The 57,671-nt window shown below is 65.2% G+C and carries 49 protein-coding genes (2 of these 49 running past the window's edge); 24 read left to right on the top strand and 25 right to left on the bottom strand.

Annotated features, from left to right (window positions below; translation table 11 throughout):
- Positions 1 to 347: the 5' portion of an SDR family oxidoreductase gene (locus G154_RS09340; protein WP_023985104.1), read on the bottom strand. Its footprint begins 322 nt before the window's first position; 347 of the gene's 669 nt are visible here — the first part of the coding sequence; its start codon is at positions 345 to 347; its stop codon lies off the left edge, out of view.
- 56 nt (positions 348 to 403) lie between these two features.
- Here G154_RS09340 and G154_RS09345 point away from each other — a divergent pair, with 56 nt between their 5' ends.
- Positions 404 to 1,744, top strand: a complete 1,341-nt coding sequence (locus tag G154_RS09345) for a glycogen debranching protein (RefSeq protein WP_019512165.1) — start codon at positions 404 to 406, stop codon at positions 1,742 to 1,744.
- 1 nt (position 1,745) lies between these two features.
- Here the strand turns inward: G154_RS09345 and G154_RS09350 are convergent, their stop codons facing one another.
- The 10 genes from G154_RS09350 to G154_RS09395 form a co-directional block, all read right to left on the bottom strand.
- Positions 1,746 to 2,210: a MarR family winged helix-turn-helix transcriptional regulator gene (locus G154_RS09350; RefSeq protein ID WP_019512166.1), complete on the bottom strand. Its 465-nt coding sequence runs from the start codon at positions 2,208 to 2,210 to the stop codon at positions 1,746 to 1,748.
- A 62-nt stretch (positions 2,211 to 2,272) separates the two neighbouring features.
- Complete coding sequence (locus tag G154_RS09355; protein ID WP_019512167.1) at positions 2,273 to 3,016, bottom strand: amino acid ABC transporter ATP-binding protein; 744 nt, start codon at positions 3,014 to 3,016, stop codon at positions 2,273 to 2,275.
- Positions 3,016 to 4,776 (bottom strand): ABC transporter substrate-binding protein/permease, encoded by a 1,761-nt coding sequence (locus G154_RS09360; protein ID WP_019512168.1) that lies wholly within the window; start codon positions 4,774 to 4,776, stop codon positions 3,016 to 3,018. Before G154_RS09360 ends, G154_RS09355 begins: the two co-directional genes overlap by 1 nt.
- An 80-nt stretch (positions 4,777 to 4,856) precedes the next feature.
- On the bottom strand, positions 4,857 to 5,675 hold the full coding sequence (locus G154_RS09365) for an LLM class F420-dependent oxidoreductase (RefSeq protein WP_019512169.1): 819 nt from the start codon (positions 5,673 to 5,675) through the stop codon (positions 4,857 to 4,859).
- Positions 5,676 to 5,702: 27 nt separating this feature from the next.
- Positions 5,703 to 7,766, bottom strand: a complete 2,064-nt coding sequence (locus tag G154_RS09370; RefSeq protein WP_023985106.1) for a PhoX family phosphatase — start codon at positions 7,764 to 7,766, stop codon at positions 5,703 to 5,705.
- Positions 7,767 to 7,888: 122 nt separating this feature from the next.
- Positions 7,889 to 8,812, bottom strand: a complete 924-nt coding sequence (locus G154_RS09375; protein WP_019512171.1) for an alpha/beta fold hydrolase — start codon at positions 8,810 to 8,812, stop codon at positions 7,889 to 7,891.
- Positions 8,813 to 8,904: 92 nt separating this feature from the next.
- Positions 8,905 to 10,002, bottom strand: coding sequence for an inositol-3-phosphate synthase (locus tag G154_RS09380; RefSeq protein ID WP_019512172.1), 1,098 nt, complete (start codon positions 10,000 to 10,002; stop codon positions 8,905 to 8,907).
- Between the two features lie 37 nt (positions 10,003 to 10,039).
- A complete protein-coding gene (locus G154_RS09385) occupies positions 10,040 to 10,588 on the bottom strand; it encodes a PadR family transcriptional regulator (protein WP_019512173.1) in 549 nt (182 codons plus the stop codon).
- A 156-nt stretch (positions 10,589 to 10,744) separates the two neighbouring features.
- Complete coding sequence (locus G154_RS09390) at positions 10,745 to 11,614, bottom strand: DUF1707 domain-containing protein (protein WP_023985107.1); 870 nt, start codon at positions 11,612 to 11,614, stop codon at positions 10,745 to 10,747.
- Positions 11,615 to 11,630: 16 nt separating this feature from the next.
- The gene (locus G154_RS09395) at positions 11,631 to 12,518 is read right to left on the bottom strand and encodes a DUF1707 domain-containing protein (RefSeq protein ID WP_019512175.1); all 888 of its coding nucleotides are present in this window, start codon (positions 12,516 to 12,518) and stop codon (positions 11,631 to 11,633) included.
- A gap of 81 nt (positions 12,519 to 12,599) precedes the next feature.
- Between G154_RS09395 and G154_RS09400 the strand changes: the two genes are divergently transcribed.
- From G154_RS09400 to G154_RS09410, 3 genes are all read left to right on the top strand, one after another.
- Complete coding sequence (locus G154_RS09400) at positions 12,600 to 13,034, top strand: DUF5318 family protein (RefSeq protein ID WP_023985108.1); 435 nt, start codon at positions 12,600 to 12,602, stop codon at positions 13,032 to 13,034.
- A 142-nt stretch (positions 13,035 to 13,176) separates the two neighbouring features.
- Positions 13,177 to 15,513, top strand: a complete 2,337-nt coding sequence (locus G154_RS09405; RefSeq protein ID WP_045546631.1) for a transglycosylase domain-containing protein — start codon at positions 13,177 to 13,179, stop codon at positions 15,511 to 15,513.
- Positions 15,514 to 15,524: 11 nt separating this feature from the next.
- On the top strand, positions 15,525 to 17,153 hold the full coding sequence (locus G154_RS09410; RefSeq protein ID WP_019512178.1) for a glycosyltransferase family 87 protein: 1,629 nt from the start codon (positions 15,525 to 15,527) through the stop codon (positions 17,151 to 17,153).
- Between the two features lie 36 nt (positions 17,154 to 17,189).
- Here the strand turns inward: G154_RS09410 and G154_RS26375 are convergent, their stop codons facing one another.
- Positions 17,190 to 19,343 (bottom strand): hypothetical protein, encoded by a 2,154-nt coding sequence (locus G154_RS26375; protein ID WP_131701340.1) that lies wholly within the window; start codon positions 19,341 to 19,343, stop codon positions 17,190 to 17,192.
- A gap of 208 nt (positions 19,344 to 19,551) precedes the next feature.
- On the opposite strand from G154_RS26375, the gene G154_RS27375 reads away from it, so the two are divergent.
- The 7 genes from G154_RS27375 to G154_RS25480 all read left to right on the top strand — a co-directional run bounded on the left by G154_RS27375 (position 19,552) and on the right by G154_RS25480 (position 25,056).
- Positions 19,552 to 19,848 carry a DUF732 domain-containing protein gene (locus G154_RS27375; protein ID WP_353647188.1) on the top strand — a complete coding sequence of 99 codons (297 nt, stop codon included), beginning with the start codon at positions 19,552 to 19,554 and terminating at the stop codon, positions 19,846 to 19,848.
- 163 nt (positions 19,849 to 20,011) lie between these two features.
- Positions 20,012 to 20,302 (top strand): 30S ribosomal protein S6, encoded by a 291-nt coding sequence (rpsF, locus tag G154_RS09415; protein ID WP_018603055.1) that lies wholly within the window; start codon positions 20,012 to 20,014, stop codon positions 20,300 to 20,302.
- A gap of 100 nt (positions 20,303 to 20,402) precedes the next feature.
- Positions 20,403 to 20,921 (top strand): single-stranded DNA-binding protein, encoded by a 519-nt coding sequence (locus G154_RS09420; protein ID WP_019512179.1) that lies wholly within the window; start codon positions 20,403 to 20,405, stop codon positions 20,919 to 20,921.
- Positions 20,922 to 20,956: 35 nt separating this feature from the next.
- A complete protein-coding gene (gene rpsR / locus G154_RS09425) occupies positions 20,957 to 21,220 on the top strand; it encodes a 30S ribosomal protein S18 (protein WP_019512180.1) in 264 nt (87 codons plus the stop codon).
- 14 nt (positions 21,221 to 21,234) lie between these two features.
- Entirely contained in the window at positions 21,235 to 21,690 is a 456-nt protein-coding gene (gene rplI / locus G154_RS09430) for a 50S ribosomal protein L9 (RefSeq protein WP_019512181.1), read from the top strand.
- 462 nt (positions 21,691 to 22,152) lie between these two features.
- Positions 22,153 to 24,549, top strand: coding sequence for a replicative DNA helicase (dnaB, locus tag G154_RS09435; protein ID WP_031601258.1), 2,397 nt, complete (start codon positions 22,153 to 22,155; stop codon positions 24,547 to 24,549).
- 66 nt (positions 24,550 to 24,615) lie between these two features.
- Positions 24,616 to 25,056: a pyridoxamine 5'-phosphate oxidase family protein gene (locus tag G154_RS25480; RefSeq protein WP_019512183.1), complete on the top strand. Its 441-nt coding sequence runs from the start codon at positions 24,616 to 24,618 to the stop codon at positions 25,054 to 25,056.
- A 220-nt stretch (positions 25,057 to 25,276) separates the two neighbouring features.
- Here G154_RS25480 and G154_RS09445 read toward each other — a convergent pair whose 3' ends face one another.
- Complete coding sequence (locus G154_RS09445; protein ID WP_019512184.1) at positions 25,277 to 25,906, bottom strand: DUF1345 domain-containing protein; 630 nt, start codon at positions 25,904 to 25,906, stop codon at positions 25,277 to 25,279.
- Between the two features lie 297 nt (positions 25,907 to 26,203).
- Positions 26,204 to 26,692: a nuclear transport factor 2 family protein gene (locus G154_RS09450; protein ID WP_235215540.1), complete on the bottom strand. Its 489-nt coding sequence runs from the start codon at positions 26,690 to 26,692 to the stop codon at positions 26,204 to 26,206.
- Between the two features lie 99 nt (positions 26,693 to 26,791).
- On the opposite strand from G154_RS09450, the gene G154_RS09455 reads away from it, so the two are divergent.
- Positions 26,792 to 27,385: a TetR/AcrR family transcriptional regulator gene (locus G154_RS09455; RefSeq protein ID WP_019512186.1), complete on the top strand. Its 594-nt coding sequence runs from the start codon at positions 26,792 to 26,794 to the stop codon at positions 27,383 to 27,385.
- A 31-nt stretch (positions 27,386 to 27,416) separates the two neighbouring features.
- On the opposite strand, the gene G154_RS09460 is transcribed toward G154_RS09455, so the two are convergent.
- The gene (locus G154_RS09460; protein WP_023985112.1) at positions 27,417 to 27,776 is read right to left on the bottom strand and encodes a hypothetical protein; all 360 of its coding nucleotides are present in this window, start codon (positions 27,774 to 27,776) and stop codon (positions 27,417 to 27,419) included.
- 260 nt (positions 27,777 to 28,036) lie between these two features.
- A complete protein-coding gene (locus G154_RS09465) occupies positions 28,037 to 29,188 on the bottom strand; it encodes a benzoate/H(+) symporter BenE family transporter (RefSeq protein ID WP_081649969.1) in 1,152 nt (383 codons plus the stop codon).
- An 87-nt stretch (positions 29,189 to 29,275) separates the two neighbouring features.
- On the opposite strand from G154_RS09465, the gene G154_RS09470 reads away from it, so the two are divergent.
- On the top strand, positions 29,276 to 29,809 hold the full coding sequence (locus G154_RS09470) for a helix-turn-helix domain-containing protein (protein WP_023985114.1): 534 nt from the start codon (positions 29,276 to 29,278) through the stop codon (positions 29,807 to 29,809).
- Between the two features lie 101 nt (positions 29,810 to 29,910).
- Here G154_RS09470 and G154_RS09475 read toward each other — a convergent pair whose 3' ends face one another.
- Positions 29,911 to 30,636, bottom strand: coding sequence for a TetR/AcrR family transcriptional regulator (locus G154_RS09475; RefSeq protein ID WP_019512190.1), 726 nt, complete (start codon positions 30,634 to 30,636; stop codon positions 29,911 to 29,913).
- A 111-nt stretch (positions 30,637 to 30,747) separates the two neighbouring features.
- Here G154_RS09475 and G154_RS09480 point away from each other — a divergent pair, with 111 nt between their 5' ends.
- The 5 genes from G154_RS09480 to G154_RS09500 all read left to right on the top strand — a co-directional run bounded on the left by G154_RS09480 (position 30,748) and on the right by G154_RS09500 (position 37,521).
- Complete coding sequence (locus G154_RS09480; protein ID WP_019512191.1) at positions 30,748 to 31,890, top strand: VOC family protein; 1,143 nt, start codon at positions 30,748 to 30,750, stop codon at positions 31,888 to 31,890.
- Complete coding sequence (locus tag G154_RS09485; RefSeq protein ID WP_019512192.1) at positions 31,887 to 32,825, top strand: fumarylacetoacetate hydrolase family protein; 939 nt, start codon at positions 31,887 to 31,889, stop codon at positions 32,823 to 32,825. Before G154_RS09480 ends, G154_RS09485 begins: the two co-directional genes overlap by 4 nt.
- The gene (locus G154_RS09490) at positions 32,822 to 34,708 is read left to right on the top strand and encodes an acyl-CoA synthetase (RefSeq protein ID WP_019512193.1); all 1,887 of its coding nucleotides are present in this window, start codon (positions 32,822 to 32,824) and stop codon (positions 34,706 to 34,708) included. Before G154_RS09485 ends, G154_RS09490 begins: the two co-directional genes overlap by 4 nt.
- A complete protein-coding gene (locus G154_RS09495; RefSeq protein ID WP_019512194.1) occupies positions 34,705 to 36,258 on the top strand; it encodes a bifunctional 3-(3-hydroxy-phenyl)propionate/3-hydroxycinnamic acid hydroxylase in 1,554 nt (517 codons plus the stop codon). The genes G154_RS09490 and G154_RS09495 overlap by 4 nt, the downstream gene beginning before the upstream one ends.
- A 72-nt stretch (positions 36,259 to 36,330) precedes the next feature.
- Positions 36,331 to 37,521: a cytochrome P450 gene (locus G154_RS09500; protein ID WP_023985115.1), complete on the top strand. Its 1,191-nt coding sequence runs from the start codon at positions 36,331 to 36,333 to the stop codon at positions 37,519 to 37,521.
- Positions 37,522 to 37,532: 11 nt separating this feature from the next.
- On the opposite strand, the gene G154_RS09505 is transcribed toward G154_RS09500, so the two are convergent.
- Positions 37,533 to 38,909 (bottom strand): NAD(P)/FAD-dependent oxidoreductase, encoded by a 1,377-nt coding sequence (locus G154_RS09505; RefSeq protein WP_031601260.1) that lies wholly within the window; start codon positions 38,907 to 38,909, stop codon positions 37,533 to 37,535.
- 114 nt (positions 38,910 to 39,023) lie between these two features.
- Here G154_RS09505 and G154_RS09510 point away from each other — a divergent pair, with 114 nt between their 5' ends.
- The 3 genes from G154_RS09510 to G154_RS25485 all read left to right on the top strand — a co-directional run bounded on the left by G154_RS09510 (position 39,024) and on the right by G154_RS25485 (position 42,280).
- Positions 39,024 to 39,791, top strand: a complete 768-nt coding sequence (locus G154_RS09510; RefSeq protein WP_045546628.1) for an SDR family oxidoreductase — start codon at positions 39,024 to 39,026, stop codon at positions 39,789 to 39,791.
- A gap of 792 nt (positions 39,792 to 40,583) precedes the next feature.
- A complete protein-coding gene (locus G154_RS09515) occupies positions 40,584 to 41,312 on the top strand; it encodes a peptidase E (RefSeq protein WP_019512198.1) in 729 nt (242 codons plus the stop codon).
- Positions 41,313 to 41,392: 80 nt separating this feature from the next.
- Complete coding sequence (locus G154_RS25485; protein WP_165589072.1) at positions 41,393 to 42,280, top strand: GNAT family N-acetyltransferase; 888 nt, start codon at positions 41,393 to 41,395, stop codon at positions 42,278 to 42,280.
- 76 nt (positions 42,281 to 42,356) lie between these two features.
- On the opposite strand, the gene G154_RS09525 is transcribed toward G154_RS25485, so the two are convergent.
- Positions 42,357 to 42,698 (bottom strand): hypothetical protein, encoded by a 342-nt coding sequence (locus tag G154_RS09525; RefSeq protein ID WP_019512200.1) that lies wholly within the window; start codon positions 42,696 to 42,698, stop codon positions 42,357 to 42,359.
- A 518-nt stretch (positions 42,699 to 43,216) separates the two neighbouring features.
- Here G154_RS09525 and G154_RS26380 point away from each other — a divergent pair.
- The gene (locus G154_RS26380) at positions 43,217 to 46,837 is read left to right on the top strand and encodes a hypothetical protein (protein WP_155944844.1); all 3,621 of its coding nucleotides are present in this window, start codon (positions 43,217 to 43,219) and stop codon (positions 46,835 to 46,837) included.
- Between the two features lie 271 nt (positions 46,838 to 47,108).
- Here G154_RS26380 and G154_RS09535 read toward each other — a convergent pair whose 3' ends face one another.
- The 6 genes from G154_RS09535 to G154_RS09560 all read right to left on the bottom strand — a co-directional run bounded on the left by G154_RS09535 (position 47,109) and on the right by G154_RS09560 (position 56,133).
- Positions 47,109 to 48,773 carry a serine hydrolase gene (locus G154_RS09535; protein ID WP_019512202.1) on the bottom strand — a complete coding sequence of 555 codons (1,665 nt, stop codon included), beginning with the start codon at positions 48,771 to 48,773 and terminating at the stop codon, positions 47,109 to 47,111.
- Positions 48,770 to 50,065 carry a diaminopimelate decarboxylase gene (lysA, locus tag G154_RS09540; protein WP_023985116.1) on the bottom strand — a complete coding sequence of 432 codons (1,296 nt, stop codon included), beginning with the start codon at positions 50,063 to 50,065 and terminating at the stop codon, positions 48,770 to 48,772. The genes G154_RS09535 and lysA overlap by 4 nt, the downstream gene beginning before the upstream one ends.
- Before the next feature lie 28 nt (positions 50,066 to 50,093).
- Positions 50,094 to 51,563 carry an FGGY-family carbohydrate kinase gene (locus G154_RS09545; protein WP_019512204.1) on the bottom strand — a complete coding sequence of 490 codons (1,470 nt, stop codon included), beginning with the start codon at positions 51,561 to 51,563 and terminating at the stop codon, positions 50,094 to 50,096.
- 41 nt (positions 51,564 to 51,604) lie between these two features.
- Positions 51,605 to 52,954, bottom strand: a complete 1,350-nt coding sequence (locus G154_RS09550) for an aspartate aminotransferase family protein (protein ID WP_019512205.1) — start codon at positions 52,952 to 52,954, stop codon at positions 51,605 to 51,607.
- 63 nt (positions 52,955 to 53,017) lie between these two features.
- Positions 53,018 to 54,496 (bottom strand): M17 family metallopeptidase, encoded by a 1,479-nt coding sequence (locus G154_RS09555; RefSeq protein WP_019512206.1) that lies wholly within the window; start codon positions 54,494 to 54,496, stop codon positions 53,018 to 53,020.
- Positions 54,493 to 56,133 (bottom strand): ABC transporter substrate-binding protein, encoded by a 1,641-nt coding sequence (locus tag G154_RS09560; RefSeq protein WP_019512207.1) that lies wholly within the window; start codon positions 56,131 to 56,133, stop codon positions 54,493 to 54,495. The genes G154_RS09555 and G154_RS09560 overlap by 4 nt, the downstream gene beginning before the upstream one ends.
- Before the next feature lie 156 nt (positions 56,134 to 56,289).
- On the opposite strand from G154_RS09560, the gene G154_RS09565 reads away from it, so the two are divergent.
- The gene (locus G154_RS09565) at positions 56,290 to 57,246 is read left to right on the top strand and encodes an ABC transporter permease (RefSeq protein WP_019512208.1); all 957 of its coding nucleotides are present in this window, start codon (positions 56,290 to 56,292) and stop codon (positions 57,244 to 57,246) included.
- On the top strand, positions 57,243 to 57,671 hold the 5' end (the start) of the coding sequence (locus tag G154_RS09570; protein ID WP_019512209.1) for an ABC transporter permease. 537 nt of this gene lie beyond the right edge of the window; only the first 429 of its 966 coding nucleotides appear in the window; the start codon lies at positions 57,243 to 57,245; the stop codon falls past the right edge of the window. The genes G154_RS09565 and G154_RS09570 overlap by 4 nt, the downstream gene beginning before the upstream one ends.

Here is a 57,671-nt window from a genome sequence, read left to right on the forward strand (position 1 = left end):
GCGCGCAACGCCGGAAGCAGGGCCAGCGTCAACGCCACCGCACCGGTGACATTGACCTCGAAGCTCGCCCGCCACTGGTCGGCGGTGGACTCGGCGACGGGCCCCGGGTAGAGCACGCCGGCGTTGTGCACCAGCACGTCGAGTTCGGCGAGCACCTCGGCGGCGGATTCTATGGACTCGGGATCGGTCAGATCCAACGGCCAGGTGGGGGCCCCGAGCCGTTCGGCGACGGCGTCGAGCCGCGCCGACGGTCGCCCCGCGAGCAGCAGAGTGTGCGTCGGGGCGAGGGCATCGGCGATGGCCGATCCGATCCCGCCGCCGGCGCCGGTGATCAGAGCTGTGGGCACAGGAGAAAACAGTACCGACACTGCACGCTCGCCCGCGGCGTCGCATTATTGATGCGATGCCACCGGACCCAAGCTTCGCCCCCACCCAGCTCGCGGCGCGAGCGGCCTATCTGCTGCGCGGAAACGACCTGGGTGTGATGACCACTGCCGCCCCGCTGCTCTACCCGCACATGTGGAGCTGGGATGCGGCATTCGTAGCCATCGGACTGGCCCCGCTGAGCGTCGAGCGCGCCGTCGTCGAGCTCGACACCCTGCTCTCGGCTCAATGGGGTAACGGGATGATCCCGCACATCGTGTTCGCCAACGGTGTCGACGGATACTTTCCCGGTCCGGCGCGCTGGGCGACCTCGGCGCTGGCCGTCCATGCCCCGCGCACCCGGCACACCTCAGGGATCACCCAGCCGCCGGTGCACGCCATCGCGGTGCAGCGCATCCTGGACCGCGCCAAGGCGCGCGGCCGCTCGACCCGGGCGGTGGCCGAGTCGTTCCTGGACCGGCGATGGAGTGATCTGGTGCGGTGGCACCGGTGGCTGGCCGAGGCGCGCGACCCGGACCAGCGCGGCCGGATCACGCTGTATCACGGGTGGGAGTCCGGAATGGACAACTCACCGCGTTGGGACAGTTCGTATGCCAACGTGATTCCCGGGGACGTGCCGGAGTATCAGCGCGAGGACAACAAGATCAACACCGATGCCACCCAGCGTCCGTCCGACAGCGAGTACGACCGCTACCTGTGGCTGCTGGAGGAGATGAAGTCCGTCCGCTACGACGACGAGCTGTTGGCCAAGAAAATGAGCTTCGCCGTCGAGGACGTGTTCGTCTCGGCGATCTTCTCGGTGGCCTGCCGGGTGCTTGCCGAGATCGGCGAGGACCATCGGAGGTCCCCGGCAGACATCCGTGACCTCTATTTCTGGGCCGACCGCTTCCGCGCCGGTGTCGTCGAAACCACCGACGTACGGACCGGTGCGGCAAGGGATTTCGATGTGCGCGCCGGATCATGGGTGGCGACCGAGACCATCGCCCAGTTCGCTCCGCTGCTGTGCGGTGGACTTCCACACGACAAGGAGCGTGCGCTGCTGCGTCTGTTGGACGGCCCGCGCTTCAGCAGCCACCCGGATCTGCGGTACTCGCTGATCCCCTCCACGTCACCGGTTTCCCGAGACTTCCGGGCCCGCGAATACTGGCGCGGCCCGGTCTGGCCGGTGACGACGTGGTTGTTCTCCTGGTGCTTCGCCCGCCGCGGCTGGGCCGAGCGTGCGCTGACCCTGCGCCAGGAGGGACTGCGCCAGGCCAGCGACGGCACCTTCGCCGAGTATTACGAGCCGTTCACCGGTGAGCCGCTGGGCAGCATGCAGCAGTCCTGGACCGCGGCCGCGGTGCTGGACTGGCTGGGCTGAGTCAGCTCGAGGACTGGTCGGCCAGGCGGTCGAGTGAGCCCAACGCCGCTGTCAGCGTTGCCTTGTCTTCGGCACTGAGCCCTTCGAGCAGGCCGCCGAGAAACGCGCGCCGCGCCTCGAGCGCCTCGCGGTGCTGCACCAGCCCGCGCGGGGTCACCTCGACGAGCACGGCCCGCAGATCCGACGGGTCACGCGAACGCTTGACCAGACCGAGCTTCTCCAGCCGCCGGATGGCCACGGTGGTGGTGGGCGTACGAACCCGTTCGTGGGCGGCCAGTTCCGTCATCCGGATCGGACCACAATCCAGCAGCGTCAACAGGATCGAGAGCTGGGCGAGGGTCAGGTCGGCGCCGGGGGAGTTCCCCGCACCGCGATTGTCGCCACGGCGCAGCACGGAGAACAGCTTGGAAAGCACACGCTGGAGCTCCCCGGCCAGTTCCTCGGTCTGCGGTTCGGTCTCGACCATAATTTCGCAAGTCTAACCTGTCCGTCTCGGACGGGCGGTAATGCGCGAGATTCGGTCGCGGGTCACAACACCTGGTCCAGGAACCGGCGCAACCGCTCGGTTTCGGCGCTTTCGAAGATCTGCTCGGGCGGGCCGGACTCGACGACCTTGCCTTCGTCCATGAACACCACGGCGTCGGCCGCCGATCGGGCAAAACCCATCTCGTGGGTGACCACGACCATGGTCATGCCGGTGGAACCCAGATCGGCGATCAGCTCCAGGATTCCCTTCACCAGCTCGGGATCCAGCGCCGAGGTCGCCTCGTCGAAGAACATCACCTGGGGTGACATCGCCAGTGCGCGGGCGATGGCGACCCGCTGTTGCTGGCCACCGGACAGCGTCGACGGACGGGCATCGGCCTTGTGCCGCAACCCGACCCGATCCAGCTGGGTCAGTGCGAGCTCGCGGGCCTCCTCGGCGGAGATCCCCTTGAGCCGACGAGGTGCCATCGCGACGTTCTCGACCACGGTGCGGTGGGGGAACAGATTGAACTGTTGGAAGACCATGCCGATGCGCTGGCGGAGCTTGTCGGGATTGTCGGCGAGCACCGATCTGCCGTCGAGCAGGATGTCGCCGCGGTCCGGCTCGTAGAGCCGGTTCAGGGTGCGCAGCAACGTCGACTTTCCCGATCCGGAGGGGCCGATGACCGCGGTGGTGGTCCCCGCCGGCACCGCAAGGTCGATCCCGCGCAGCACCTGGTTTGGTCCGAAGGACAGGTGAATATCGTTGGCGGCCAGCGATACTGCCTGCAGCTGCGGGCTTGCCATCAGATCATCTCCTGCTGGACGGGGGCGGGCTGCTTACCGGTGCGTAACCGGGCGTCGATCACGTTGACCAGGTGGGTCAACGGGATCGTCAGAGCGAGATAGAACAGCCCGGCGGCCACCAGCGGTGAGAGATTTCCGGTCTGCGCGTTGAGGTCTCGGCCCACCTGGAACAGTTCGCGCTGGTTGGCGACCAGACCCAGGAAGTACACCAGCGAGGAGGCCTTCAGCAGGGAGATGAACTGGTTGACCAGCGCAGGCAGGACCCGTCGGATCCCCTGCGGGATGATGACCAGTTTCATGGACTCCGAATAGCTGAAACCCAGTGCGCGCGAGGCCTCCATCTGTCCGGTCTCGACGCTCTGGATTCCCGACCGGAAGATCTCTCCGACGTAGGCCGCCGACATCAGCCCCAGCGCGGCGATACCGAGTGGATAGGGGTTGTTGCCCGTCAGTTCGCCGACGATGGGCCCGATCCCGAGACCGATGATGAGGATGATCACCACCTCGGGAAGACCGCGGAAGATGTCGGTGTACACCCGGGCGGGCCAGCGCAACAAGCGGGACCGGGAGATGCCGGCGACGGCAAGCAACAGCCCGAGCACGACGCCGATCACGGCCGCACCGGCGGTTAGCAGCAGGGTGTTGGGCAGGCCGGTCTTGAACAGGTCGGGGATGGCCTGGCGGTACAGATCCCAGTCGAGGAAGGTGTCGGCCAGCTGCCCCAGCACGGATTTTCGGGCCGCCGGCGCGGCCGGTTCGGCCGGTGCCCGCTCGGCGGCGATCTGTGCGAAGTCGGGAAGTTGGGGCTCCGGGGCGGCCTTTGATCCCGGTTTCCACCCCGGCGGCAGGGCGCGGGGCACCCAGTCGGTGTACAACCGTGCCCACGTGCCGTCGGCGATGACGGCGTCGAGTCCGGCGTTGAGCGCGTCGATCAGCGGCCGGTTCTCCTTGGCGACCGCGTAGGCGACGAAATTGTCCAGACTGAAGGTGTTTTCGATGATCGTCGCGGGATCGCCGGGCTGTACGGTGCCGACCGCCTGCTGCGACGGCGCCACCCAAGCGTCGATCTGGCGGGTCTTGAGGCTGCCGTAGACGGTGTTGTAGTCGGGGAACTTCACCGGGTCCAGGCCGAGGGTGTCGACGACGTAGGCCTCCTGCACGGTGCCCTGGACCACGCCGATGCGTTGTCCGGCTCCGAGCTGGGAGAAGCTGGTGATCGACGAGCCGGCCGGCACGACGAGGGAGAAGTAACCGAAGTCGTAGCCGTTGGTGAATCCGACGGTCTTGCGCCGGGCGTCGGTGGTGGTGATCGACGACGAGCCCACGTCGAAGCGGCCGGAGGCCACCTGCGCCAGCAGCCCGGAGAAGTCGGTGCCGACGAAGTTGACCCGCAGACCCAGCTTCTCGGCGACCGCGCGCAGCACCTCGTTGTCGAAGCCGGTGAACTGCCCGCCCGCGTTGATGCAGATGCTGGGCGGGGCATCCGAGAGCGTGCCGACCGTCAGTACTCCCGGTGTGCCGAGCCCCAGCGCATTGACATCGACGCGATCGAGCGGTTCGACACCGGCGGTGGTGTACTTGTCGGCGCCCGGGCCCTGCGCGGCGGCGGCCAGGTTGGTCGGCAGCGCGCTGGCACTGTCGATACCCGGTGGGGCGCATTGGTCGGCACCGGCCGGGGCGGCCATGCCGACCGCGCACACCAGAAACGCGAGCACCAGCGCGAGCACCAGGTGCCCGGTCCGGCGGAGCATCGAGGTCATGGGTGCCCAAGGTAGCCGCTGCGCCCGCCCGGGCGAAGTCTTCAACTCATTCCGACAGCAACCGAAGCGACCCAGCCCGCTCAGCCCTGCGCGCGCTGATCTCGCCACTGCACCAGCGCTTCGGCGAGGCTCAGGTCGTAATCGGGTCCGTTGACGCCGATGGTCAGCAGGGTGACGCCGAGCCCGACGAGGGCTTCGGCGCCGGCCAGCGCCGCCTCGACGCTCTTCTCCGGGACCCCGGAGGACCGCTCGATGGCACCGGGATCGCGGCCCACGTCGGCGCAGTGGGAGTCGAGGACCTCGGCCAGCCCGGGGTAGGTGCCGGCATCGGTGAAGCCGTGCCAGATGTGGGCGTGCTCGGCGACCAGACGCAGCGTCTTACGCTTGCCCTGACCGCCGATCAGGATCGGGATCTCGCGCAGCGGTGCGGGGTTCAGCTTGGCCAGCCGAGAACGGATCCGGGGCAGGTCGGCGGCCAGGTCGTCAAGCCGGCTGCCCGCGGTGCCGAACTCGTAGCCGTACTCGTCGTAATCCTTCTGCTTCCAACCGGATCCGATGCCCAGGATCAACCTGCCGTCGGAGATGTTGTCGACGGTGCGCGCCATATCGGCGAGCAGCTCGGGGTTGCGATAGGAATTGCAGGTGACCAGCGCGCCGATCTCGATGCGGGAGGTCTGTTCGGCCCAGGCGGCCAGCATCGTCCAGCATTCGTAATGCGCTCCGTCGGGATCGCCGTACAGCGGGAAGAAGTGATCCCAGTTGAAGGCGATGTCGACGCCCATGTCCTCGGCCCGCCGCACGGCGTCGCGGATAGGGCCGTAGCCGGGCGAGTGCTGGGGCTGTAGCTGCACGGCGATGCGCACGGGGCGCTCGTTGGACGTCCGCTCGGTAGAAATCATGGTCAATCAATACCCCGTGCGCGGTGATTACACGCCGATACTGCCGCCGTCGCGCCAGACCGCCACCACCGAGGGCTTGGCGGTGCCGTTGCCGCCCTCGGGCCACCGCGACAGCGGGTCGTCGATGCTGTTGTCGTCGTTCTCGCCCGGGTGCTGCACACACACGGTGACCAGGTCGTCGGTGATGACCGGCCCGCAGGTCTCGGCTCCCAGTGGCACGGTCAGGAACTGCTTGGTCAGTCCGCGGCTCGGCCCCTCCAAGGAGACCGCGAACAGTCCGTCATTGGAGTCCAGTGCGTTGCCGTCGGTGGACACCCAGAGGTTGCCGTGGCTGTCGAAGGCCAGGTTGTCCGGGCATGAGATCGGGCTGACCTTGGTCTTGTCGAAACCGCCGAAGTAGCTGTCGGCCGCCTCCGGGTCACCGCAGACCAACAACAGCTCCCAGGCGAAATCGGTCCCGGTGTGGTTGTCGGTGATCTCCAGGACCTGGCCGTTCTTGTTGTCATTGCGCGGGTTGGCCGCGTCCGGCCCCGCCTTGCCGTCGGCGCCCCGGTTGCTGTTGTTGGTCAGTGCGACGTAGACCTTGCCGCTCTTGGGGTTGGCCTCGAAGTCTTCGGGCCGGTCCATCTTGGTGGCCCCGGCCTTGTCTCCGGCGAAGCGGGTGAAGACGGCGACCTCCTCGGCGGACATGCCGTCGACCAAAGATTGGGCAGTCCCCCCGGGCCCGGACCGCAACAGCGGAATCCAGGACCCGGTGCCTGCAAACTTCCCGGCTGCCGGCAGGGCGCCGGAGCCGTCGATCTGGTCGGCCGGGATGTCGCTGGACAGCTTCGCCACGTAGAGCGTGCCCTCGTCCAGGATGGTCATGTTGTGCGCCATGTCGCCGGGCTGAATCTTCTTGGCGGAGACAAACTTGTACATGTAATCGAAGCGCTCGTCGTCGCCGGTGTACGCGACGACGGTGCCGTCATCGGCGACGTGGATGGTGGCGGCCTCGTGCTTGAAGCGACCCAGCGCGGTGTGCTTGATCGGTGCCGACGCCGGATCCCACGGGTTGAGTTCGACGACGTAGCCGAACCGGTGCAATTCGTTGGGAGTCTTGGTGATGTCGAAGCGCGGGTCGAAGTTCTCCCACTTGCGTTCGGTCGGTTCGGATTCGACGCCGTAGCGCTTCAGCCGATCGGCGGCCGTGCCGGTCGGCGCCGGCGCCCCGGCGGGCGCGCCGAAGTAGGAGTTGAAGTTCTCCTCGCCGGAAAGCACGGTGCCCCAGGGCGTCACACCGCCCGAGCAGTTGTTGACGGTGCCCAGCACCTCGCGGCCGCTGGTGTCGGCGGCGGTCTTGAGCAGGTCGGTGCCTGCGGCGGGCCCGACAATGGTGAACGGGGTGTCGGCCGTGATCCGGCGGTTGTAGCGGCCGAGTACCGGACGCAGACCGTCGGCGGTGCGCTGCACCTCGACAACCGAAAGGCCATGCGCGGCAATGCCGATCTCGAACTGCTCACGGGTCGGGTTGTCGGCGTCATAGCCGGGGTGCATGAACTGCTCGGTGGTGTACTCGTGGTTGGTCACCAGCAGGAATCGGTCGTTGCTTCCCTCGATGGGCAGTAGGCCGGCGAAGTCGTTGTTGAATCCGAATTGCTGACGCTGCGCCGCCGCGCTCTGCCGGGTCACGTCGAAGACGGGCGCGCCGGGCAGCACCGGATCACCCCAGCTGATCACGACCGACTGTCGGTAACCGTCGGGGATCACCACGGCGTCCTCGCTGTTGGGGGCCACCGCGGTGAAGTTCATCCCGGCTGGTGTCGGCGGCTCCGCGGGAGCGGCCGATGACGATGTCGCCGCGGTGTCGGATCCGCTGCTCGAGCAGGCGGCCAGTGCCGAGCCGGCGCCGACCGCCAGGACCGCCATACCGGCGGTTTTGAGCGCCGATCGGCGCGATACCGCGGCCAGCACCTCGCCGAAGTACTCGTTGTCGCTGGTGTTCGGCACCGGCTTGGAGCAGGCATCGCCGCAGCGGTAGCGGCAGGTGACATGTTGGCGCGACGACCGACCGTCGTGTGCAACAAAGAGGTTCAGCGGGATGAGCGCCATGGCGTGCGAGGATCCTTCCACCCGAAAGACCGCTCGTGGGCTGGACGAACGGTTCGCGGCAGAAAGCTACGGCAGCCGGGCTAGCAACTGGCAAGCAGCAGGTTAACGGGAGTCAACAACTCTCACCGCGCCAGCACACCGCGCAGGATCTCGATCAGCTTGACCGGCTGGTCGCCCTGTACGGAGTGCCCGGCGTCGGCGACGATGTGGGTCTGCAAGAAGCCGGGGGCGTTGGCGGCGAACGCCTCGGCGTCCTCGTCATTGACGAAATGGGAGTTGGCTCCGCGCACCAGGGTGGTCGGCATGGTGATCGATGCGACGTCGTCCCAGAGACCCTGGAAGGAGGCCGGCATACCGGCACTGTCGTCCCCGGCGGGCCTGCGCATCGTGTCGTAGCGCCACGTCCAGGTGCCGTCCTCGAGACGCTTGGCGTTGTGAAAGACGCCGCGGCGCAACGATGTACGGTCGCGATGCGGGGCCGCGGCGACGGTGACGTCGAGCATCGCCTGAAAAGACGGGAAGGTGCGCTCACCCTGTACCAGTGCCACCGCGCCGAGCTGCGCCTTGGACATCTGCTCGTGGCGCTCGGGGGCCGAGGGCGTGACATCGACGAGGACCAGTTCCTTGACCAACCCCGGCTCGGTGGCCGCGATGCGCAGCGCGGTCAGACCGCCGAGTGACATACCGACCACCAATCGCGCGTCGGGCGCGTGCTCGCGCAGCACCGGCGCGATGATGTCGGCGTTGATCTTGGGCCCGTAGTCACCGTCGGTGCGCCAGGCCGAGCGCCCGTGCCCGGGCAGGTCGATGGCCAGGGCGGGCAGCCCGAGTCCGAGGATGACGGTGTCCCAGGTGTGGGCGTTCTGGCCGCCCCCGTGCAGGAAGACCACCTGCGGGCTCTCGTGCCCCCACTTGATGGCGCTGATCTCGCCGAGGTCCAGCCGGCCTGCGCTGGGCAGCGGACCGGACACCCCGGCCTGTTCGGCGTTCTCGGGCAGCAGGGCGAACTCGTCGAGCTCGAGCAGGTCGTCGTCGGTGAAGGCCATGAGGTGGACCCTACAACGCACATGACTCTGCGTTCAGGGTGCAAAAGTGCGAGAAGCACCCTGAACGCAGAGTCAGCGTAGGTCCAACCCGTTTAACCCTCGATGAAGGCTTCCAGCTGGGCGCGGGCGACGTCGTCGGCCAGCTGCTTGGGCGGGCTCTTCATCAGGTAGGCCGAGGCGGGCATGATCGGGCCACCGAGGCCGCGATCCTTGGCGATCTTGGCTGCGCGCACGGCGTCGATGATGATGCCCGCGGAGTTGGGGGAGTCCCAGACCTCGAGCTTGTACTCCAGGTTCAGCGGCACATCACCGAAGGCGCGGCCCTCGAGGCGGACGTAGGCCCACTTGCGGTCGTCGAGCCAGGCGACGTAGTCCGACGGTCCGATGTGGACGTTCTTGTCGTAAACCTTGTCCGCCAGCGAGCCGTTGAGGTTGCTGGTGACGGCCTGGGTCTTGGAGACCTTCTTGGACTCCAGGCGCTCACGCTCGAGCATGTTCTTGAAGTCCATGTTGCCGCCGACGTTGAGCTGGTAGGTGCGGTCCAGCGTGACACCGCGATCCTCGAACAGCTTGGCCATCACGCGGTGGGTGATGGTGGCACCGACCTGGCTCTTGATGTCGTCGCCGACGATCGGCACACCGGCGTCTTCGAATTTCTTGGCCCACAACGGGTCCGAGGCGATGAACACCGGAAGCGCGTTGACGAAGGCGACTTTCGCGTCGATGGCGCACTGGGCGTAGAACTTGTCGGCCTCTTCGGAACCGACGGGCAGGTAGGAGACCAGGACGTCTACCTTGTTGTCCTTGAGCACCTTGACAACGTCGACGGGCTCGGCATCGGAGACCTCGATGGTCTCGGAGTAGTACTTGCCGATGCCGTCGAGGGTCGGGCCGCGCTGGACGATGATGTCGGTCGGCGGAACGTCAGCGATCTTGATGGTGTTGTTCTCCGACGCCGAGATCGCCTCGGACAGGTCGAAGCCCACCTTCTTGGCGTCGACGTCGAATGCGGCGACGAACTTCACGTCGCGCACATGGTACGGGCCGAACTTGACGTGCATCAGGCCTGGTACGGAAGCGTTCTCATCGGCGTCGCGGTAGTACTGCACACCCTGGACCAGAGAGGATGCGCAGTTGCCGACTCCGACAATCGCGACCCTGACCTCGTTGGGCGCGGTGGTCTCGGACATGGGTGTTCTCCTTCTCCTGCTGAAATTCCGGTGCTGGTTACGGCTGCGGTTCGGGTGGGCTCTGTGCGACGCGTTCGGCCGCGATCAACTCGTTGAGCCATTTCACTTCGCGTTCACTGGACTCCAGGCCCAGCTGGTGAAGCTGCTTGGTGTAGCGGTCCAGTGAGGTGCTGGCCCGTGCGATCGCCTCGCGGAGACCTTCGCGGCGTTCTTCGACCTGTCGCCGCCGGCCCTCCAGGATGCGCATGCGTGCTTCGGCCGGAGTCCGGTTGAAGAACGCCAGGTGGACGCCGAACCCGTCGTCGGTGTAGTTCTGCGGTCCGGTGTCGGCGACCAATTCGGTGAAGCGCTTCTTTCCCGCATCGGTCAGCTGGTAAACGCGGCGAGCTCGCCGCATCTTCGGGGTGCCGTCGGGTGCCGCGTCCTCGACGATGAGGCCATCGGCCTGCATGCGCCGAAGTGCCGGATACAGCGACCCGTAGGAGAACGCGCGGAACGCGCCCAACAGACCCGTCAGGCGCTTGCGAAGTTCGTACCCGTGCATCGGCGACTCCAGCAGGAGGCCCAGAACGGCGAGCTCCAGCATCGAATCACCTCCCCAGACGGCCGACCGCTACGACGGATCGACACCTCGGCGAAGTGTATCGCGCCGATATAACCAACGCCACTGGGACATGACGATGACGCGATCGCCGGGGATCGGCTGGGTGTCCTGCGGGTTAATTACCCGGCGCCGCGGGGCCTAGGAACTCGGGTAGTTGATGCGCTTGACGGTGGCATCGCCGTTGAACTCGATGTACCCGCTGTTACCGAAGTTCGGTGTGACGTAGATGCTGATCTCGATGCTCTCCGGCGGCGCCGTCATATCGGTGTTGGGACCGATGCTGACATGGAGGGACTTCACCTCGGCCGGATCGATGCCGAGGGTCTGCGGGGCGCCGCGGATGAGGCCGACGAACTTCGGTACGTCGAACGCCGCCAGGTCCACCACCCGCGCGTCGCTGCCGGTGCTGGTCTCGGACGGGTCATCCCACCCGCCGCGGTAGCTGTAGCTGAGCACCCTGCGTGGTTCGTTGGGATCGGGGCGTTCCAGCGACGCGTAGTCGTCGAAGATCGTCAGGTCGTAGCCGTTGGTGTCGCCGAACTTCTGACGCATCTGTTCGAAGAGCCCGTTGAGCCCACCGAGTGACTGCAGCTGGCGCGGCGCGGTCAGCACCGTCGCGGGGATGCCGTCGGCCTTCGCGCCGGGGTCGGTCTGGAAACTGAACGGCGACGAGGTGTTCCCGTACAGCCCCCAGCCCACCGCGATGCCGAAGATCACCAGTACCGCCGCGGCCGCGGCGCGGATACCCCAGCCCCCTCCTGCACCCATCGCCCGAGCGGTCCGTTCGGGTTTCAGGTCGGGCAGTTTCACCGGTGAGCTACCGGTCTGCAGATCGCTCACCAACGATTGCAGCTCGCCGAGGGTCGCGGCGGTGGTGGCGGCGGCCACCCGCTGGCGGTGTTCCTCCATGGACAGCTGTCCCTCGGCCATCGCAGTGTCGAGCACCTTGCAGGTGTCGTCACGGTCGGAGTCCCTGGCCCGGGTTCCCGCAGTCTGTCGTGTTGGCACCAGAGGATCGTAGAACTCAGCTGGGCTTTTCGACACGGAGCACGGTGCCTGCCGGGTCGAGGTAGATATAGCCGTTGGTGCCGCCGTCGGTCGACACCCGGATCAGCAGCTCCAGGGCGCCGGGGCCGCCGTCGGGCCCGCTGACGTGGTCGACGTCGAGGTAGGTGTCCAGCACATCGGCGGGGGCGATCCCCAGCGTCGCCGGGGCGGCGTTCCACGCGGCGATCGCGGCGGGGACGTCGAAGGCCGCCAGATCCGTCAGATCGTCGCCATCTGAACGCGCTCTGCTCGACGGTTCGCCCCAACCGCCCTGAAATGTGTAGAGCAGCCGTTTCTCACCGGTGGGGTCGGGAACCGCCAGGTACGCCCGGCCCGGATTGAAGGCCAGCTCGTAGCCCATGGTGCTACCGAACCGTGTGCGGATCTCCTCCAGCAGTCCGGTCATGCCCTCGACGGTGTTCATGTACCGCGGCAGGTTCAGCACCAGTGGGGGCGGCTCGTCGACGGCCGGCACGGCACCGGTGGTCACCGGCGGAGGGATCAGCACTTCGGGGGCGGCGGCCTGGGGATGGTCCTCGGGCGGGGTGTCGTCGCGGGAACCGGAGAACATCAGCGCGCCGAGCACGCCCAGTCCGACAACGGCGGCAGCGCCGGCGATGACGAGGTTCCTGGTCCGGTGCGGTCGCTCGCGTTCCTGCTCGGCGCGGGGCCCGGCATTGTGTTGCAGGTCAGCGGTCAGCTCATCGAGCTCTCCGAGGGTGGTGGCAGCCATGGCGTCCTTGATGCGTTGCTGGTGCTCGACCATGGAGAGCTGGCCTTCGCTGTGTGCTGCATCGAGCAGCGCGCAGGTGGCATCGCGGTCGCTGTCCTTCGCGCGTGTTCGCCCTGTGATTCGTGCCGCCACGACAAGAGATCGTAGGAGTTCGGCCGCGCTTGCGCTGCCGTCGCGCCTCGGTAGCCAGGGGGCCGACGTACTCTGGTGATCGTGCGATTGCAGCGACAGGTGGTGGATTACGCCCTGCGGCGTCGATCCCTGCTGGCCGAGGTGTACTCCGGGCGTACCGGTGTCACCGAGGTGTGCGACGCCAACCCCTATCTTCTGCGGGCCGCCAAGTACCACGGCAAGCAAAGCTCGGTGACGTGCCCGATATGCCGGAAGGAACAGCTGACGCTGGTGTCATGGGTGTTCGGTGAGCACCTTGGTGCGGTATCGGGTTCGGCACGCAACGCCGAGGAATTGGTCCTGCTCGCGACACGCTTCGACGAGTTCGCGGTTCACGTGGTGGAGGTTTGCCGCACTTGCAGTTGGAATCATCTGGTGAAGTCATACGTGCTCGGTTCGCCGCGGCCCAAGGATGGGACGCAGCGGCCGAAGGGCACTCGGACGGCGCGCTCCGGCGCGCGTACGGCCAGTGAATAGCGAAGGGCGCCACAGCAATCCGACGGGCGGTGCTGATTCTGGGCGCCCCGTCGGTGCCGGCCGCCCCCCGAATCCGACTCCGCCCGATGCGCGGCGTCAGCCGCCCGAACCCCAGCACGCCCGCCCGCGCGCAGGCGGCGGCATTCCCGATGATCGTAAAACTGCGCTGATCCCCCCGGTGCGCGCGGACGTGGCCCCGCACCTGCGGGATCCGATCGATGTCGTCAAGGCCGCACTCGACGGTGCCCCGCCGCGCAAGCCGCCACCTCCGGCCGGTCCCGGCGGGCCGTCTGGTCCGTCCGGACACCGAGGCCCCGGCGCGCGCCGCTTCCAGTGGAAATGGGTGCGCCGGGCGGTCTATGCCGCGTTGGTGGTCTTCCTGGTGCTGCCCGCGGTGACCTTCGGGATGGCGTACATGATCGTCGAGGTTCCCAAGCCCGGCGACATCCGGACGGCGCAGGTGTCGACCATTCTGGCCAGCGACGGTAGCGAGATCGCCAAGATCGTTCCGCCGGAAGGCAACCGGGTGGACGTGAAGATCGACCAGATCCCGGTCCACGTCCGTGACGCGGTGATGGCAGCCGAGGATCGCGACTTCTACTCCAACCCCGGTTTCTCGTTCACCGGTTTTGCGCGCGCCTTCCTGAACAACCTGTTCGGCGGTGGCGGCGGTCTGCAGGGTGGTTCGACGATCACTCAGCAGTACGTCAAGAACGCTCTGGTCGGCGACGAACGCTCGGGTGTCAGCGGCCTGGTCCGCAAGGCCAAGGAGCTGGTCATCTCGACGAAGATGGCGGGCGAGTGGTCCAAGGACCAGGTGCTCGAGTCCTACCTCAACATCATCTATTTCGGACGTGGCGCTTACGGCGTCTCGGCGGCCGCCCAGGCCTATTTCGGCAAGCCTGTCGAACAGCTCAACGTGGCCGAGGGTGCGCTGCTCGCGGCGCTCATCCAGCGGCCTTCGACCCTGGATCCGGCCGTGGATCCCGAGGGTGCCGCCTCCCGGTGGAACTGGGTCCTCGACGGCATGGTCGAGATCGGCGCGCTGTCGCAGGCCGATCGCAATGCCCAGGTCTTCCCGCCGACGGTGCCACCGGATTTCGCCAGCCAGGCCAACCAGACCACCGGGCCCAACGGGCTGATCGAGCGCCAGGTCACCAAGGAACTGCTCGACCTGTTCGATATCAACGAGCAGACCCTGAACACCGAGGGTCTGAAGATCACCACCACGATCGACCCAGAGGCGCAGAAGGCCGCCGAGGAGGCGGTCACCAAAACGCTGGACGGTCAGGACCCCGACATGCGGTCGGCGGTCGTGTCCATCGACCCGAAGACCGGCGGAGTGAAGGCCTACTACGGTGGTTCGGATGCCAACGGCTTCGACTTCGCGCAGGCCGGCCTGCCCACCGGATCGTCGTTCAAGGTGTTCGCCCTGGTCGCCGCGCTGGAACAGGGCATCGGGTTGGGCTACAACATCGACAGCTCGCCGCTGGAACTCAACGGCATCAAGATCACCAACGTCGAGGGCGGCGGTTGCGGTAACTGCAATATCGCCGAGGCGCTCAAGCGGTCGCTGAACACCAGCTACTACCGCCTGATGCTCAAGCTGCAGAACGGTCCGCAGGATGTGGCCGATGCCGCGCACCAGGCCGGTATCGCCGAGAGCTTCCCCGGTGTCGACCACACCCTCAGCGAGGACGGCCAGGGCGGACCGCCCAACAACGGCGTCGTCCTGGGCCAGTACCAGAGCCGCGTCATCGACATGGCCTCGGCATACGCCACGCTGGCCGCCTCCGGGGTCTACCACCGGCCGCACTTCGTGCAGAAGGTCGAGGACTCCTCGGGCAATGTGCTCTTCGATGCGTCCCAGCAAGGCGACGATGGTGAGCAGCGCATCCCGGCCGACGTCGCCGACAACGTGACCGCCGCCATGCAGCCGATCGCCGCGTACTCCAACGGCCACAACCTCGCCGGTGGCCGCGCGTCGGCGGCCAAGACCGGGACCAACCAGCTCGGCGACACCGGTGCCAACCGGGACGCCTGGATGGTCGGTTACACCCCGTCGCTGTCCACCGCCGTCTGGGTCGGCACCACCGGCGGGGACAAGCCGCTGGTGAACCAGTGGGGTGGGCCGGTCTACGGATCGGGTCTGCCGTCCGACATCTGGAAGGCGACCATGGACGGTGCGCTCGAAGGCACCGACAACGAGACCTTCCCGAAGCCCACCGAGATCGGCGGGTATGCCGGACCGCCCGTGGCCGCGCCGGCCCCGCCGCCGCCCCCGGACACCCCGGTCCCGCCGCTGCCGTCGGAGACGGTGATCCAGCCGACGCTGGAGATCGCGCCCGGCCTGACGATCCCGTGGGGACCGCCGACCACCGTGCCGATCGGCCCGCCGCCGCCCGGTGATCCCAACGCTCCCGCGCCGCCGCCCGGTCAGCCACTGCCCCCGGGACCGCCGGGCGCACCGCCCCCGTGACGGCTGGGGACGTGACGCCAGAGCCGGCCGGGACCGTATCGCCAGCACCGCTGGCAGAAGATCTGCGCAGCGCCGACAATCGCGACCTGCCCAGCCGCAACGACGTCCTCGCCGGTGCGCTGTCGGGGACCGTCGGCGGTCCCGTCGGCAGGCACGCGCTGATCGGGCGGACGCGATTTCTCACCCCGCTGCGCGTGATGCTGCTGATCGCGCTGGTGTTCCTGGCACTCGGCTATTCGACGAAGGCCGCCTGCCTGCAGTCCACCGACACCGGGACCGCCGCGCAGCGGGTCGCCAACTGGGAGAACCAGCGCGCCTACTACGAGCTGTGCTATTCCGACACCGTCCCGCTCTACACCGCAGAGCTGTTGAACCAGGGCAAGTTTCCCTACAAGTCGAGCTGGATAGAGAAGGACAGCGACGGTAAGCCGCACGTCGTCTACGACGGCAGCGAGCCCGTCCGGTACATGGAGTATCCGGTGCTCACCGGGATCTATCAGTACCTCTCGATGACGTTGGCCAAGACCTATTCGGCGTTGACGACGGTGGTCTCGGTGCCTCTGGTCGCCGAAGTGGTGATGTTCTTCAACATCTCGGCCTTCGGGCTGGCACTGGCCTGGCTGGTGACGGTGTGGGCGACGGCGATGTTGGCCGGTCGCCGTATCTGGGATGCCGCGTTGGTGGCCGGCTCCCCGTTGTTGATCTTCCAGATCTTCACCAACTTCGACGCGCTCGCGGTGGCGTGCGCGACGGCCGCGATGCTGGCGTGGGCGCGGCGAAAACCGGTGTTGGCCGGTGTCCTGATCGGTGTGGGTGTGGCGCTGAAGCTGTATCCGGCGTTCCTGCTCGGTCCCCTGCTGGTGCTGTGCCTGCGGACCGGGCGGATGCGCGAGTTCGCCAAGACCGCGGGTGCCGCGGTGCTGACCTGGGCACTGGTCAACCTGCCTGTGCTGCTGCTCTTTCCGCGCGGATGGTCGGAGTTCTACCGGCTCAACTCGCGTCGCGGTGACGATATGGACTCCATCTACAACGTGGTGAAGTCCTTCACCGGCTGGCAGGGGTTCGACCCGGGCCTCGGGTTCTGGGAGCCCCCGACGGTCACCAACACCGTCTCGGCCGTGCTGTTCCTGGTGTGCTGCGCCGCCATTGCCTACCTGGCGCTGACCGCTGCGCGCCGCCCACGGTTCGCCCAGCTGGCCTTCCTGGTGGTGGCGGCCTTCCTGTTGACCAACAAGGTCTGGAGTCCGCAGTTCTCGCTGTGGCTGGTGCCGCTGGCGGTCCTGGCACTGCCGCATCGACGAATCCTGTTGGCGTGGATGACCATCGACGCGCTGGTGTGGGTGCCGCGGATGCTCTATCTGTACGGCGAACAGAATCGCGGCCTGCCCGAGCAGTGGTTCACCACCACGGTGCTGCTGCGCGATATCGCGGTGGTGGCACTGGTGGTCCTGGTGGTGCGTCAGATCCGCCGCCCGGAATCCGATCTGGTGCGCCGCCACGGTGTCGACGACCCGTCCGGTGGCGTGTTCGACCGGGCACCCGATGACCCGCCGCGCTGGCTGCCGTCGTGGCTGCGGCCCGAACCGTCTCCGTCCATACCCGCGCCGCGTATCCGAACTTCGACTGACACGGCCCTGTGACTAGCGTTGACGCTGCACGTGCTACCGAGTCTCAAGCTAAGCATCCCGCGGGGTCTGCATCGTTAGTCCGTTTGTTCCGATCTGACAAACTCTTCGTACGGCGGACGTCGCGAAGAATTCATCGATATCATTGCGCAACGTATACTCGGACCAGTATTCACCGTGCCGGCGCAGTTCTCGTCCATTCTCCTCCGGTATGTCCCGGTCAACCGCTGGACCCCCCGGCGGATTTGTCAACGGTTCGATCGAGGAACCTATCGGATCAGTAGCACGCCAATAATTGCGCCACTCATTTCCGCTGTATGTCATTTGTCGGGTCTTTCGAAAGAACTCGTCGTCGAAGAATCGTGGAAAGAACTTCCGGTACAGAGTTTCTAGCGGTGACCCGCATGTAAATAGGGCGATCCGATCTGAGGGGGCGGTAGGGTTGACATCGAAAGTCCTTTTCTTAACATTGCGCCGATCATTTTGACCCTCTGAATGCTGGTCGAACCAGTGTCCGCCGCGCACGAACCAGGCACAAATAACGGATCCTTGGCTGTGACCCACTAGCGCTATCGGCTTATCGGGCTCCTCGATACACGACTTTGCGATGGCCTGTCGTAATCCAGATATTAGGTCGCTCCGGTACGATGTGCCTGCGAGAGGGTGTACGTCTGGCGCCCAAAAACCGGCCACGTCTGCGATGTATCCAAAAACGATCCGAAATCGCTTAGCGAGACGTTTCGGTTGGCGCGCAATTAGCAATAGAAAGGCGACCACGCCCAGCACCTGAAGCCATAGTATGGTGCCATCGATCAAACCAGTGTTGCTTCGACCGAATGCCCAGTACATAGCTAGCCACGCTGCAACTGTAAACACAAGGGCGGTCAATATGGGGCTCGCTAGATTTTTCGGTATCCAAATAACCGCATCGTGTAAACGACGGGCGTGCTCCTCATCAGTCACCCGTCCTGACGATCCCTTAAAAAAGCCAGAACGATGCCTGATCCAGGCTATCGCTACAGCCAGCCCAAAAATCAATGACATAATCGCGCCGAAAATTGGGATTAAATCTATCGGCAATGCGTGATAACGGGCAACAGATTGAAGATCGTCAGCTTGTGGCAACAGAACCAGCCCGATCGAATCGGACGAACCAAGTCCCTTATGCTCCGGCAACTCCGAAAGCGTGTACCAAGGTGCTAGACGAGACAAGGTGTCTACAGCTAGGCGTAGGAGTGATCCGATCGAATGAATCAAAACTATCGACACTGGGAGAAGTAGGGCTGCCCCACAGAGCGGAATAACTGAGGTGGAAGCGGACTTCACATCGGAAGACTCTGGATGGTCGTCGGCCTTGATGCGGATTATCAGCGCAATGCTAGAAATGGCAATCGATATAGTCAGTACAACCGTTACTGACGCGACTACGAGCATAAGCATCGCGTCTAGATGGTTGGGAGTACCCCTATTTACGAGCCTTCCAATCCAGGTGTCATTCCAGCTGGAGGGTTTATCGTGCAGGATGCCGATCATGGCAACTAGGGCGAGTAAATTAAGAATACCCCATCCGCTTGCGCCGCGGTCGACACCAATCCGGCCGAAGGCGAATCGAAAAATGATGCCGGCAATCAAAATCCCCGGACCAGCTGCTTGTAACAAGACTCCTGTAAGCCGGTCGTCATCTGTGGTTACCCCCCGCCAGAACGTCTCAATTATTACAGTCAACCACGCCGCCATTGAAATCGTTAAGCAGATGCCAGACACGCCTATTGCGAAGCGCATGATGAATGCGCGCCATCGCCATCGCTGATCATCGACCGGCTCCATATATCCAGCAACGTTCAGCAGCGTGAAAGGAAACGCTATGTACCAGCCAAGGTGGCGTGAAAACTTTCTATTTGCTCTGCTCCAGTTCAGTAGCCGTAATCTATGTTCGGGCAGAGATGGAACTTGTCCGATCCAGACGCGGCTCGCAACCAACTCAATATAGTCAGGGCGTCCGAGCGCGCTGTATGTATCGTGATCTCCTATGCCGTGAACTCGCAATTCAAGACCCGGAGAACTAGACACAGACTCTTGTAGAGGCTGGCACAGTGCAAATTGGCCCAATTGGCGACCGCCGTTCTTCTGGTAGTCGGAATCGGTGATGACTGGACTCAGTTCACTGTTCGCGGTTTGGTCGCGGCCCCGACCGGTGGATGTCATGGGCGACGGACAGTCCGGCTCAAAAACTGGATTCGGCAAATTTTCCCTCCGCAAGTAATCGTTAATGTGCCAATTATGTTCACTCGACACTACGGTCGATTACTGTAAGGGCATTTGCGCGAGTCTGCGTCGTGTAACGGACGAACCGGCGGCGGCGAATTCGATACAAGATGTAATTAGCGATCTATGAGGAGCAACAGTGACCAGAATGGGCCGCGGAGCGTTAGTCGCTGGCACAGCGTTGGCGTTACTTGCGCTGCAACTGAGCCCGCATGTTGCCTTTCCGGCGAGAGCCGAGCTGGGCGACTATCTGTACGACCTTACGAACGCTGGCATTGGAGGTCCACAACCCCAGCTTGAGTCATTGGGCAGAACGGCGTGTGATCAGGCGCACGCGGGTGTTACACGTGACGACTCCGTAGCTTTGATCCAGCGCGATACCAAGTTGGTCCCAGAAGACGCTGCATTTCTGTACGACTCGGCAATGCACTTCCTTTGTCCCTGAGGCAATTTCTGGTGCTTCGCACCTCGATGCGCCGACGCTGACTGGTCGCTAATTTCGCAGATCACGGCCCGTTCCTGTACCTTGGAGCGGTTGCCGACGCAGGCGACCCTCCTGCCACGGACACGCCGTGGCCGCAACGACCATAGGAGGTGATGGGTTCCTTATGCGTCCATACGAAATCATGGTCATCCTCGACCCCACTCTCGACGAGCGCACCGTAGCTCCCTCGCTGGAGACGTTCCTGAACGTCATCCGCAAGGACGGCGGCAGCGTCGACAAGGTTGATATCTGGGGCCGCCGCCGGCTGGCCTACGAGATCGCCAAGCATGCCGAGGGCATTTATGCGGTGGTCGATGTCAAGGCCGAGCCCGCGACCGTTTCTGAGCTGGATCGCCAGCTCAACCTGAACGAGTCCGTGCTGCGCACCAAGGTGATGCGGACCGACAAGCACTAGTCCGTGCGACACCGTGTGCACGTCGGTGCAGTTCCGTAGGCTCGCCTCCGACTGCTCTCGTACACATACTCCGCTTTGACTAGACGCCCAGGAGGACCTCGTGGCTGGTGACACTGTCATCACTGTTATCGGAAACCTGACTGCCGATCCGGAACTGCGTTTCACGCCGTCCGGTGCCGCCGTCGCGAACTTCACCGTGGCTTCCACGCCGCGGACGTTCGACCGCCAGACCAATGAGTGGAAGGACGGCGAAGCGCTGTTCCTCCGCTGCAACATCTGGCGTGAGGCTGCCGAGAACGTTGCCGAGAGCCTCACCCGCGGATCGCGGGTCATCGTGTCGGGTCGGCTCAAGCAGCGGTCCTTCGAAACCCGTGAGGGTGAGAAGCGCACCGTCGTCGAGCTCGAGGTCGACGAGATCGGTCCCTCGCTGCGCTACGCCACGGCCAAGGTCAACAAGGCCAGCCGCGGTGGTGGCGGCGGCGGTGGATTCGGCGGCGGAAACAGCGGTGGTGCGCCACGCGGCGGCGGCGGTTCCGATCAGCAGCCCAAGGACGACCCGTGGGGCAGTGCTCCCGCGGCCGGTTCCTACAGCGGCGCTGACGACGAACCGCCCTTCTGACAACGATTTACATCATTTGAGAAAGAGATAGATCCATGGCCAAGTCCAGCAACAAGCGGCGGCCGGCACCCGAGAAGCCGGTCAAGACCCGCAAGTGCGTGTTCTGCTCCAAGAAGGGCAAGAACCAGAACATCGATTACAAGGACACCGCGCTGCTGCGCACCTACATCAGCGAGCGCGGCAAGATCCGTGCCCGCCGGGTGACCGGCAACTGCGTGCAGCACCAGCGCGATGTCGCTGTTGCCGTCAAGAATGCCCGCGAGGTGGCTCTGCTGCCGTTCGGTTCGTCGACGCGGTAGGGGAGAGACACACCATGAAGCTCATTCTCACCGCTGAGGTCGAGCACCTCGGAATCGCCGGCGACGCCGTCGAGGTCAAGGACGGCTACGGCCGCAACTACCTGCTGCCGCGCGGCCTGGCCATCGTTGCCAGCCGTGGTGCCGAGCGCCAGGCGGAGGAAATCCGTCGCGCCCGCGAGATCAAGGAAGTTCGCGGCGTCGAGCACGCCAACGAATTGAAGATCGCCCTCGAGGGTCTGGGTGCCGTCACCCTGCCCGTGAAGGCCTCCGCCGACACCGGCAAGCTGTTCGGTTCGGTCACCCCGGCTTCGGTCGTCGCCGCGATCAAGAAGGCCGGCGGCCCGAACCTGGACAAGCGCACCGTCGAGCTGCCCAAGGCCCACATCAAGGCCACCGGGACCCACCAGATCGGTGTCAAGTTGCACCCCGGCGTCACCGCCGCGGTTCAGCTCGACGTCACCGCTGGATAGCTCAACCAGTCACCCGACGCCCGGGTGGGAAGCCTTCGCTTCCCACCCGGGCGTCGTCGTGCACGCCAGCGAACGATTTCCGAGATTCTGAACACAGCAACATCTTTTGCTGTTAACCTCGCCGGCTCCTGGACGTTATCCAACACGCCCGAGCGGGCAACCCGGCGAGACACGCCGGGCCATTTGATCTCCACAGCTGTGAACACCTGAAAGTCGGCTTTCACCAGCGCGTTCGGCAAGTTTGAATCGGATCATCCACAGGTTCTCCCCAGCCCGTCAACACCGTCCACCTGAGCTGTGCACACGCCATCCACAGGGCTATCAACAGGACCGAATTGCACCGGCCAGAGCAAAGCCATATGTTGTCCGTCGCAGGCTCGTCGGCGCGTTGTCGGGGGGCCGATGTAGCGTGTTGATCGAACACATTTGCGATAGATCTGCTAGTAGAGGTGGGGGCGCTTCGTGGCGGTCGTAGACGACTTCAGTCACTCCGGTCGGCAGTCTGATCTCGACGAGCCGCCCCGTGAGGACTTCGGCCGTCAGCCCCCGCAGGACATGGCGGCCGAGCAGGCCGTCCTCGGCGGCATGCTGCTGTCCAAGGACGCCATTGCCGACGTCCTGGAGAAGATGAAGTCCGCCGACTTCTACCGTCCCGCGCACCAGGACATCGCCGATGTCATCCTCGATCTCTACGACCGCGGAGAGCCGGCCGACGCGGTGACCGTCGCCGCAGAGCTGGACCGGCGCGGACAGCTGCGCCGCATCGGCGGAGCCCCGTATCTGCACACCCTGATCTCGACGGTGCCGACCGCCGCCAACGCCGGCTTCTACGCCACCATCGTGGCCGAGAAGGCGCTCCTGCGGCGTCTGGTGGAGGCCGGCACCCGGGTGGTGCAGTACGGCTATGCGGGCGCCGACGGCGCCGATGTGGCCGATGTGGTGGACCGGGCCCAGGCCGAGATTTACGACGTCACCGAGAACCGGAACCAGTCCGAGGATTTCGTGGCGCTGGAGGATCTGCTCCAGCCGACGATGGACGAGATCGATGCCATCGCGTCCTCGGGCGGTATGTCGCGCGGTGTGCCTACCGGCTTCATCGATCTGGACGAGATCACCAACGGCCTGCACGGCGGGCAGATGATCATCATCGCGGCCCGCCCTGGTGTAGGTAAGGCGCTGGCGTTGGACACCCCGTTGCCGACGCCGACCGGCTGGACGACGATGGGCGAGGTCGCCGTCGGGGACTTCCTCATCGGGGACGACGGCTTGCCGACGCGGGTTGTCGCGGCGACGGAGGTGATGGTCGGCCGCCCCTGCTACGAGGTCGAGTTCTCCGACGGAACGGTCATCGTGGCCGATGAGCAGCATCAGTGGCTGACGGACACGCGTGCCTCGCGCAAGTCCGCACAGGCGGCCGCGACCGGTTACAACCGGTACAAGAATCAGCGCACGTTCGCCGAAGTACGTACCACCGAAGAGATCTCCCGGACACTGCGTTGCGCGACGAAGGACCGGCGGCTCAATCATTCGGTGTCCAATGCTAAGCCTTTGGTGGCCGCTGATGCCGACCTGCTGGTTCCGCCGTACACGCTCGGCGCCTGGCTCGGCGAGGGCACCAGCGCGGCCGCGCAGATAACCACCGCAGATCCCGAAATTCTCATGCGGATCGAGGGTGAAGGTGTCGCCGTAGGGTCCTTCGAGGCTCGCTTGCGGACCATCGGAGTTCTGGGCGACAAGCACATTCCGATGCACTATCTGCGGGCGTCGGAGAGCCAGCGACGCGCTTTGCTGGCCGGGCTTCTGGACACCGACGGCACGGTGACGAAGGGCGGTTCGGTCCAGTTCAGCGTCACCAGCCGCCGGTTGGCCGCTGATGTCGAAGAGCTGATCGTCAGCCTCGGCTACCGCTGCCAGCTGTCGACGAAGCGGGTGGCCGGGCGCAGCCAGGAAACCTCGACCGCATACACATTGACGTTCTCGACCGACGACATCGTCTTCGGCCTTGAGCGAAAAGCACTGCTGCACAAGGATCGCCGTGCGAACAGTGGATCGGCGCGCCGTTCGTCGCGGTTCATCGTCGACGTTCGTCCGGTCGACTCGGTGCCCGTTCGGTGCGTGGAGGTCGACAACGGCAGCCACATGTACCTCGCGAGCCGATCGATGGTGCCCACGCACAATTCCACGCTCGGCCTGGACTTCATGCGGTCCTGCTCGATCAAGAACCAGCTCGCCAGCGTGATCTTCTCGCTGGAAATGAGCAAGTCCGAGATCGTCATGCGCCTGCTGTCGGCCGAAGCCAACATCAAGCTCGGCGATATGCGATCAGGCCGAATGAATGATGACGACTGGACGCGGTTGGCGCGGCGCATGAGTGAGATCAGCGAGGCGCCGCTCTACATCGACGATTCGCCGAACCTGACCATGATGGAGATCCGCGCGAAGGCTCGTCGGCTGAAGAAGAAGGCCGATCTTCAGCTGATCGTCGTGGACTACCTACAGCTGATGAGCTCGGGCAAGAAGTACGACTCACGCCAGCAGGAGGTGTCGGATTTCTCCCGAAGTCTCAAGCTGATGGCCAAGGAACTGCACGTGCCGGTGGTCGCGATCAGTCAGCTCAACCGTGGTCCCGAGCAGCGCACCGATAAGCGCCCGCAGGTCTCCGATCTTCGTGAGTCCGGCTCGCTGGAGCAGGACGCCGATATGGTGATGCTGCTGCACCGCCCCGACGCCTTCGACCGCGAAGACCCGCGTGGCGGTGAGGCCGACATTATCCTCGGTAAGCACCGTAACGGCCCGACCGCAAATATCACTGTGGCGCACCAGCTTCACCTGTCGCGCTTCACGAACATGGCGAGGTAGCGACAGGGGCTTGCCTGAGCCGACGACAGTGAGGGGACTGCCGCCGCCCCAGAGTAACCTCGTCACATGCCGCGCAAACTCACTGACGACGAAATCGAGGCGCTTCTCGACAGCCGTCCAGGCTGGGCGATCCTGACGACCATCGACAAGGACGGATTCCCGCACACCGTGCCGCTGGGATACTTCCGAATGGGCGGCGATGTCGTCATGGGTGTGCGAGATGGCACGCGCAAGGTGGCCAATATAGAGCGCAACCCGGCCGTAAGCGTCATGCTCGAAGACGGCTCCACCATGGCGGATATCCGCGGCGTGATGTTCCAAGGTCACGCACGTATCGTTCGGGAAGCCGCTGAAACGCTCGAGCTTGCACGGCACGGTGCCCGGTCACGCGGCGTCCCGGAGTCCGATTGGCCCACCGCGCCGAGGCCGGGTGCCACCTACATCTACGTGACCCCTGTGCGAACCCTGTCGTGGCACTACGGCGACTCGGGGTCGGACGACCAATAGCCTCGGCGGACCTCCACGTCCGCCGCAGGCATCTTCACCTCAGGGCAGCCCGTCCGGTCCCACGCCATCAGATCGGCAGCAGCGCCGTAGGCGAACAAGAGGACGTCCATCACCGCAGCGTCTGGGTCCTTCGCCCGGCGTGCGAACTAGTACGGCAACAGGAACTGCAACAGACCGGCGTACTTGGACACCCGCGGGAGTCTCTCCGGCATGTGTTCGGTCATCCGACAAGGTTGATGACGAGATTGATTGTGCACGCGATGATTACGGTCCCGTAGATATAGCTGAAAAGGCAATGTCTAAGGACTTCGGCCCGGATGGCGGATGCGGTGACGGCTGTATCGGACACTTGGTAGGTCATCCCGAGGTTGAACGAGAAGTAGTAGAAATCCACGTAGCGCGGAAGCACCTGCGCATTGAAGTCGATGCCGCCTGGCTCACCCTGGTAGTAGATGCGGGCGTAGCGCGCCGTGTACATGGTGTGGAGCAGCGCCCACGTCGCGAAGATCGCCACCAGGGACAAACCCGCATAGGAGACCCTGTCCCGGTCGTTGGCGGACGCCAGCAATATTCCGATTGCCGCAAGGCTTGCGGCGAGTACGAGCAGCATCACGAGATCGCCGATCTCGTCGTCGACATCCGCTTCGCTCGCATGCACGCGGGTGCGTTCCGGATCCATCGGCCACAGCACGCTGACTGCCCATACGACGTAGATCGTCGCGGTGGCGATGACCACCACGAGCAGGCCGACCGGCCAGCGGTCTGACAGCAACCATGTGACCGCGCCGGTGGCAATGCCTGCCGCCACACTGATCCAGAATCTGCTCGCTCCCGAAAGCCCGGTCCTCACGACACTTATGTTCCCGCAGAATCGGCGATTTCGCGGGAGGCCCGCATCAGCGCAGTCCGGTGATTACTTGGGAGGCGGACAGCACAGACCCTGGCCACGCTCGATGAGATAAGCCATGGCGCCGCCGGTGCGAGACGACGGACTGCTGTCTGATCAGCGGGTCGGGACATGTCATCTTGCAGCCACACCCGACTTGCTACCAAAGAGCTCGATGCCCCTCCGTAGAGCTGCTTTGCAGGCGCCCTCGTCGAGAGCTCCGTGGCACCTGTCGAGATGCCGGGGCGCGAGACGCAAAAGTCACAGTCCCAGTTCAGACAGGCTCGGATGATCTGCCGGCCGTGGCGCGTTCATGTCCCAGAAGAACTTGCGTTCTCCTTCGGTGATCGGCACGTCGTTGATGCTGGCGTGCCGGTGTGTCATCAGGCCGTGCTCGTTGTACAACCAATTCTCGTTGCCGTAGGCGCGGAACCATTGGCCCGAATTGTCGTGATACTCGTATGCGAAACGGACCGCAATGCGGTCTTCGCTGTGCGCCCACAGTTCCTTGATGAGTCGATACTCGTGTTCGCGGTGCCACTTGTCGCTCAAGAATTCGATGATCTGCGCACGGCCTGTCACGAACGCTGATCGATTGCGCCAGACGCTATCAGCCGAGTAGCCCTGCGCTACGCGCTGAGGATCGCGGCTGTTCCAGGCGTCTTCAGCAAGCCTGGCCTTCAGCGCGGCTGTTTGGTCAGTGAACGGCGGAACCGGGGGCTTGACATCGATCTCGGAAGGCATGTTCATCGTCGTTGTCTTTCTTTCGTGGAGCCAGACCGTGTAGACAGATCTGTCTACACGGTCAATACGCTAGCGCATGTAGACAGAGCTGTCTACAATGATGATGTGAACGTCGCCCAGAATCTGGATCCGCATGTCGACGTCCCGAGCCTCCCGGCCCGGGAACGGATACTGGCCACGGCGTACCGGCTCTTCTACCGCGAGGGAATTCGAGCGACGGGCATCGACAAGGTGATAGCCCAAGCTGGTGTCACCAAGGTGACCTTCTACCGTCACTTTCCCAGTAAGGACGCACTGATCCTGGCGTTCCTGGAATTGCGGCACCGACGCTGGATGGACTGGTTTGTCGACGCACTCGATCGCCACGCTGCCCGCAGTCGTCGTCGCCCGGCCGTGGTATCGGCGATCGAAGAATGGCTGACCGCGGACTCGTTTCGTGGTTGTGCGTTCATCAACAGTGTCAACGAGATCGGTGCCGAACTGCCCGAGGTCCACGCCATCACCGCTCGGCACAAAGCCGATATGGTTGCGGCCATCAAGGCGACACTTCCGCCCGGTGTGAGCCGAACACGCACGGCACAAGCACTCGGCCTGGCGATCGATGGCGCCATTGTGCATGCGCAGTATCAGCGCGACGCCACATCCGCGGTGAAAGCACTCGCCACGATCGCGTCAACGCTGCTGACCACAAGCGGATGACGCACCGGTTGACCGGACCGCGCGGATGCGCCTACGCCTCACCCAAACTCGGCCGGTATTCTGCCGCCTCGGTCTCAGCAGCGAGCAACGCACCCAACTCGCCCTGCTGCTGGGCAACGAACACACCGATGACCTGCCGGCACACCTCCGGCACGCTGACCCCGCGCAACCCAGCAATACGTGTCAACCCGACCAGCATGGACGTCGACACGTGGAACTGCACGGCGAACTGACCGCACGAACCGTCCTCGGGCGGTAGCCCCGGACCGACGACCACCGGATCATCTGATCCGAATTGGTCAACTTCAGCACTGCGTGCCCTCTCAACGGCCCCGCCGCCAACAACGCCCTCGCCCGGGTCCGGGAACACCTCATGGCTGAACAACCCCATTGCGTCCACGCTAGACGTTGAAGAGTGCCGAAGCCGGCAAGTGCATGGGTGCGGCTGGCAAGAGATCTATTTCTGCCGAGACAAGTCCTGTGATTCGCCTCGATGTTCTGAAGCGAGACAGCTGGCTGTCTAGGGCCTCGCATACCTGATATCACCGGGATCGGGACCGTCCACTTGAACGACGTTTCTTCTCTAAACAGATTGCGGTGGAACGGGTCAGCGGCAACCCACCGCTGGCCGAAGTGTTCGTGCACCCCCGATCACGTGCGTCTCGGAACGGTCGACCTGAAAATCCGGTGGGCGATCACGCCCACCAGGAGGGCCCAGAACGCGGAACCAATTCCTGCGACCGTCGTTCCCGAGGCCGCGACGACGAGCGTCACCGCGGCCGGGAGGCGGGCAGATTCGTCGGCCATGGCGCCCGCGCAGGCGCCGGCGAACGCCCCGAGCAGCGCGACCCCGGCGACCGCTTGCACAAGGCCGGCCGGGGCCGCGAGCACGGCCAATGTCAATCCCGTCGAGGCGACGCCGAGTGCGCAATACACAGCACCGGTGGTGACTGCAGCAATCCAGCGGCGCCGAGGGTTGGGGTCGGCATCCGGCGCCGCGGCCAGTGCGGCACTGATGGCCGCGAGGTTGACGGCGTGACCGCCGAACGGAGCCGCTACCAGCGACGCGATCGCGGTGACCGTGAGCGTCGGGCGCCAGGGGACTTGGTAGCCGAACCCCTTCATGACCGCGACGCCGGGGATGTTCTGCGCGGCCATGGTGACGATGTACAGCGGCAGCGCGATGCCGGTGACGGCGGCCACGGTGAGGCTGGGTGTGGTCACCTCGAGGTGCGGTATCCACGCCGATGCTGGGGGCACCGATTGTTCTCTCACGAGCGTCGCGGCGAGCACGAGGAGGGCCACGCCGAATGCCGCCGGTACCGCCCAGCGGGGCCGGATCGCCGCCGCGATCAACCACACCACCAGCACAGGCGCAATCACGACCGGATCGTCGGCCAGGGCGGTCACCGGAGCAATACACAGCGGCAGCAGCACCCCCGCCAGCATCGCCTGCGCCACCGAGTGTGGGATGCGGGCGACCACACGAGCAAGCATTGGCCAGAGCCCGGTCGCGAGGAGAAGGACTGCGGTGACGAGGAACGCGCCGACGGCAGCGGGCCATCCGCCGGCCGCCGCGCCGGTGCTGATGAGCAGCGCGGCGCCCGGTGTCGACCACGCGCTGGTGATGGGCATTCTGAACTTCCACGCCAAGAGAACGGAGGACAGCCCCATCGCCAGGCTCAACGCCGTCAGACCCGACGCTGCCTGGTCTGAATTCGCCCCTGCTGCATGCAGTCCCGCAAGGACTACGGCAAACGAGGATGTGAACCCGACGAGCGCGCACACCACCCCGGCGGACACCGGCACTGCTTTCGAAACGTTCTGGTCCACCCACCCAACCTCGTTCTGTTTACGGAACGTTCTGTGCGTAGAACGTACCGTAGTGGAATGACTGCGGGAGACATCGGCCGCCAACTACGGGACCTACGGGCTGAGCGCGGCCTCAGTCTCTCTGAACTGGCGCGACGTGCCGGAGTGGGGAAGGGCTCGCTGTCCGAGATCGAAGCCGGCAAGCGCAATCCCACGATCGAGACCCTCTACGCCCTGTGTGCACCTCTCGATGTACCCCTGACCGCACTGGTCGGCGAGGTTCCCGGCGTCCATTCGGCCGCCGCCGGTGGAATGCGCGCGGTCCTGCTGTCGGTGCGGAACTTGGCGAGGGCCACCGTCGAGGTTTTTCGCCTGGAGTTTCCTGCGGGTGCCGACCACGTCTCGCCGCCGCACGGTGTGGGTTCCCGGGAACACCTCACCGTGGTCGCCGGACGGGTGCTCGTCGGACCGATTGGTGAGGAAACTCTGATCGAGGAGGGGCAAGCCCTCAGTTGGTCGAGCGATCGACGCCATCGGTATGCCGCCATCGACGGTGCGGCCGAGGCCGTCGTCGTCATCACCACATCGGTCGACGGTCGGTCGCGGGAGTAATTGGCGTTACCCGGTTGCGGTGGCGGAGGGCCGACAAGGCGGCAAGCAAAACCCCTACTGCTCAGTGACTTTCATACTGCCGGTCAACGCGGCGACACGCATCAATCGGTTGAACGAGCGGGCGCGTCGGGGTTCATGAGCGCAGGCCACCCGGCGGGTGAATCGCGGAGAGCTGAGATATCCGGAAGCTCCTTCTGGCAGAGCGTTCGGGCCTGTTTGGGCGTCATACCGAGCGTTCGCAGCAGGCGTTCGGTCACGGCATCGACGGTCTCCGCCGTCTCCCGTTCGGGTCGATCCCGCAGCAGCGTGGCCAAGCCGACGAACATGCCTCCGGCGATGGCGAGGCCCAACTCAGGGTCGACTATCGTGAAACGGCCCTGGTCGACGGCTGCGGTGATGTCACGGAGCGCGCGAGGCGACAGTCCACGATTCGACAGGATCAACGAGTCGCCGTGCGAGAGTAGTAATGCTGCTTCTTGGGGGCGGTAGCGAAACAGTCGGCCGCTCAACCTGTAATTGGCCGCGAAGGCCTCGGCGGGGTCGGAGATGGAACCGGTGAAAACGTCGAGCAGGGCGCCGAGATCGTCAAGAGCATCGGCCAATGCCGCGTCGAAGAGCTCTTCCTTTGTGGCGAAGTGGTTGTAGAACGACCCCATGCCCACATCCGCCGCCTGGGTGATCTCCAGGATCGGAACGCTCGTCTTTCCCTGGGCGATGAAGCCCTGTGCCGCACGTATCAATGCGCGACGGGTACGCAGTTTGCGCCGCTCCAGGCGGCTGACCGGCGTACCCGCAGCTGCGGCGATACCGCGCTCGGGCAGATCCATGGCGCGATGATAGCAGCGGCGGCAATTGTGAGGATTTCGTCAACTTCTCTTGACTGAGTATCTGGGCGTGTGTGACGATTTCCTCAGAAAACCCGATGGAGGAGGTGCAGCGTGGCACAGGCGGTCGAGCCGCATCAGGACGGTCACAAGGACCTGCACAGCGAACACGGCGCGCTGCGCGGTGAGCATCCAGGGCGGGTGAAGGATCCGATCATCCGTGTTGCGGACATCGCCTGGCTGGAATTCGACAAACCCGATCTGGTCCGGGCCGAAGCGTTCGCGCGTGCATTCGGTTTCGGTATTGCGCTGCGTGAGCCGCACCAGTTGTACCTACGCGGCACGCAGGCAGGCTCTCCCTGCGTGATCCTGCGTCGCGGCAAGCGATCCCGGTTCGCGGGATTGGCTTTACGCGCCGCCGACGAGGTCGACGTGCTGCGGTTGGCCGACAAGACCGGCGCCCCGCTGCGCGCGCTTCCGGAATCCATCGGTGGGACGGCGGTGCAGCTGACCGATCCGAGTGGAATGGCGGTCAAGGTAGTCGCGGGTGTGCGCGAGTTGCCGGCCCAGCCTGTTCAGCCGCCGCAGGTCCTCAATACCGGCCAGGCCCTGGTGCGCATCAACGACACCGTACGTCCACCACGGGTGCCGACTCGCGTCCAGCGGTTGGGCCACGTGGTGTTGCAATCCACCACCTATCTGAAGACACTCAACTGGTATCTGGACACGTTCGGGATGATCGTCAGCGACTTCCTGTTTTTTCCAGGGCAGCGGGCGCGCGGGCCGGCGATGAGCTTCATCCGGTGCGATCGCGGCACCACTCCGGCAGACCACCACACGCTGGCACTGGCGTTGGGGCCGGCCAACCAGTATGTGCACTCGGCGTACGAGGTCAGCGATCTGGACGCGTTGGCCGCCGGCGGTGAATACCTACGAGAGCGCGGCTACTTCCGGTCGTGGGGCATCGGCCGCCACATCCAGGGCAGCCAGTTGTTCGACTACTGGCGTGATCCGGATGGGTTCCTGGTCGAGCACTTCGCCGATGGTGACATGTTCGACAACACGCTCGAGCCCGGCTGGGCCCCGTTCACGGCATCCGGATTGGCCCAGTGGGGGCCACCGGCGACAAAAGACTTCCTCGATGCCAGCCCGCGTGCGGTGCCGCATCAGCTGACCTCGATGGTCAACGCATTGCGCGGGGACAACGAATTCGATCTCAACCGCCTCGTCGGCCTACTGAAAGTAGCGATCTCATGACCACAACTGTGCTGCGCACCTCCGATGGCTGGTGGGTGCAGACCGCCAAAGGTGCCTCCCGAATCTCCACATCTGCCATCACGACCGCCGAGCTGCTGGCCGACCGCGGCGCCATCGGAGCGGCTGCCGCCGGTGGTGAGACTGTGTCCGTCGACGATCTGACGCTGATGTCCCCGGTGACCACGCCGTGCCGCGTGATTGCGCAGATGACGAACTTCGAGTCCCACGTCAAGGATTCCGGGATGAACCCGAAGACGGTGCCCCTGACGTTCTTTCGGAAATCGTCGGCGTCGATCACCGGCCCGTTCGGGGAGATCGTGCGCCCAGCGCACGTCGCACTGCTGGACTACGAAGTCGAGATCGGTCTGGTCATCGGTCGTGATGTCCCGGCCGGTTCGACCGTGACGGAGAACAACCTCGCGGATGTCATCGCCGGACTGACGATCACCAACGACGTCTCCGCCCGTGACATCCAACTTCCCCAAATTCAATTCTACGAAGCGAAGTCGTACCCGACCTTCACCCCGGTCGGGCCGGCCCTGGTTCTCCTGGATGCCAACGAAATCGGGCGTTTCGGTGATCTACGGCTCAGGCTGTCGGTCAACGGTGAAGAACGCCAGAATGCGCTGGTCGAAGGAGACATGCTGTATCGCCCATTGCAGGCACTGCAGTCGCTCACGCGTTTCCAAGACCTGGCTGCCGGTGACCTGGTGCTGACGGGCACTCCGGCCGGTACCGCGCTGACGGCCCCGCCCAAGCCCATCGAGATGATTGGAAACCTGCTGCCGCCCGCGGTGAAATGGAAAGCCTTCTTCTCTCGCCAGGCGAACAACCCGAAGTACCTGCAGCACGGCGACATCGTCGAAGCATCGGTCGGCACCGATGACGGGGCCATCGACCTCGGTGCGCAGCGGCTGACGGTGCGCCACACATGAACGCCGATCTGTTGTGGCCTGCCGCGCAATCGCCCCAGGATCTGCCTGCCATCGAACAGGTGCCCTTGGAAAGTCGAGGGCTCCCGACATCCACCTACGGCGTGGTCCTGCGGGCCGCACAACTGTGGCCTGACCGCACCGCGATCACGGTCTTGGCTGAGGGGGCCGACTATCAGAGAGGTGCACGTCGCACCTTCGGGCAGCTGGCCGACGATGTCACGCGGACGGCGAAAGCCCTTCGTCGCTGCGGGATCAATCGCGACAATGCGGTACTGCTGATCAGCCCGAACTGCGACGAACTGATCACCGCCACATTGGCGGCGCAGGCCGCCGGCATCGCGGTACCCATCAACGGGTCTCTGTCGGACCAGCACGTTCTCGAGTTGGCCCGCCTCTCGGGCGCTCGCCTGTTGATCACTGCGGCACCTGACCTGGACCCCAGAGGCATCGAACGCGCCGCCATTCTGGCCGATGCCGGTCTGCTCGACACCGTGCTGCTGGTGCGCCCGACGTTGGCGCACGATGTGCCGGAACCGCTCCCCGCACTGTCGGGCATCCGCGTTGGCTATCTTTCGACACTTGCGGCCGAACAAGACCCGCAACCGCTCGAAGACGGTACCCCCGATACCGCGCAGCTGGCCGCGCTGTTCCATACCGGCGGAACCACCGGAATGCCGAAGCTGGCTGCGCACACCCATGGCAACGAGGTGGCCGACGCCTGGATGGTGGCACTCAGCGCCGACCTCGCTGATGATGCCGCGGTGTTCGCGGCCTTACCGCTGTTCCACGTCAACGCGCTGCTAGTCACCCTGCTCGCGCCCTTGCTGCGTGGCCGGTCGGTGGTGTGGGCAGGACCGCTCGGCTACCGTGATATGGGCCTGTATCAACACTTTTGGAAGATTGTGGAACACTACCGGTTGGCGGCGATGAGCGCCGTACCCACCGTGTACGCGGTGCTGGCCCAGATCCCGGTCGACGCCGATATCACGACGCTGACCTCGGCGGTGTCGGGCGCCTCGGCGTTACCGGACACCGTGCGCCAAGACTTCCTCAGTGCCACGGGCGTGAATCTGGTCGAGGGTTACGGGCTCACCGAGGCTACGTGCGCCAGTGCGCGGAGCTTCGCCGACCATCCTCGGCCGGGATCGGTCGGACAGCGCATGCCCTACCAGCAACTCCGCGTCGTCGAGATTGGCGACGACGGTTCCTGGCACGACGTATTACCCAGGCAGGTCGGCACATTGGCCATCAGTGGGCCGACGGTATTTCCCGGCTACGTCACCGGACGTGCCGAGCACGGTTACGTGCTCGACGGTCGTGGAGCGCTGCGCGACGGCTGGCTCGACACCGGCGACCTGGCAAGTGTCGACGAGGAGGGCTTCATCTACCTCGCGGGCCGGGCCAAAGACCTCATCATCCGTGGCGGCCACAACATCGACCCCGCGCTCATCGAGGACGTGCTGCTGGCTCATCCCGACGTCACCGCGGCCGCAGCCGTGGCGCGACCCGACGCCCACTCGGGCGAAGTACCGGTCGGATTCGTCACTGTGCGGCCCGGCGCCACCGTCACCGGCGACGAACTGGCGGCCTTCGCCGTTGGACACATCACTGAACGCGCGGCGGCGCCCAAGTGCGTCACCATCATCGATGCGATACCGGTCACCGACGTCGGCAAGCCCTACAAGGTGCCGCTTCGCGCCATTGCGGCCGAACATGCTGTGGCCGAGGCGTTGAGCGGTCACGCGGGGGTACTCAGTGTGCACGGCACGATCGATGCAGGAGTGCCAGTGGTCATGATCGACCTTGCAGCGACCGCCGACCGTGCCGCTGTGGAGCGGACGGTGAAAGCGTTCGCAGTGAACCACGAGATCACCGAACCGTGACCAACTCCACGCAACAGGAGAGCGTCGAGCATGTGCCGGTGGCGATAGTCGGTGGTGGTCCCACCGGAATCACCGCGGCCACACTGCTGGCCCAATACGGCGTCGAGACGTTGGTGCTCGACCGGTGGTCGCAGGTCTACCCGCAACCCAGGGCGGTCCATCTCGACGATGAGGTCTACCGCATCCTGGGGCGCCTCGGAGTCGCGCAAGAGTTCGCTGCCATCGCTTGGCCGGCCCGTGGTCTGCAGCTGATCGACCGTGAGATGACCGTGCTGGCACGATTCCGGCGCGACACCTTGGTCACCCGGAACGGCTTTCCGGCCGCCAACATGTTCGACCAGCCGCAACTCGAAGAAGTGTTGCGCACCAACCTGACTCGGTACCGGCATGCGCAGTTTCGGGGTGACACCGAGGTTGTCGACGTGCTGACCACCGGCAGCCCGCTCCGCCTGCGAGTGCGTAACCGCACGACCGGACTGGATTCAGTGATCACGGCAGACTTCGTGCTGGGCTGCGACGGGGCAAACAGCATGGTCCGCAGGGCGATCGGCGCCGAGATGCGCAACATGGGGTTCGATCAGCGCTGGCTGGTGATCGACATCGCGACCGACGCCGACCTGCAGCAGTGGGAGGGCGTGCATCAGCTCTGTGACGACCATCGAGCCGGGACGTACATGCGGATCGGTCGTGATCGCTACCGCTGGGAGTTCCGCATGTTGGACCACGAGTCAGTCGACGATTACGCCACCTTGACCGAGCTTCGTCCGTTGATCGCGCCCTGGATGCGAGGTGTCGAGGAGGCCTCGCTGCACCTGATTCGCACCGCGGAGTACACATTTCGAGCCCAGCTCGCCGACCGCTGGCGCCGCGGCAACGTGTTTCTGCTCGGCGATGCCGCGCACCTGACACCGCCGTTCATCGGCCAGGGTATGGGAGCCGGTTTGCGTGACGCGATGAATCTGGCCTGGAAGATCGCCGGCGTGCACCACCGCGATCTTGCGCCGAGCGTGCTCGACAGTTATGAGACCGAGCGTCGCCCGCACGCGCGCCACATGATCTCGCTGGCACTCAACATCGGTCGCGCCATGACCTCCGGGGGGCGCATCGGCGCCGCGGCGCGAGCCCTTCTGCTGCCGCACCTGCATGTGGTGCCGGGACTGAGAGCGAAGGTCATCGACTCCCGCACTCCGCCACTTCACTCTTCGACGATGGTGCGGCGCTCGCTGCGTCCGGGCGGCATCGCTGGGCAACTGTGCCCGAACGCACTGCTCGACGACGGTACTCGCCTCGATGAGCATCTCGGGCCGCGCTTCGGGGTCGTCACCAACACTGCCCTGAGCGCTGCGCAACAGGACACCCTCATTTTCCGGGGTGCGCAAGCTGTCTACGCCGAGCAGGGTTCCGACCTGGATCGATGGTTGCGCCGCCAACACGTCACAGGCGCAGTGGTGCGACCCGATGGCACGGTCATGATGGCCGGCCGCGACCTCGCCACCATCTGTCGCGCAGTTCCACTATTTCGACGCGATCACCACCACGCCCACCCATAGGCGTGCACAGAGTCTGGCCGCCCTTCAGATTTTTCCTGTGCCGCAAGCCTTTCACGAATAGGAATCCTCGACGTGTTTCGCCCACCCACGGCAGTACCGGTATACCGGCCCGATATCTATGCCCACCCGGCACTTATCGACCCGTACCCGCACTACCTGGCGATGCGCCGGCTGGGGCCGGTGGTGTGGCTGCCGCGACATCGCCTCTACGCCCTGCCGCGCTTCAGCGAATGCAAGGCGACTCTGCGCGACGATGATCTGTTCCTTTCCGGGCACGGCGTTGCTGCCAATCCGCTGACCAATCGTCTGTCGCGGGGCACCACGCTCAACAGCGACGGCGCCGATCACGACAGGCGCCGCAAGCTCCTCGCGCACCGGCTGATGCCCCGGGCGCTGCGCACCCTCGGCGAGGACGTCGACGCCCTGGCACGGGCCATCGTCGATGCAGCATTGGCCCGGCGGACTGTGGATGGGGTCGCCGACCTGGCGACCGCCCTACCGCTGGCCGTCGTGCCCGACCTGGTTGGGTGGCCCCGCGGTGAGCGCAAACACCTACTCGACTGGGGCGCAGCCACGTTCGATATCCTCGGGCCGGTCAATGTGCAGGCGCTGCAGGCCCTTCCGCGAAGCCTGCACATGCTGCGCTTCGCCCAGCGGGTGGTACGTGAGCGCAACGTGCTGCCCGGCAGCATGGCTCATGAACTGCTGACTGCCGTCGACGAAGGCACCCTGGACACCGAAGAGGTGCCACCGTTGCTCATCGACTACATCGCGCCGTCGCTGGATACGACGATCAGCGCCATTTCCAGTGCCTTGTATCTGTTCGCCACCCACCCGGAGCAGTGGGAACTGCTGAAGGACGATCCCGCCCGGATTCCCCACGCCATCAACGAAGTGGTTCGCTTCGAGTCGCCACTGCGGGCTTTTACCCGCAAGACGGCGCGGGAAAGCGTCGTGGGCGGCGTGCGCCTTCCGGCAGGTGCTCGGGTACTGGTGATGTACGCCTCGGCCAACCGTGACGAACGTGAATGGGATGCCCCCGATGTGTTCGACATCCGCAACGATGCCGGACGGCACGTCGCGTTCGGTAGCGGCGCCCACGCCTGCGCCGGACAGGGCTTGGCCCGGCTGGAGACCACGGCGATGCTCAAGGCGCTCATCGAGCGCGTTGACCGCATCGAGGTGACCGGCCGGCCGATCTGGGGTGTCAACAACATCATCCGCGGCTACGCACAACTTCCCATCCGCCTCATCGCCGCCTGAGGTCGGCGGTGTCAAATGCTGTCTGTGGTCTTACGATCGCGTGATGGTAGGGCTCGACGTACGTGATGCCCGGCGACACGAGCAAGAAGCCTCGGATCGAAAAGCCGCCGTGGCGGATCGATCATGTTGACGACGCGGACAAGCCGTTCGGTGATCACGATGTCATCTTCGGCGGCTGCGAGTATCCGGTGCCGGACCCAGTGCAGTGCTCGACGCTGCGCTCGCTCGGTGATGCCGCTTCGCCGGTGAGCGGTTGGCGGCCTGTTGGTGGCCCAGACGGGCGCAATGATCTCGGCGAGCGTTCGGTAGAAGGCCTGGGGGTTGTCGAGGCCGTGCACGGCGAGGTGTGCGCGTAGCACGTGAACATGCCTGGCAGCCAAGGTGATTCCCTGGCCGTGGATGGGATCCAGGCAACACAGGGCATCCCCGACGACCAGGAGTCCGTCGGGCAGGTGCGCGGCACGGTCATAGCGGTGCCAGATACCGCCGGGGTAGCGATACACCGCGATATCGGACAACGCCCGGGCCTCACGGATCGCGGGCACGACGTGTGCGGGCATGAAGGACTCAGCACGGGTCAACATGTCTGTCAACGATTCTGGTGCGCGTTGAGCATCGTCATCGTGGGTCGCGATGGTCAATGTCCAGGTGCCACGTTCACCGGCGATGAGTCCGCCGCGTCCCTTGCCACCGGACGGGATGACCAGGATGAGCCGCTCCGGGAAGGAATTCTGGTCGCCGATGGCCAGGTGCTGGCTGTAGTACACGCCGCGTACCCTGAACGCGCGTTGGGGCGGACGCGGATAGCCCAGCTGTTCGAGAAGCAGGGGTGTGCGTGTGGCACGTCCGCTGGCATCGACAATCAGTTCGGCATCCAGTACGCGTGTGGTGCCGGTCTGTCGGTCGGTAACGGTGACGCCGGAGATGCGCCCGGGTCGGCAGACGACGAACTCGCCGATGTCCTGGCCGTCGGCGATCGTGACGGTGGGCCGGTTGGTGACGCGACGGCGCAACACATACTCCAACTGCGGTCGCGTCACCAGATAGTGGGCCAACGCTGCGGGGTCGGTGAGGGCGTCGGTGCGGTTGAATCCGTACGGACCATTCTGAAGGTGCATCCGCGCACCCAGTTGCGTGTCGTCGAGAACGTGGGCGCCCGCGGCGACCAGATCGTCGAGTACGCCGGGCACGAGGTCCTCGATAGTCTGCCATCCCTTCGACAGCACGCTGTGCAGGTGCGGGCCCTGGGGAATGCCGCGACGTGGAGACGGGCTGTCGGGTAGTTGGTCTCGTTCGACGATGGTGACGTGGTGGCCTGAATCGGCGAGTGCCGCGGCAGCGAGCAGGCCGGCGATGCCGGCGCCCAGGACTACAGCATGTGCGGTCATGTCGTGCACGCCTCCCCTTGCGTATCGAGTGATACCGAACGCTAACTCAAAATAAGAAAAATAAGACTAAATTAAGTAAAGTCTAAGGATGATGATCGATCGGAGGCGACGGCGATGACTCAATACGAGAAACAAGAGGCTGCTTGCGGTACCGAGTCGCGACGACGTGTTGCTTTGGTGACGGGTGCCTCCCGCGGTATCGGGGCTCAGGTCGCGCGAGAACTCGGCGCCCGCGGTCTGCACGTGGTGATCAACTACCGCGAGAAGGCGAAACGGGCCTGGGCTGTGGTCGACGAGATTCGAGCTGCAGGCGGTCATGCCACCGCGATAGGGGCTGACGTCTGCGAGAACACACAGGTTCAGGCACTGCTCGCTACGATCAACCACCGATTCGGGGTTCTCGATGTGTTGGTGCTCAACGCCTCCGGCGGGCTGGAGCGCGGTGCGGACTCGGGCTACGCCATGCGATTGAATCGCGATGCGCAATGCGAGTTGGTCACCCGTGCGCTGCCGCAGATGCCGGCGGGAGCGCGGATCGTGTTTGTCACCAGCCACCAGGCACATTTCTCTCCCGGTCGACCGGTACCCGCGGGATACGAACCGATCGCGGCGAGCAAACGTGCGGGTGAAGATGCGCTGCTTGCCGTCAAACCCGCACTTGCAGAACGCGGAATCGCCTTGAAGGTGGTGTCGGGGGACATGATCGATGGAACCATCATCGTCCGGCTCTTGCACCGCAAGGACCCCGCCGCGGTGGAAGCCCGCCGTGATCACGGGCCATTGCCCACCGTCGAAGAGTTCGCCACTGCCATTGCCGACGCAGCACTACAACCCGACGTTGCCGACACTACTTTCGTCGGTGGCGCCGACTACCGATGGTGAGTTCTTAACGCATCGCGAAGAATTCGGTTGCTTCCGTGGGCACTAGGGGAAAGGTGGGCGCCTGTCCCGCAGGCGACATCCAACAATGACGGGGGCGCCGCGCACCGAGCGCGCGCGATGTCGACGATTGCGTTGGCGTGCAGGGCCGGTGAACGACCCTTGGCTTGCTGCATCAGGTCATATGCGGCAGCCGACGACGCCGTGTAGCTGTTCTTTTCTGGACACGAGGCCCGGAAAGGCAATGGAACAAACCCTTTCCAGGCGTTCGTGACGGTCGCGGGATTCTTCGCGCTACTTCCGGGAAACGGGGACCATCGGGCAGCATGAGCTGAGGCGCCCCCCTTGGTAAGGCGCTGGTTCACCCCTCAGGGAAGCGGCCGATCGCTTGCGACGATAAGAACCCCCATTCCGGTCTCGGAGCCCGACTCGTGCACCTCGGCCGGACTCCACAAGGCAGCCTGACCGGCGCTGATGGGGACACGGACGCCATCGGCTCCGGCTACCCACCCAGTTCCGGTGATGACTGCGAAGAGTTGGTGTCATCCCGCGCGATGGCATCCAAGCGCACTGTCGGGTTCACACCAGGCGATATGCACGCGACAGCTGACGTCGGCATCGAACCCGGAGATACTGCACATTGCGATGCCGCGGCTGCCAAAACTGTCGCCGTCCAAGAACCTTCTCGGAAGGTTGATGATCTCCATGTCTGCAGTGTGACAGGCGGCAGCGACGGGAGCCGCCGATGACAACTAATCGGTTGTGCACCAGCATGAGCCGCTCTACCGTCGATGGATGCCCGCCGATGAGCCGACGATCCTCGCCACCAGCGGGGGAATCGGTGCTGGGCTGCGCACTCGCTTCGAGTTCACAGCGTTGACCGACTTCGCGGTGGAATTGTCCGGGGTCGAAGGTCGCGCGCCGCGGGTGTGTTTTCTGGCCACCGCGATGGGCGACGACAGGGCCACGCTGCATCACTTGACCGAGGCGGCGCAGGGGCGCGGCTTCGCTCCGTCGCATATCGCGTTGTTCCCGATGCCGACCGTCGCTGACACGACAGCGCATCTGCTGGAGCAAGATGTGGTCTGGGTGTTCGGCGGCAGTGTCGCCAACCTGCTCGCGCTGTGGCGTGTGCACGAACTCGATACGGCTCTGCGTGCGGCGTGGCAGGCCGGGGTGGTGCTCACCGGGATCTCCGCAGGCTCGATCTGCTGGCACAGCGGAGGATTGACTGATTCGTTCGGCCCGACCCTTGAGCCCATCGGGAACGGATTGCGTTTCCTCCCGTACGCCAATGGCGTGCACTACGACACGGAGGCGCAGCGGCGACCGATGCTGCACAAGGTTGTCGGTAACGGCACGTTGCCGGCTGGCTACGCCACAGATGACGGTGCAGGGTTGCTCTACCGCGGTGCCACACTTGTGGAGGCGGTCGCGGAGAAGGACTGCGCCGGTGCCTACTTTGTTTCGGCGCGTGATGGTGGTGTGCTGGAGACGGCTCTGGATGTGCGACGCCTGCGGTGACCACGATTAGCTTGCGTGCCGCGACAGCGGACGATTTCGAGTTCTTCTTCGCGTTGCACAAGTCCACGTTGGGACCCTATGTGGATCAGGTGTGGGGCTGGGATGACGACGTTCAACGCGCGTACTTGCGGCGCAACATCGACCTTGCGGCCACGCAGGTAATCGTTGTCGACGGAGCCGATGCGGGCCGGCTTGACCTCGCAGACCGGGACGGTGACATCTATGTCGGCCTGATCGAGATAGCGGCGGGCTTTCAGCGCCGGGGCATCGGCACACGCGTGCTTCAGGCAGTGCTCGACGACGGTTTCACTGCCGGGCGAGGGGTGTGCCTGAATGTGCTGAAGGTCAACGAGGATGCCTATAGGCTCTACCGTCGCCTGGGATTCGTCGTGGCCGCCGAGACGGATATCCGTAGGCAGATGAGGGCCCATCTGCCGAGAAATTTGGAGAGTAGCTCTGCAACAACCGATGTGGCGACGGACGAATCGACCAACGGGTTTCGGCTGCGTCCTGCCACACCGGCTGATCTGGCGTTCATTGTGGACATGGCACGGCACGCGTGTGTCATCGAGAACCGGCCGCTGCCTGATCCAACTGACGACGAGGTTCTGGAGATGCTGCCCGCACCGGGAACCGTCGCAGTGATCGCCGAGGATTGGCATGGATCAGCCGTGGGCGCCGTGTGGGCGTACTACAGCAGTCCGCCGCTGCGCACCGGTGCCGATGGTGCTGCGTTGCCCGAACTGTGTATCGCGGTCGCCCCCGGACACCGCGGTGCCGGCGTCGGCTCAGCACTTCTGGACGCTCTGTTCGACCAGCTCGCGCAGCGGCTCGACGCGATGTGCGCCAACGTCCACGTGCGCAATCCCGCACGACGACTCTATGAGCGCAAAGGTTTCCGCGATGCGGGCCAAGGGCACGGGCCGTTGGGCGTAGCAATGATCAAGGACCTCCGCGGCGGGGGCTGACAAGCCTGCGAAGGTTCATTGCGAGCTGTCGATCCGACCGGGTAGCCGGGGCAATCAGACCGAAGCAGCGCACGTGCTAACGCAATTCTGTTCCTGAGCCGGCATCCGGGTCGACCGGGGGATAGCGTCCAGTCGTCCGCAGGGCCTCGACGATCACCGTCACCCGCCGGTTCGCCGCGCGCAGTCCTCTTACGCGTTCGGTGGCCACCGTCTCGTCGCCGCGCTCGATCACGATGACCCACGGCACCCCGAGCAGCTTGGCCAGGAACCAGAACGGCCAGCCAAGCCAGAACGGCAGCAGCACGACGAACAACACGACGTCAAGGACGTCGTTGAGGCCGAAGACGTTCGACGGGAACCACCACGTCTTGCGCCGGACCTTCCACGTCCTGCCCGTTGGATCCTCGACGTCCGTCACCCGATATTCCCGCCTTCCCGAGCGTGCGTTACCGAGAGATTCTCGCACTGGTTCAGACGAACATCGGGCAGGTCGGGGTGGGGTGGCTCAAGCCCAGGTGGATAGCTCGCCGTCGCGCTGACATGGTGTGCGCGGAAGGCGCACCGTTTGCTGGCAGGTCCAGTGAGGCCAATCTTGGCAGGTTTCCGGCGCCGATCGGATGCCTCCATGATAGCCATCAACGGGGTTGGGCCGTCGGTGCGGGCGTGTGTATCCGTCTTCGTCGACCGCGGGCCGAACCGGTGTGAGGCGTGGCTGCCCAAGCCCTTTGATCATCAAACCGGCACGATCGAAGTCCTCGCCCGCATATCTCATGGTGCTTCCGGTATGGCGATTGCCACCCGCGGGGAGGCCTTGGCAGGAGCGCATCGATCGGGGGATCCGTGTGTTTCCGAGTTCACGGTATTTGCTGTGCAAACGAAAGGTATGCCCTACAGTTCAGTGCGCCCGCCGGTTTTCGAGGGCGTCAATATTTGTGGATGGCTGGGGAACCTATGGCGACGACGTACGAGTTGGGCAAAGCAGGGCGTAGGCGCGGGGGTAAGCACCGCCGTGCGGAGAACTTCGCCGTGCGTCGCTGGCTGATGCTCGGCGCCGCCTCAGCAGGGATGGGCGCGGCGCTGGTTTTGGGTCCGCAAGCCGGCCTGGCGGTCGCTGACGACGGCGGCTCGACATCCAGTTCGGACACCGGCTCCACGACCAGCTCGGACGCCGGCTCTTCGGCAGCGTCAGAACACTCGGGGTCCGCTGCATCCGGCGCCGCATCCGCCGGTCCCAAGAAGACCGACTCTGCGACCGGCGGCGCCTTCGGTGGTGCCGAGAACGCTGTCAGGAATGACCGGATAAGCGGCGGCACGTCCGCAACCGATGAGGACTCCGATTCCATCGATCCCGCCAAGAGCGAGGACGCGCCGACGACCTCGACGCGCCCCGATGCGGGTGCCACGGACCTGGCCGGCACGAACACCGATACCGAAAGCGAGACGTGGGGGTCGAACAACTCCGAAACCCCGTCGAGCAGGTCCGAGGTCGTCCTCAAGGCCTCTCACTCCCCAGAGGTCGACGCCTCGACGATCACAGTCACCGAACGCGCCGCGGCAGTGACGACCATGTCCGCGCCACAGGCGGCCCTGCAGACCGACGACATGTCACCGATGACGCAGACCGCCGAGCTCCTGCAACCCAATATCGTTGTTGCAGACACGGTTATCTCACCGAATGCCGCGCTGGCAGTGATTCCGAACCTGCCGCCGTTCTACCCGCCGACGCTCGAAGACCTCATCGCATTCTTCATCGGTAACGGGACCGCCGCCCGCCCGAACGGCGGCATCTTCTGGGGCTTCGGCTACTCCTGGACGGCCGAGACCTGCGCCACCACGTGCACGGGCGGCAATGGTGGCCTTTTCGGCGGCGGAGGCGGCGACGGCTGGGGCGGCGGCAACGGCGGCAACGCCGGACTCTTCGGCAATGGCGGTGACGGCGGAGCCGGCCTGGCGCTGTATAACGGCGGCGCCGGTGGCAACGGTGGCAGCGGCGGCATGCTCTTCGGAGACGGCGGATTCGGCGGCGCAGCGGCCGAGACCGTCACGGGCGCCCGTGGCGGTAGCGGCGGTGCGGCGGGCCTGCTCGGTCACGGCGGCGGCGGTGGCAATGGCGGCACCTCAACCGGTAATTACCGCGGTGGCAACGGTGGCTCCGGCGGAGGCGGCGGCTGGCTGTGGGGCAGTGCAGGTACAGGCGGTGCGGGCGGGGCAGCGATTTTCAACGGTCAGACCGGCGGTGTCGGTGGCAACGGCGGTGACACCGGCCTGGTGTCGCTGTGGGGAAGTGCCGGAAACGGCGGTGTCGGTGGCGCAGGCAGTTTCGGTGGGCGGGGCGGCGACGGCGGCAACGGTGGGCTGCTGGCGGTATTTGCGTTTGGTGGCGACGGCGGTGTGGGCGGTGCGTCCCCGTCGCAGGGAGTAAGTGATCACGGCGGCGACGGCGGCACCGGTGGGCGCGGCGGTCTGTGGATGGGCAACGGCGGCGATGGCGGCGCGGGTGGCAGTGGCGGCGGTGACGGTGGCGCGGGCGGCAGTGTCGGAATGCTTGCGGTGTTCGGCGCCGGTGGCCGCGGCGGCGATGGCGGTCGGGGGCAAGCAGGGGTTCGCGGTGCGAACGGCTCGACGCCGGGCGCCGACGGCGGCGACGGCGCTGCAGGCGGACCGGGTGGCGCCGGTGGTCGCGGTGGCAATGGCAGCATGATCTTGGGCCTGGGTGGTGATGGCGGCAGCGGTGGAACGGGCGGCTACGGCGGACTCGGCGGTAACGGCGTCAACGCAACCAGTACCGCCGTCGGCGCAGGCCGCGACGGTGGCAATGGAGGCAACGGCGGCGATGCCGGGGCCGGGGGCGTGGGAGGCGACCCGGGCCGCGGTGCCTTCTTCGGCATCATCGCGGCCAATGGCGTCCTCGGCAACAGCGGCTGGGGTGGAACCGGCGGCAATGGAGGATCTGGCGGCAACGGCTCCTGGACCGACGAAACCGGAGCGCCGGCGGGCAACGGTGGCAATGGTGGCAATGGTGGCAACGGCGCAGACAGCGGCCCCGGCCGGCCGGGCGGCAGCGGTGGCAACGGTGGTGCCGGCGGCAATGGCGCGACCGGTGGTTACCAGACCGACACCGGGTTGGGTGGAACCGGCGGGACGGGCGGATCCGGTGGCAATGCCGGAAACGGCGGCGCCGCCACCAGCACCACGCCGGCTGGTCAGGGCGGAACCGGTGGTCAGGGCGGGGCCGGCGGACAAGGCGGCAACGCCGACGTGAACCCCGGTATCGGTGGCAACGGCGGGGCCGGTGGCAACGGTGGCGATGGCGGCGCCGGTGGCGGCCGTGCCGGCTTCGGCGGATGGTCCGGTGGCGGCGGCTACGGCGGTGCCAGTCAGGATGGCCGGACGGTTGCGGCACCTGGTCAGGGCGGAAGCGGTGGCATCAATGGCGTCCCGGGCTCCGGAGTCGTCCCGACACCACCGGCTCCCAGCGCGGCCGACGACCTCAGCCGTCAGCTGGCCTACATCTTCTTCAATCGCCCGCTGACGGTCTACAGCACCACCAGTCTCCCGGAGGGCTCCGGTAAGCAGGTCAGCGGTTGGATCGTCGCCAACAACGCCAACGGTTACCCGGTCACCTATACCGTGACCAGTCAACCCCGTTACGGCACGGTCGAACTCGACTCGGCCACGGGCTACTACACTTACACCCCGGATGCCACTCTTGTGCAACCCGGTGTGCGGGACTCCTTCACCGTCGAAGCCGACAATGGTTCTGCCGCACAACAATTCGGGTTGTTCAGCGCCCTTGTCGGGTTTGTCCATGACTGGGCCCTGAATACCGGAGTGGCCAACGCCGGCACCGCCGAGACCAAGGTGGACGTCAATGTCACCGGCAACGGACAGTTCGGCAATGCCGAATACAACAAGCGCTACTGGGTCAAGCAGAGCTTCTACAACTGCCAACTGATCGCCACCGCCATGGCCATCGGCCAGGCGACCGGCCTCAACTCACCCACCGAAGAGCAGATGTCCTACCTCGCGGCTAACTCCGACAGCGTCTTCATACCCGGACAGAAGATGTACCTGGGGGACTATTCCGAAAGCGGCGTGTACCTCGTTGATGCCATTGCGCTCGCCAACGACAACTTCAACGTCACCGCTACGTTGACCACGTACGGCGGGGGCAACACCCAAACCGGAGCACCCAAGACTGCCACTCAGGCAGATGGCCAACGGGCTCTCGGCGATCTGCAGGCCGCCCTTGCCAGAGGCGAGGCCGCCATGGTCTCCTACCCGGTCTCCGTCGTATGGAGCACCTTTGGTTACGTACCTGGACCAGATGCCAGCTATACGGATACGACGCATGCAGCGGTGGTGACACAGGTGGACCTCGCCAACGGCCGGATCTACGTCAACGACAGCTCGGCCTCGAACCCCTCCAACAACGACTACAACGGTCAAGGTCTGGCCATACCGATCGGTGCCTTCCTCAACGGCTGGCAGGCGGGCAACTACGCCCTCGTCACCTTCGCAGCGAAACAACCCGCCACGCCCAGCACAAACCAGTAACGCTCGCTCCGCACGGCAGGCAGGTTCGTCTCGCAGTGTCGCGGTATGAACGCGGTCGGCCCGATGCGCTGCAAGCGCGTACGCGAACGTGCCGAATGTCGGTAAGTCCTAATGGGAGAAGGCGCACGGTGGAACGAATGTGACGTCGCAGCGGGAAGTGAAAGCCACCTACGCCCCCCGATCGATGTGCTCAAGTTCGAGGGGGTACACCCGCCGGAATGGCCCAGGCGGCTAGCTGCGGTGCAAAAGCGATATGCACCATCTGTCGTTTTCAGTCGGTGAACGCCCTCGAGTAGCGGCATCCGTCTCGGTCGGCCCAGGCCGAGACACCGTTGACCAGCGGACCGAAGGTGATACGTTCGGGCAGAGTCTCATCGAGGCCGATGCGAAACGTGGCAGGCCCAACCTGAACGAGTTCGACATCCTCGGACGGGGCCTCGACCCCACCGGGGGCTATCAACACCAGCGCACCGCGACGTTGCACCACCCGGAAATTGGTGAACCACGGTGAGTATGAGCGATAGTGCCCACAGAACTCGCTCCCGGTCGTCGGGGCCCCGGCCGGCGAATCCCGGGGCGCGTCTATCGGATTCAGGTCCTCTGGTCCCCAGATCCAGCGGTTCGCGTCGAAGACCAGCGCGTAGCGCCGCAGTGCCGGCATCCGTGTCACGGCGCGGCGCCCCCACGTTCTGAGCAGAGGCGCCTGCTGACCGCCCGCGGACACGCTGAGGCGAACGACGCCACTGCTCTGTTCGGTGGCTGCGACACGTACGGACTCGCCTGGTGAACTCGCTGTCGCCGAGACGAATTCGCCCAAATAGCCGAGCCGTTGCACATCGTCGGCATCCCACGCACCCGGGTCCAGCCGATCGATCGGCACTGCACCCGGCGCGCTCAACTCGGCTGCCACGCAGCGCGCGATCGCTTCGGCCACGGGGGTGTCGCCATTGGCGTTGGTCACCACGCACACCGCTGTACCGCCATCGAGATCGACGAGCAGGAATGATGCATAGCCGACCATCCCGCCACCGTGGGTGAGCAGGGTGGAGTTGTCGGCCCGTTCGACATTGATGCCCAGTCCGTACCGGCTGGACTGGCCGGGAGCCAACCCCGGCAGGTCGAGGACATCCTCCCCGGTGGGGGCGAGTGCGGACACCATCGCCTCGAAGGTGGATTCGTACAGGACGCGGGTGCCGTCCAGCACGCCGCGGCCCAATAGCATCCGCGCGAACCGGCCGAGATCCGAAGCCGTGCAGGCGAGGTTCCCGTCAGCCCCGGCCACCTCCATCCACGGTGCCGGGATCAGCGGATCACCGGGTACCCAGGGCCGATCGTCGTGCAGAGGCTGATACCCGCGGGCCAGCAGCGGATAATCCTCATGCCTCACGCAGGCAATGGTGTCCTGCATGCCGAGAGGTTGCAGAATGCGTTGCGCGACGACCTCGGGCAGCGGTGTCCCGGACACATGGGCGACCACCAGCCCCAGCAGGATGTAACCGAAGTTGGAGTAGTGGAAGATCTTTCCGACCGCCGCGAGTGAGGGAGGTCCGCTGTGCAGGGTGGCCTGACCGATCTCATCCGGCACGGCATCCACGCTGGCGACCAACCCGCCGGTGTGATTGAGCAAGCGTCTGATGGTGATGTCCGGAGCGCGCATCGCGGCCGGAAGCCAGCCCAGAATGGCTCCCACCGGTGTATCCAGGGTGAACATGTTCTGTTCGACGAGCTGCAGCACCGCCATCGAGGTGAGCACCTTGCTGATCGAGCCGATCTGGAAGAGGTGTTGTGGCTCAACGGGTTCACCGCGCTCCAGGTCGGCGAAACCGAACCGATGGAGGAAGGTCTCGCCCCGGAGGTCAACGGCCACCACGACTCCGCCCGGTACCGACCACTTCTCGGCGATGGCGTTGATGACGGCGCGAGCTGAGTCGGTCATCCGCCGGCCTGCACCGTGGCGTCGATAAGCTGCTCGCGACGAAGCAGGTCACCGAATGTCTCGCGGCGCACAGCCAGCCGAGCGGAACCTTGGTCGCAGAACACGACCGGTGGCCGTAGCGCGGTGTTGTAGTTGTTCGACATCGTGTAGCAGTAGGCGCCGGTCACCGGTACCGTCACCAGATCGCCGACCGCGGGGGCCACCACCTGCACCTGTTCGGCGATCCGGTCTCCGGACTCACAGTGCCGACCGACGATGTCCACCGTCTCGGCCGGCCCGCTGCGATCGATGACCGAAGGCTGGAATGGCTGCCCGTACAGCGAGACCTCCAGGTTGTCGCCCATGCCGCCGTCCACTGCGGCGTGGGATCGCACGCCGCGCTTGACCGTCACCACGCGATAGGCGGTGATGCCGTTGCGGGCCACCATGGATCGGCCCGGTTCCACCAGAAGCTCCACGTCCGTACCGAGCTTGCGGTGCACCGCGGCGACCAGCGCGCCGGCGTAGTCCTCGACCGAGGGTGCCTCGTCGGCGCTGACGTAGCGGACCCCGAGGCCACCACCGAAGTCGTAGACACCGAAGCGCTCGAATTCGGCCAACGCCGTCACCGCCGCCTCGAACTGGGACAGGTCGAGAAGCTGCGACCCCACATGCGCGTGCAGACCGCGCAGGTCCACCATCGGCTGCCGCCGGATCTGGGCGATGACGTCCTCGACCTGATCGGCCGGGATGCCGAACTTGGAGCTGTCATGGCCCGTCATCATCGCCGTGTGTGTCTTGGCATCCAGCGACGGACTGACCCGCAGGAGCACGGGAACGGGTGACTCTGCCAGCCGCGCAATCCGTTCCATATCGTCGAGATTGTCGATCACGATATAGCGAACTCGGGCCTGAACCGCGGCGCTGATGTCCTCGTCGGTCTTTGCATTGCCATGAAAGACCGCCCGGCCGGCGTCGGCACCGCCGGCCAGCGCCAGCCCCAGCTCGCCCGCCGACGCCACGTCGGTACCGCAGCCTTCCTGCGCGAGCACACCGATCACGGACGCCGAGGGAAAGCTCTTCGATGCGAACAGGACCAGTGACCGAGGGTGGCGGCTGGTGAAGGCACGGATGTAGTCGCGAGCGGTGCGTCGAAGCGCACCCTCGTCGATCAGGTATGCCGGTGTGCCGTACTCATCTGCCAGCTGCGCGACCGGACACCCACCGATCATCAGACGGTGATCCGAATCCAGTTCGGTCCCTTCCGGATACAGCGAAAGGTCGATGTCGGCGGGTGTCAGCGTGTCAGCCATTGGCTCACCTTCGAGTAGTGCGATGTATTCACCGGGTGTTCCGCGCCTGTTGGGCGCGGCAGGCCGCGTCATGCCGTGCGAAGCGGTCGGCCCACAGGCCGGCCCGCTGCGGGTCCGGTTCGATGACTTCGCGGGTAGATCCGTCCGGTGCCATATCGGGCCAGTTCAGTATGGTCCGGCCTGCCAAAAGCGCCGCGCCCATGGCGGAATGGTCTGACTCATGGGTGTCGGCGTGGACCGCGCGACCCGTCGCATCGGCGAGGTCCCGTCGGAACACGGGGGACAAGGCCCCGGAGCCGCTCATCATGATGGGTCCGGGTGATTCGCCTGTCGCGGTGTCGGCGAGGACTTCCAGGCAACGGCGAGACTCCAGCACGATGCCCGCCGTCAAACCGCGAGCGAGATCGGCCGCCGTGGTCCGCAATGTCACGCCCTCGATACCGCCGACCAGACCGGGGTCCCACAGCGCGCCCTGCTCGCCGGGCGAGAGGTACGGCAGTACCAGGGGCGCATCGGCCAGGTCGGCGCCGGCCGCGAGGTCGGCCACCGCCGACGGGCCTCCGGCGATACCGAGCAGCCCGGCCAGCCACTCCATTGCGGATCCGGTGGCCAGGAGATCCATTTCCCGCCCGTACCCACCGTCAGCCATCGGGGTGACCAGATAGCGTCCGTGTTCGTCGACGTCCGGGCTGGCAGCACAACCCAAGATGACGTTGCTGGTGCCGGCGATGTAGGCCACCGTGCCTGGATTGCGGACCCCGAGTCCGTAGGCACCGAGCACCGAGTCGGCGGCGCCGACGAGCACCGGGATACCCGGCGGGCATCCCCACCGGGCCGCGAGCTCGGAGCGCAGCGGCCGATGGTCGCGCGAGTCGACGACCGCGGGCACCACGCGTGCGCCGGCTGTCGCCAGTATGGCGGTGTCCCATGCCCGGCGGTGCAGGTCGTAGGCTCCGAAACCCGATGCGGTACTGGGGTCGGTCAGCAGATGGCCGGTCAATACCTGGAACAGGTAGTCCTTGGCGCCGGCCACGGTGGCGTCGGCGGCCAGCCCCAGCCGGCACCGTCGGGCATGCATCGCCAGCAGGTAGCGGCCGTCGAACTGTTGCCCGGTGCGCCGATAGAGCTGTCCGGGACCGACGGCCGAGGCAATGCTTTCGCCGTCGGCCTCGGCTCGCCCGTCCCTCCAGGTGATCGCGGGCCCGATCGGCCGCCCCCCGACATCCAGGCTGACCAACGTGGGCAACATCGCCGAAAGGCCGAGTACTCCCCATTTCGCGGGGTCGGTCTGTTGGGCTAGTTCGTCCAGCGCCGCATGGCATGCCGCCGTCCAGTCCGATGGATTCTGCTCGGCGGCATGGGGTTCCGGCTGTCCGGTCGGGTAGCCGACGCGGGCGCGCGCCACGCACCGGCCGTCGGCGCCGACCGCGACAGCCTTCAGGCTGCTTGTCCCGAGATCGACACCGATGGCCAGTGCACCGTTACCGCTCAACGGCATTGCTCTCCTAGCCACACCCTCATCGCCGGCCCGCAGACCGGTCAGAACTCACGCGCCACCACGCTCAGCGCGGCATCGGCGGCATTGAGTGTGTCATCGATGTCGGCATCGGTATGTACCAAGGAGACGAAGAGGTTCTCGAACTGCAGCGGATGAAACAGTACGCCGCGTACCACCATCTCCTGATACCAACGGGTGAAGACATCCTCGTGGGCGTGGGCGGCTGCATCGCGCCAGTTCTTGATCGGCCGGTCGGTGAACCACAACTGGAACACCGTACCGATGCCTTCGACGTAGGCATCGATCCCCTTGTCCTGCGCCAGCGTCTTCAGGCCCTGGCCGAGCCGGTCACCCAACGCGCGCTGGCGTTCGTACAGACCCGGGGTGGCCAGGATGTCCATGGTGGCCGAAACCGCGGCGCACGCAACCACATTGGCGTTGTAGGTTCCGGAATGCGAATAGGTGCCATCGGCGATCAGTCGCATGGCCTCGGTGGTACCCCCGACCGCCGCGACCGGGAATCCACCGCCGATGCCCTTGGCATAGGTGGTCAGATCCGGGCGGATGCCGAACCACTCCTGGGCGCCGCCGCGCGCAAACCGGAAACCGGTGATGACCTCGTCGAAGATGAGCATGGCACCGTACTTGGTGGTCTGCTCACGCAACAGTTCCAGGTAGCCCGGCTCGGGCAGGATGCAGCCGGTGTTGAAGACAGCGGGCTCGGTGAGCACGGCGGCCACCTCTTCGCCGCGTTCCTCCATCAACCGGATGAAGCTCTCGGGATCATTCCAGGTGAGCACCACCAGTGTGCTCTCCAGTTCGGCGGGAACTCCGCCGCCCATGGCGACCGGGCGGGGCCGGTCGGCGGGGCCGGCGAGGGTCGGGTCGACGTGGTTGGACCAGTACACGGTGTCCTGCCAGCCGTGGTAATGACCTTCGAAGCGCACGATCAGCCGTCGTCCGGTGGTCGCCCGAGCAAGTCGGACGGCCGTACCCACGGCCTCGGAGCCGGAATTGGTGAAGCGCACCTGCTCCACGCCGGGAACCGCGGCCGCAACCTTCTCGGCCGCCTCGATCTCCAGTTCATAGGGCAGCCCGAAGCAGGTGCCGTACTCGGCGACGGCATCGGTGACGGCCTTGGTCACCCCGGGATTGCGGTGCCCCAGGATCATCGGTCCCAGCCCGAGCAGATAATCGATGTACTCGTTGCCGTCGACGTCCCTCAGCCGTGAACCCTGCCCCTCGGATATGAAGAGCGGGTAGGGCTTCCAGCCGTTGCGGGGGAGCCGGGCGGTACTGCCGGCGCCACCGGGGATTGTCTTGCGGGCGCGGTCATAGAGGTTCTTGGTGATCGCGGTCCGCTCGGCGTACGCGGTGTCAAACGTCGTCATGGACATGCTCTTCCTGTGAACGAACTGGCCAACCCAGTCATACTTCGTATACTAAGTATGTTGTCAAGCGAGTGTAGTCGTCGGGGCCAACAGCTCGATGAGCGCGCGCACCGGAGTGCCGGTCGGCCCTGCCGGCCAGGGGTGGGCGGGATCGACCAACCACGCCGCGGAGCCGTTGTCGATGTGAACCCAGGGCGCCGAGCCGACGAAGGAGCGCAGATACGTGGCTGCCAGTTGACCCGAATCAGGAACTGAAACAGGAGCGTTGGCAATATCGGCGACTCTGGACGGTAGCTGGGCGGCATAGGTGTGATGCAGCGGTAAGGCCCAGCCGCGATCGAATCCACGCCTGCCCGCCTCGATCACCTCGGCCGTCAGATCAGCCGAGGTTCCCCAGCATCCCCAGAACGCCGTCCCCACGCCACCGGAGTCCGTCAGCGTTCCGACATCGACGATTCGTGCCGGAGTCTGAGCGGCGAGCCATTCCAGCGCGTCGGCAAGCACCAGGCGCCCTTCGCAGTCGGTGTCGACCACCTCGGTGGTCCGCCCGCGTGGGTGGGTGAGCACATCACCGGGGCGGAGCGCCCGGCTACCGGGCATGTTCTCCGCCACGGGTAACACCGCGGTGATGGGGCCTGCGGCTCCGAGCGCCGCGGCCGCGATCACCGCGGCCGCAACCGAAGCGGCCCCGGCCATATCGGATTTCATCCAGCTGAGCTCGTGCGCATCGCGCTTGAGGTTGACGCCGCCCGAATCGAAGGTGATCCCCTTGCCGGCCAGAGCCGTCAGCGGACCATCACCGGGGACCTGCAGGGCGAGAACCAGCGACGGTTCGGCACTGCCCGCTCCGACACCGAGCGTGCCGCCGAAACCGTGTTGGGTGAGCACGTCCTCGTCCCAGGTCTCCACAAGGACCGCGCCGGGTGCCAGTTCGGTGGCGAAGTCCGAGACGGCCTGCGCAAAACTGCTCGGACGCAGAGCATTCGGAGGTGCCTCGACCAGTTGACGCACCCACGATGTCGCACGTGCCACCGTGCTGGCGCGTGCGAGCACTTCGTCGGCAGCGGTCCCGTCGTCACACACCACCGCGACCGACAGCGCGGGGGCGCCCGGTCCGCCGTGGCGCTGATACCGCCACGACCCGATCGCATGCCCCTGCGCGACGGCGCCCAGGGCCTCGGGCATCCCCGGCGATTCCAGCGCCAGCAGCGAGACGATGTTGCCTCGCGCTCCCGCGCCGAGCGCGGCATCGAAGAGCTCCGCGGCACCGATGTCACCGGCGCCGAGGCCGACCAGTGTCACCCGCACCGCCGCGCCGGATACCGGGAGCGACAACGTCATGTGTGAACCCGCGTGCGCGTCGAAATCCTGATCGGCGGAGGCCGCGTCGGCGCAGTCGAATCCGGCGATGTCACTCAGCAACTGCATACCGCGACCCCGGCGGCTCACGGGGATTCCGACCACCACCTCGGTGTGCTGCCGTGCCGTCAGCGCGTCGACGAGATCGCGGGAGTAGACGCGCCTCAGCGCGGCATCGCTCATTCTGCGGGCTTCACCTGGAGCAGTGTCTGGGTCGACAGGTTGTTGACCGAACCCACCAGCGGGGACATCTGGAATCCCGTCCACTTCGGTGAGTGGGCCTCGATCACGTTCTGGTACAGCAACACGATGTACGGCCGGTCATCGAAGGCGATCCGCTGCATCTGATTGATGATGTCCTGACGTTCCGCCCGATCGCGGGCAATGCCCTGCGCCTCGTAGAGCTTGTCGTAGGCCGGGTTGCAGTATCCGCTGTCGTTGTTGTTTCCCCATTGCTCACAGGTCAGCACGCTGAGCTGGAAGTCCGGATCCACTGGGGGAATCCATGTCCACATGGCGAGGTCGAACTCGTCGTATCCGTTGTCAGGGCCCAGGATTGCGGTGGTCGCGGCATCGGTGTCCATCTTGCGCATCTCCAGATTGACGCCTGTTTCACGAAAGCCGTTCTGGATGATCTGGAACATCCGGTCGCCGGCACCATTGATATCAGTGGGGAAGATGACCTCATAGGACATCCGGCTACCGTCGGCGATCCGGATACCGTCCGGTCCCTTGGCATAGCCGAGGCCGTCGAGAATGGCGTTCGCCTCTGCCACGTCGAACGGTAGACCCTTGATCGCGTCGTCATGCCACCCCGTCGCAGGAGCGACGATTGTCGATCCTGTGGTCGCCATTCCCAGCCACGCGGTGCCGATCATCTCCTCCCGGTTCATGGCGAGTTCGAAGGCCTTACGGACATCCGGGTTCAGTAGTTCGGGATGGTTCTTCTTCTTCGGATTGGTGTTGATGATGAAGTTGTAGAAGCCCGAGCCCGGTGCCGTGCCGACCTCCATCCCGGCCTCCTTGATGGACGGGACTGCGGTGGCAGGAGTGCTGGCGCCGATCATGTCGACCTGATCGGTCCGCAGCGCCGTCACCATGGCATCGGAGTTGGCGAAGAACTGCAGACCGAAGCCGGAGATATGCGGCTTTGTTTCGCCCCACCACTTCGGGTTCTGCGAGAACATCGCGACCTGGTCCTTCTTGTACTCATCCAGGACGAACGGCCCGCCGGACACCGCGGGCGCTTCATTCTGGAACGTCGTGATGGCCTTGCCGTCCCCCGTCGCGTACTGCGACCAGACATGCTCGGGGAGTACGGGCAGCTGTTGCATCTGTGCCAGCACATTGGACACCGGCTGCGAATAGGTGAGCGTCAGGGTGTCTCCCTCGGCCGATGCCGATGTCAGACTGCGGATGAAGCCGGCCAGCTTACCCGTCGGCCCGTCCTCGAACTGGCGAATCATGTTGAGTGTGAATGCCGCATCCTTGGCCGTCAGCGGTTCTCCGTCCGACCACTGGGCGTCCTTGACGATCTCGAAGGTCCAGACCAGGCCGTCCGGTGAGGTCTTCCAGCTGGTCGCGAAGGACGGCTTCAACGACATGTCCGTCGTGTCGTACTCGGTGAGGTGCGGATAGACGTACTGGTAGACGACATTGCTGTAATCCGATGTCGAGACGAAGGGGTTGAGCGAGTCGATCGCCACACTGACCCCGATCCGCAGGACGCTGCGCGACGTCGCGGAACTGCAGCCGGCAATCATCGAAAGGGCCACCAGCACGCCGCTGATGAGTGCCAGGATTCGCAGAGCGGGTTTCATGGAGAACCTTCCCTAGAGCATCGAGGTGGCGACGTTCATGTGCTGGCGATCTGGACGGAACTTCAACCGAAATTGCAACGTGGTATTACATTCCCGTCACTTTGTGTGCTTAGTATGAGGACCATCACCTAGGCCGTCAAGACGAAAGGGGCCCGAGTGCGCGGGTACCTCTGGAAGCGAACCCTGTTCGCCGCAGTGACGATCTTCGTCGCGCTCACGGTCAACTTCATCCTCTTTCGGGTGCTGCCGGGGGATGCGGTCAGCCAGATATCGCGGATTCCCAACGCCTCGCCGGCAATGAAGGAGGCGCTGCGCGCCGAGTTCGGACTCGACAAGCCCGTGTTCGAGCAGTATCTCCGCTACCTGCAACAGCTGTGCCAAGGCAACCTCGGCGTCTCGTACACCAACCGCCAGCCGGTCCTGGACAATCTGATCGAGGCGTTCGGCAACACGGTGCCGATGGTCGCCACCGGCACGCTGATCGCCATAGTCCTCGGGATCGCGGTGGGCATGTTCGCTGCGCTGCACCGGGGATCGGTCGGTGACCACGCAGCCACCGGCATCGCTGTGCTCTTCTATGCGTTACCCACCCAGTTCCTGGGCATGATGCTGCTGATCATGTTCGCCGGCACGTTGCCGTCGGTCGGGATGTCCGACCCCTTCGCAGTGGGACTGTCGCCGGGGGAGCAACTGCTCGACCTCGCTCGGCACATGATCCTGCCGGTCGCGACGCTGGTGCTCACCCTGTACGCCGAGAGCGCCTTGATCGTGCGGTCTGCGATGCTGGAAACCCTTGGTGAGAACTACATCCTGACTGCACGGGCCAAGGGCCTGACCCGTCGGCGCATCGTGTGGTCCTATGCACTGCGTAACGCCGCCCTGCCGACGATCACCCAGATTGCTCTCTCGTTGGGGACCATTGTGGGCGGATCGATCCTCGTCGAGGTGATCTTTTCCTGGCCGGGAGTCGGCCGCGCGCTCTATGACGCAGTCCTGCAACGTGATTACCCGATGTTGCAAGGCGGCTTTCTGGCCATCACCGTCACCGTCGTGGTGTTGAACTATCTCGCCGACATCCTGTACTTCCGGCTCGACCCGAGGATTTCACAGTGAACCACGAGGATCATCCCGCCGATGTCAGTGATCCGACCGCGGGGGAGCCGATACACAGGCGTGGGGCCTGGGGGGCGCTGCGCACCGCCATGGCCACCCCGCCGGCCATCATCGGGCTGAGCATCATCGGCCTGTTCCTCGTGGTCTCGGCACTGTCGCATTACCTGAAGCCCTACAGCACATCTGTGCCCAGTTGCGCGGTGTTCGAGCCGCCCTCACCACAACACTGGCTGGGCTGCGACGACGGCGGTATCGACATGGTGAGCCTGGTGTTGCAGGGCGGGCAGATATCGATGTTCGTGGGATTCACCGCAGCGGTCATCGCGATCGCCATCGGCGCGACCGTAGGCGTGCTGTCCGGGTACTTCGGCGGCTGGGTCGATTCGATCCTGATGCGGGTGACCGACTACTTCATGGTCATACCG

This window comes from Mycobacterium sp. VKM Ac-1816D (assembly GCF_000416385.1).
GTDB classification, from domain to species: Bacteria; Actinomycetota; Actinomycetes; order Mycobacteriales; family Mycobacteriaceae; genus Mycobacterium; species Mycobacterium neoaurum_A.

What these genes read in the sequence shown, in the direction of transcription:
- G154_RS26380 (WP_155944844.1), top strand. Translation starts at nt 43,217, where the DNA reads ATGGCTGGGGAACCTATGGCGACGACGTACGAGTTGGGCAAAGCAGGG.
- G154_RS09385 (WP_019512173.1), bottom strand. Translation starts at nt 10,588, where the DNA reads ATGCTGGAGCTCGCCGTTCTGGGCCTCCTGCTGGAGTCGCCGATGCAC.
- G154_RS09350 (WP_019512166.1), bottom strand. Translation starts at nt 2,210, where the DNA reads ATGGTCGAGACCGAACCGCAGACCGAGGAACTGGCCGGGGAGCTCCAG.
- G154_RS09510 (WP_045546628.1), top strand. Translation starts at nt 39,024, where the DNA reads ATGACTCAATACGAGAAACAAGAGGCTGCTTGCGGTACCGAGTCGCGA.
- G154_RS09370 (WP_023985106.1), bottom strand. Translation starts at nt 7,766, where the DNA reads ATGGCGCTCATCCCGCTGAACCTCTTTGTTGCACACGACGGTCGGTCG.
- G154_RS09355 (WP_019512167.1), bottom strand. Translation starts at nt 3,016, where the DNA reads ATGGCAAGCCCGCAGCTGCAGGCAGTATCGCTGGCCGCCAACGATATT.
- G154_RS26375 (WP_131701340.1), bottom strand. Translation starts at nt 19,343, where the DNA reads ATGACATCCACCGGTCGGGGCCGCGACCAAACCGCGAACAGTGAACTG.
- G154_RS09360 (WP_019512168.1), bottom strand. Translation starts at nt 4,776, where the DNA reads ATGACCTCGATGCTCCGCCGGACCGGGCACCTGGTGCTCGCGCTGGTG.
- G154_RS09365 (WP_019512169.1), bottom strand. Translation starts at nt 5,675, where the DNA reads ATGATTTCTACCGAGCGGACGTCCAACGAGCGCCCCGTGCGCATCGCC.
- G154_RS09535 (WP_019512202.1), bottom strand. Translation starts at nt 48,773, where the DNA reads ATGACCGACTCAGCTCGCGCCGTCATCAACGCCATCGCCGAGAAGTGG.
- G154_RS09555 (WP_019512206.1), bottom strand. Translation starts at nt 54,496, where the DNA reads ATGAGCGATGCCGCGCTGAGGCGCGTCTACTCCCGCGATCTCGTCGAC.
- G154_RS25480 (WP_019512183.1), top strand. Translation starts at nt 24,616, where the DNA reads ATGCCGCGCAAACTCACTGACGACGAAATCGAGGCGCTTCTCGACAGC.
- G154_RS09475 (WP_019512190.1), bottom strand. Translation starts at nt 30,636, where the DNA reads ATGGATCTGCCCGAGCGCGGTATCGCCGCAGCTGCGGGTACGCCGGTC.
- G154_RS09545 (WP_019512204.1), bottom strand. Translation starts at nt 51,563, where the DNA reads ATGCCGTTGAGCGGTAACGGTGCACTGGCCATCGGTGTCGATCTCGGG.
- G154_RS09450 (WP_235215540.1), bottom strand. Translation starts at nt 26,692, where the DNA reads ATGAACATGCCTTCCGAGATCGATGTCAAGCCCCCGGTTCCGCCGTTC.
- G154_RS09485 (WP_019512192.1), top strand. Translation starts at nt 31,887, where the DNA reads ATGACCACAACTGTGCTGCGCACCTCCGATGGCTGGTGGGTGCAGACC.
- G154_RS09550 (WP_019512205.1), bottom strand. Translation starts at nt 52,954, where the DNA reads ATGACGACGTTTGACACCGCGTACGCCGAGCGGACCGCGATCACCAAG.
- G154_RS27375 (WP_353647188.1), top strand. Translation starts at nt 19,552, where the DNA reads ATGGGCCGCGGAGCGTTAGTCGCTGGCACAGCGTTGGCGTTACTTGCG.
- G154_RS09345 (WP_019512165.1), top strand. Translation starts at nt 404, where the DNA reads ATGCCACCGGACCCAAGCTTCGCCCCCACCCAGCTCGCGGCGCGAGCG.
- G154_RS09560 (WP_019512207.1), bottom strand. Translation starts at nt 56,133, where the DNA reads ATGAAACCCGCTCTGCGAATCCTGGCACTCATCAGCGGCGTGCTGGTG.
- G154_RS09380 (WP_019512172.1), bottom strand. Translation starts at nt 10,002, where the DNA reads ATGTCCGAGACCACCGCGCCCAACGAGGTCAGGGTCGCGATTGTCGGA.
- G154_RS09505 (WP_031601260.1), bottom strand. Translation starts at nt 38,909, where the DNA reads ATGACCGCACATGCTGTAGTCCTGGGCGCCGGCATCGCCGGCCTGCTC.
- rpsF (WP_018603055.1), top strand. Translation starts at nt 20,012, where the DNA reads ATGCGTCCATACGAAATCATGGTCATCCTCGACCCCACTCTCGACGAG.
- G154_RS09515 (WP_019512198.1), top strand. Translation starts at nt 40,584, where the DNA reads ATGCCCGCCGATGAGCCGACGATCCTCGCCACCAGCGGGGGAATCGGT.
- rpsR (WP_019512180.1), top strand. Translation starts at nt 20,957, where the DNA reads ATGGCCAAGTCCAGCAACAAGCGGCGGCCGGCACCCGAGAAGCCGGTC.
- G154_RS09470 (WP_023985114.1), top strand. Translation starts at nt 29,276, where the DNA reads ATGACTGCGGGAGACATCGGCCGCCAACTACGGGACCTACGGGCTGAG.
- G154_RS09490 (WP_019512193.1), top strand. Translation starts at nt 32,822, where the DNA reads ATGAACGCCGATCTGTTGTGGCCTGCCGCGCAATCGCCCCAGGATCTG.
- rplI (WP_019512181.1), top strand. Translation starts at nt 21,235, where the DNA reads ATGAAGCTCATTCTCACCGCTGAGGTCGAGCACCTCGGAATCGCCGGC.
- lysA (WP_023985116.1), bottom strand. Translation starts at nt 50,065, where the DNA reads ATGGCTGACACGCTGACACCCGCCGACATCGACCTTTCGCTGTATCCG.
- G154_RS09375 (WP_019512171.1), bottom strand. Translation starts at nt 8,812, where the DNA reads ATGGCCTTCACCGACGACGACCTGCTCGAGCTCGACGAGTTCGCCCTG.
- G154_RS09460 (WP_023985112.1), bottom strand. Translation starts at nt 27,776, where the DNA reads ATGGGGTTGTTCAGCCATGAGGTGTTCCCGGACCCGGGCGAGGGCGTT.